The sequence below is a fragment of the Moraxella sp. CTOTU46934 genome, from assembly GCF_031979465.1.
GTDB classification, from domain to species: Bacteria; Pseudomonadota; Gammaproteobacteria; order Pseudomonadales; family Moraxellaceae; genus Faucicola; species Faucicola tetraodonis.
Window position 1 is genome coordinate 288,358 of sequence record NZ_DALZEG010000001.1, and the last position, 57,671, is coordinate 346,028.

Annotated in this window: 51 protein-coding genes and 1 tRNA gene (2 of these 52 only partly in view); 21 read left to right on the forward strand and 31 right to left on the reverse strand. The window is 44.8% G+C overall.

All coding sequences use genetic code 11. The annotated features are described in order from the left end of the window. The 3 genes from RTN07_RS01340 to cydD form a co-directional block, all read right to left on the reverse strand. Positions 1-366, reverse strand: the 5' portion of a protein-coding gene (locus RTN07_RS01340) for a PepSY domain-containing protein (protein ID WP_312174975.1). Its footprint begins 561 nt before the window's first position; 366 of the gene's 927 nt are visible here — the first part of the coding sequence; it begins with the start codon at positions 364-366; the stop codon falls past the left edge of the window. Positions 367-589: 223 nt separating this feature from the next. Beyond that, the gene (locus tag RTN07_RS01345; protein ID WP_312174978.1) at positions 590-2,371 is read right to left on the reverse strand and encodes an amino acid ABC transporter ATP-binding/permease protein; all 1,782 of its coding nucleotides are present in this window, start codon (positions 2,369-2,371) and stop codon (positions 590-592) included. A gap of 4 nt (positions 2,372-2,375) precedes the next feature. After that, complete coding sequence (gene cydD / locus RTN07_RS01350) at positions 2,376-4,073, reverse strand: thiol reductant ABC exporter subunit CydD (protein WP_312174980.1); 1,698 nt, start codon at positions 4,071-4,073, stop codon at positions 2,376-2,378. A gap of 456 nt (positions 4,074-4,529) precedes the next feature. Between cydD and RTN07_RS01355 the strand changes: the two genes are divergently transcribed. From RTN07_RS01355 to RTN07_RS01380, 6 genes are all read left to right on the forward strand, one after another. Beyond that, positions 4,530-6,158, forward strand: a complete 1,629-nt coding sequence (locus RTN07_RS01355; RefSeq protein ID WP_312174982.1) for a cytochrome ubiquinol oxidase subunit I — start codon at positions 4,530-4,532, stop codon at positions 6,156-6,158. After that, positions 6,151-7,287, forward strand: a complete 1,137-nt coding sequence (cydB, locus tag RTN07_RS01360; protein WP_312175402.1) for a cytochrome d ubiquinol oxidase subunit II — start codon at positions 6,151-6,153, stop codon at positions 7,285-7,287. Before RTN07_RS01355 ends, cydB begins: the two co-directional genes overlap by 8 nt. Positions 7,288-7,319: 32 nt before the next feature. After that, positions 7,320-7,532, forward strand: coding sequence for a cytochrome bd-I oxidase subunit CydX (gene cydX / locus RTN07_RS10960; protein WP_083106179.1), 213 nt, complete (start codon positions 7,320-7,322; stop codon positions 7,530-7,532). A 270-nt stretch (positions 7,533-7,802) separates the two neighbouring features. After that, positions 7,803-9,089 carry an ammonium transporter gene (locus RTN07_RS01370; RefSeq protein ID WP_312175404.1) on the forward strand — a complete coding sequence of 429 codons (1,287 nt, stop codon included), beginning with the start codon at positions 7,803-7,805 and terminating at the stop codon, positions 9,087-9,089. Between the two features lie 107 nt (positions 9,090-9,196). After that, a complete protein-coding gene (locus RTN07_RS01375) occupies positions 9,197-9,961 on the forward strand; it encodes a hypothetical protein (RefSeq protein ID WP_312174985.1) in 765 nt (254 codons plus the stop codon). Positions 9,962-10,213: 252 nt separating this feature from the next. Beyond that, positions 10,214-10,786 carry a BLUF domain-containing protein gene (locus RTN07_RS01380; RefSeq protein ID WP_050324187.1) on the forward strand — a complete coding sequence of 191 codons (573 nt, stop codon included), beginning with the start codon at positions 10,214-10,216 and terminating at the stop codon, positions 10,784-10,786. A gap of 159 nt (positions 10,787-10,945) precedes the next feature. On the opposite strand, the gene RTN07_RS01385 is transcribed toward RTN07_RS01380, so the two are convergent. Both RTN07_RS01385 and RTN07_RS01390 read right to left on the reverse strand, forming a co-directional pair. Further along, positions 10,946-11,521 carry a BLUF domain-containing protein gene (locus tag RTN07_RS01385; protein WP_312174989.1) on the reverse strand — a complete coding sequence of 192 codons (576 nt, stop codon included), beginning with the start codon at positions 11,519-11,521 and terminating at the stop codon, positions 10,946-10,948. 160 nt (positions 11,522-11,681) lie between these two features. Beyond that, complete coding sequence (locus RTN07_RS01390) at positions 11,682-12,113, reverse strand: BLUF domain-containing protein (protein ID WP_312174991.1); 432 nt, start codon at positions 12,111-12,113, stop codon at positions 11,682-11,684. 188 nt (positions 12,114-12,301) lie between these two features. Between RTN07_RS01390 and RTN07_RS01395 the strand changes: the two genes are divergently transcribed. Together RTN07_RS01395 and RTN07_RS01400 are read left to right on the forward strand one after the other, a co-directional pair. Further along, positions 12,302-13,246: an alpha/beta hydrolase gene (locus tag RTN07_RS01395; protein ID WP_312174993.1), complete on the forward strand. Its 945-nt coding sequence runs from the start codon at positions 12,302-12,304 to the stop codon at positions 13,244-13,246. Positions 13,247-13,476: 230 nt separating this feature from the next. Then, positions 13,477-14,931, forward strand: a complete 1,455-nt coding sequence (locus RTN07_RS01400; RefSeq protein ID WP_312174996.1) for an NAD-dependent succinate-semialdehyde dehydrogenase — start codon at positions 13,477-13,479, stop codon at positions 14,929-14,931. An 18-nt stretch (positions 14,932-14,949) separates the two neighbouring features. Here RTN07_RS01400 and RTN07_RS01405 read toward each other — a convergent pair whose 3' ends face one another. The 4 genes from RTN07_RS01405 to RTN07_RS01420 all read right to left on the reverse strand — a co-directional run bounded on the left by RTN07_RS01405 (position 14,950) and on the right by RTN07_RS01420 (position 17,811). Next, a complete protein-coding gene (locus RTN07_RS01405; protein WP_312174998.1) occupies positions 14,950-15,081 on the reverse strand; it encodes a hypothetical protein in 132 nt (43 codons plus the stop codon). A 91-nt stretch (positions 15,082-15,172) separates the two neighbouring features. Further along, entirely contained in the window at positions 15,173-15,679 is a 507-nt protein-coding gene (locus RTN07_RS01410; protein ID WP_144917429.1) for a flavin reductase, read from the reverse strand. Between the two features lie 20 nt (positions 15,680-15,699). Continuing rightward, a complete protein-coding gene (locus RTN07_RS01415; protein WP_278932183.1) occupies positions 15,700-16,755 on the reverse strand; it encodes a methionine synthase in 1,056 nt (351 codons plus the stop codon). Between the two features lie 78 nt (positions 16,756-16,833). Continuing rightward, positions 16,834-17,811 carry a DUF1852 domain-containing protein gene (locus tag RTN07_RS01420; RefSeq protein WP_312175001.1) on the reverse strand — a complete coding sequence of 326 codons (978 nt, stop codon included), beginning with the start codon at positions 17,809-17,811 and terminating at the stop codon, positions 16,834-16,836. Positions 17,812-18,496: 685 nt separating this feature from the next. Between RTN07_RS01420 and RTN07_RS01425 the strand changes: the two genes are divergently transcribed. Next, the gene (locus RTN07_RS01425; RefSeq protein ID WP_312175003.1) at positions 18,497-19,600 is read left to right on the forward strand and encodes an energy transducer TonB; all 1,104 of its coding nucleotides are present in this window, start codon (positions 18,497-18,499) and stop codon (positions 19,598-19,600) included. A 135-nt stretch (positions 19,601-19,735) separates the two neighbouring features. Here RTN07_RS01425 and RTN07_RS01430 read toward each other — a convergent pair whose 3' ends face one another. The 9 genes from RTN07_RS01430 to trmB form a co-directional block, all read right to left on the reverse strand. Further along, positions 19,736-21,268 (reverse strand): outer membrane protein transport protein, encoded by a 1,533-nt coding sequence (locus RTN07_RS01430; protein WP_312175004.1) that lies wholly within the window; start codon positions 21,266-21,268, stop codon positions 19,736-19,738. A 245-nt stretch (positions 21,269-21,513) separates the two neighbouring features. Beyond that, a complete protein-coding gene (gene infA / locus RTN07_RS01435; protein ID WP_007116282.1) occupies positions 21,514-21,735 on the reverse strand; it encodes a translation initiation factor IF-1 in 222 nt (73 codons plus the stop codon). Between the two features lie 127 nt (positions 21,736-21,862). Next, positions 21,863-22,669 (reverse strand): tRNA pseudouridine(38-40) synthase TruA, encoded by an 807-nt coding sequence (gene truA, locus RTN07_RS01440; RefSeq protein WP_312175008.1) that lies wholly within the window; start codon positions 22,667-22,669, stop codon positions 21,863-21,865. A 61-nt stretch (positions 22,670-22,730) separates the two neighbouring features. Then, entirely contained in the window at positions 22,731-23,825 is a 1,095-nt protein-coding gene (locus tag RTN07_RS01445) for an asparaginase (RefSeq protein ID WP_312175009.1), read from the reverse strand. A gap of 8 nt (positions 23,826-23,833) precedes the next feature. Next, entirely contained in the window at positions 23,834-24,460 is a 627-nt protein-coding gene (gene ybeY / locus RTN07_RS01450; protein ID WP_312175011.1) for an rRNA maturation RNase YbeY, read from the reverse strand. A gap of 3 nt (positions 24,461-24,463) precedes the next feature. Next, positions 24,464-25,648, reverse strand: coding sequence for a PhoH family protein (locus RTN07_RS01455; RefSeq protein ID WP_312175013.1), 1,185 nt, complete (start codon positions 25,646-25,648; stop codon positions 24,464-24,466). A 194-nt stretch (positions 25,649-25,842) separates the two neighbouring features. Then, positions 25,843-25,919, reverse strand: a tRNA-Met gene (locus tag RTN07_RS01460). A gap of 130 nt (positions 25,920-26,049) precedes the next feature. Next, the gene (gene putP, locus RTN07_RS01465; RefSeq protein ID WP_312175015.1) at positions 26,050-27,537 is read right to left on the reverse strand and encodes a sodium/proline symporter PutP; all 1,488 of its coding nucleotides are present in this window, start codon (positions 27,535-27,537) and stop codon (positions 26,050-26,052) included. A 209-nt stretch (positions 27,538-27,746) separates the two neighbouring features. Then, complete coding sequence (gene trmB, locus RTN07_RS01470; protein WP_312175017.1) at positions 27,747-28,583, reverse strand: tRNA (guanosine(46)-N7)-methyltransferase TrmB; 837 nt, start codon at positions 28,581-28,583, stop codon at positions 27,747-27,749. Positions 28,584-28,707: 124 nt separating this feature from the next. Between trmB and RTN07_RS01475 the strand changes: the two genes are divergently transcribed. Beyond that, on the forward strand, positions 28,708-29,655 hold the full coding sequence (locus tag RTN07_RS01475) for a pilin (protein WP_144917449.1): 948 nt from the start codon (positions 28,708-28,710) through the stop codon (positions 29,653-29,655). A gap of 128 nt (positions 29,656-29,783) precedes the next feature. Here the strand turns inward: RTN07_RS01475 and htpG are convergent, their stop codons facing one another. Together htpG and ispH are read right to left on the reverse strand one after the other, a co-directional pair. Then, a complete protein-coding gene (htpG, locus tag RTN07_RS01480; RefSeq protein ID WP_312175020.1) occupies positions 29,784-31,751 on the reverse strand; it encodes a molecular chaperone HtpG in 1,968 nt (655 codons plus the stop codon). 237 nt (positions 31,752-31,988) lie between these two features. Beyond that, positions 31,989-32,957 carry a 4-hydroxy-3-methylbut-2-enyl diphosphate reductase gene (gene ispH / locus RTN07_RS01485; protein ID WP_201664384.1) on the reverse strand — a complete coding sequence of 323 codons (969 nt, stop codon included), beginning with the start codon at positions 32,955-32,957 and terminating at the stop codon, positions 31,989-31,991. 196 nt (positions 32,958-33,153) lie between these two features. On the opposite strand from ispH, the gene gmk reads away from it, so the two are divergent. Continuing rightward, the gene (gmk, locus tag RTN07_RS01490) at positions 33,154-33,771 is read left to right on the forward strand and encodes a guanylate kinase (RefSeq protein WP_062334573.1); all 618 of its coding nucleotides are present in this window, start codon (positions 33,154-33,156) and stop codon (positions 33,769-33,771) included. A 40-nt stretch (positions 33,772-33,811) separates the two neighbouring features. Here the strand turns inward: gmk and RTN07_RS01495 are convergent, their stop codons facing one another. Further along, positions 33,812-34,759: a LysR family transcriptional regulator gene (locus tag RTN07_RS01495; protein WP_312175027.1), complete on the reverse strand. Its 948-nt coding sequence runs from the start codon at positions 34,757-34,759 to the stop codon at positions 33,812-33,814. Between the two features lie 173 nt (positions 34,760-34,932). On the opposite strand from RTN07_RS01495, the gene RTN07_RS01500 reads away from it, so the two are divergent. The 5 genes from RTN07_RS01500 to RTN07_RS01520 all read left to right on the forward strand — a co-directional run bounded on the left by RTN07_RS01500 (position 34,933) and on the right by RTN07_RS01520 (position 40,264). Continuing rightward, complete coding sequence (locus tag RTN07_RS01500) at positions 34,933-36,171, forward strand: acyl-CoA dehydrogenase family protein (RefSeq protein WP_312175030.1); 1,239 nt, start codon at positions 34,933-34,935, stop codon at positions 36,169-36,171. A 139-nt stretch (positions 36,172-36,310) separates the two neighbouring features. Further along, a complete protein-coding gene (locus RTN07_RS01505) occupies positions 36,311-37,378 on the forward strand; it encodes a phosphotransferase family protein (RefSeq protein ID WP_312175032.1) in 1,068 nt (355 codons plus the stop codon). Between the two features lie 8 nt (positions 37,379-37,386). After that, complete coding sequence (locus tag RTN07_RS01510; protein ID WP_312175034.1) at positions 37,387-38,163, forward strand: histidine phosphatase family protein; 777 nt, start codon at positions 37,387-37,389, stop codon at positions 38,161-38,163. Positions 38,164-38,263: 100 nt separating this feature from the next. Further along, the gene (locus tag RTN07_RS01515; RefSeq protein ID WP_312175406.1) at positions 38,264-39,067 is read left to right on the forward strand and encodes an SDR family oxidoreductase; all 804 of its coding nucleotides are present in this window, start codon (positions 38,264-38,266) and stop codon (positions 39,065-39,067) included. A 384-nt stretch (positions 39,068-39,451) separates the two neighbouring features. After that, a complete protein-coding gene (locus tag RTN07_RS01520) occupies positions 39,452-40,264 on the forward strand; it encodes an SDR family oxidoreductase (RefSeq protein ID WP_312175409.1) in 813 nt (270 codons plus the stop codon). Between the two features lie 129 nt (positions 40,265-40,393). On the opposite strand, the gene msrAB is transcribed toward RTN07_RS01520, so the two are convergent. Beyond that, positions 40,394-42,127, reverse strand: a complete 1,734-nt coding sequence (msrAB, locus tag RTN07_RS01525; protein WP_076774278.1) for a bifunctional peptide-methionine (S)-S-oxide reductase MsrA/peptide-methionine (R)-S-oxide reductase MsrB — start codon at positions 42,125-42,127, stop codon at positions 40,394-40,396. A gap of 326 nt (positions 42,128-42,453) precedes the next feature. On the opposite strand from msrAB, the gene RTN07_RS01530 reads away from it, so the two are divergent. Both RTN07_RS01530 and RTN07_RS01535 read left to right on the forward strand, forming a co-directional pair. Further along, positions 42,454-43,761 carry a sensor histidine kinase gene (locus RTN07_RS01530; RefSeq protein ID WP_312175036.1) on the forward strand — a complete coding sequence of 436 codons (1,308 nt, stop codon included), beginning with the start codon at positions 42,454-42,456 and terminating at the stop codon, positions 43,759-43,761. 9 nt (positions 43,762-43,770) lie between these two features. After that, on the forward strand, positions 43,771-44,331 hold the full coding sequence (locus RTN07_RS01535; RefSeq protein ID WP_050324215.1) for a response regulator transcription factor: 561 nt from the start codon (positions 43,771-43,773) through the stop codon (positions 44,329-44,331). Between the two features lie 211 nt (positions 44,332-44,542). On the opposite strand, the gene RTN07_RS01540 is transcribed toward RTN07_RS01535, so the two are convergent. From RTN07_RS01540 to RTN07_RS01575, 8 genes are all read right to left on the reverse strand, one after another. After that, positions 44,543-44,755: a cold-shock protein gene (locus tag RTN07_RS01540; protein ID WP_007116258.1), complete on the reverse strand. Its 213-nt coding sequence runs from the start codon at positions 44,753-44,755 to the stop codon at positions 44,543-44,545. 344 nt (positions 44,756-45,099) lie between these two features. Then, positions 45,100-45,831 (reverse strand): glycosyltransferase family 2 protein, encoded by a 732-nt coding sequence (locus RTN07_RS01545; protein WP_312175040.1) that lies wholly within the window; start codon positions 45,829-45,831, stop codon positions 45,100-45,102. Positions 45,832-45,845: 14 nt separating this feature from the next. After that, positions 45,846-46,448 carry a class I SAM-dependent DNA methyltransferase gene (locus tag RTN07_RS01550; RefSeq protein ID WP_312175042.1) on the reverse strand — a complete coding sequence of 201 codons (603 nt, stop codon included), beginning with the start codon at positions 46,446-46,448 and terminating at the stop codon, positions 45,846-45,848. After that, positions 46,441-47,262: a PIG-L deacetylase family protein gene (locus RTN07_RS01555; RefSeq protein ID WP_312175044.1), complete on the reverse strand. Its 822-nt coding sequence runs from the start codon at positions 47,260-47,262 to the stop codon at positions 46,441-46,443. Before RTN07_RS01555 ends, RTN07_RS01550 begins: the two co-directional genes overlap by 8 nt. Next, the gene (locus tag RTN07_RS01560) at positions 47,250-48,347 is read right to left on the reverse strand and encodes an acyl-CoA dehydrogenase (RefSeq protein WP_312175046.1); all 1,098 of its coding nucleotides are present in this window, start codon (positions 48,345-48,347) and stop codon (positions 47,250-47,252) included. Before RTN07_RS01560 ends, RTN07_RS01555 begins: the two co-directional genes overlap by 13 nt. A 54-nt stretch (positions 48,348-48,401) precedes the next feature. Then, the gene (locus tag RTN07_RS01565; protein WP_312175047.1) at positions 48,402-49,817 is read right to left on the reverse strand and encodes an alpha,alpha-trehalose-phosphate synthase (UDP-forming); all 1,416 of its coding nucleotides are present in this window, start codon (positions 49,815-49,817) and stop codon (positions 48,402-48,404) included. Continuing rightward, positions 49,805-50,638: a trehalose-phosphatase gene (otsB, locus tag RTN07_RS01570; RefSeq protein WP_312175049.1), complete on the reverse strand. Its 834-nt coding sequence runs from the start codon at positions 50,636-50,638 to the stop codon at positions 49,805-49,807. Before otsB ends, RTN07_RS01565 begins: the two co-directional genes overlap by 13 nt. Positions 50,639-50,695: 57 nt before the next feature. After that, positions 50,696-51,859 (reverse strand): zinc-dependent alcohol dehydrogenase, encoded by a 1,164-nt coding sequence (locus tag RTN07_RS01575; protein WP_036605031.1) that lies wholly within the window; start codon positions 51,857-51,859, stop codon positions 50,696-50,698. Positions 51,860-52,528: 669 nt separating this feature from the next. Between RTN07_RS01575 and clpB the strand changes: the two genes are divergently transcribed. From clpB to RTN07_RS01590, 3 genes are all read left to right on the forward strand, one after another. After that, positions 52,529-55,126 (forward strand): ATP-dependent chaperone ClpB, encoded by a 2,598-nt coding sequence (gene clpB, locus RTN07_RS01580; RefSeq protein WP_312175050.1) that lies wholly within the window; start codon positions 52,529-52,531, stop codon positions 55,124-55,126. A gap of 106 nt (positions 55,127-55,232) precedes the next feature. After that, the gene (gene dcd / locus RTN07_RS01585; RefSeq protein WP_007116249.1) at positions 55,233-55,808 is read left to right on the forward strand and encodes a dCTP deaminase; all 576 of its coding nucleotides are present in this window, start codon (positions 55,233-55,235) and stop codon (positions 55,806-55,808) included. Positions 55,809-56,001: 193 nt separating this feature from the next. Further along, on the forward strand, positions 56,002-56,244 hold the full coding sequence (locus RTN07_RS01590) for a hypothetical protein (RefSeq protein ID WP_007116248.1): 243 nt from the start codon (positions 56,002-56,004) through the stop codon (positions 56,242-56,244). A gap of 59 nt (positions 56,245-56,303) precedes the next feature. On the opposite strand, the gene RTN07_RS01595 is transcribed toward RTN07_RS01590, so the two are convergent. Continuing rightward, positions 56,304-57,671, reverse strand: partial view of an acyl-CoA dehydrogenase C-terminal domain-containing protein gene (locus RTN07_RS01595; protein ID WP_312175055.1) — the 3' portion only. Its footprint extends 417 nt past the window's final position; 1,368 of the gene's 1,785 nt are visible here — the last part of the coding sequence; the start codon falls outside the window, past its right edge — the gene reads right to left on this strand; its stop codon occupies positions 56,304-56,306.

A 57,671-nucleotide genomic window follows, 5' to 3' on the forward strand; every position in this document is an offset into this window, starting at 1 on the left:
CCGGTAGCCGACAATGTTGTCATCGGCGTTGTTGCCGCTACGGGCAGGATTTGGGTTGGGTCGGTTGCTATTGTCATGATATTGTACACCAACAATGCGTGTGTTCGCGGCTTGTTTTTGTACCAAGGCGACTGCTTGAGAGGCACTGATGCTGGCATTGGCGGCTGCTTGCGCGTTGGCTTGCATAGCTTGTAAGTGTTGCTCAAAGTTCTTGGCATTGGCCGGATGGCGTTTTTGCATTTTTTGCGCTTGTGGTGCCGCTGAGGTGCTCGCACAGGCGGTGACTGTCGCACCTGTAACGACACTAAGCAGAGCTACACTAAGCCCAGTGGCTAAAAATGAGGGGTTAAATTTTGCTAAGTTCATAGGTTTTCCTGCGGTTGTTAATATAGTTGTTGATAACCCTTGATTGGATAGTACTATCATACAAAAATTAAGACAGCAGAAACTTAGCGATAACGCAGAATCGAGCTAGGTAGGTTATAGCAATCGGATTAAAAAAATTTGCTTTAGATAAGCGCCTGCAGCAATGTTCAAAAATGTTTTTATCAATTTTTTTGCCTGTCAAATTAATTTTTCCCTAGACAGGTTAAATTAAAACATCAGGCTCAGGTAATTGCACGATATTAATTGGATGGTCAGTTTGCCAAAGATGGTGGGTGACAATGATTAAAATGCCTTGCTGCTGATGCTGTACCAGCATTTGCCACAGTGCTTCACGGCTTTTTTTATCAAGTCCTGCAAACGGCTCATCAAGCAGCAAGATTTTTTTTGGGCTAAGTAATAGCCGTGCCAAGGCAATGCGTCTGGCTTGTCCACCCGAGATGGCTTGCCCATATTCCCCTAGCGGGGTCTGTAATTGTAGCGGCTGATTGCGCGCCCAGTCTTTGAGTCCAACCTTACCCAGCACTTGCCAAAGCTGTTCATCACTGGCATCGGCGTTGCCCAATCTTAAATTGGTCGCCAAGGTCTGGTCAAAAATATCAATCTGTTGCCCCAGATAACCTGTGAGCGCGGGCGTATTGTGTAAAGCTAGCCAATCCATACCATTGAGCTCGATGCTGCCTTGCTGCGGTGCTAGTTCATGGGCTAGCACCTGTAACAGTGTTGATTTGCCCGCGCCCGAGCGCCCAGTAATCAATACCGGGATGCCTTGGGTGGCAGTCAAGCTGATAGCTTTGAAACCGACAATCGCCTGCGGCATTTTGGCAGCTAGCTGATTGATGGCGAGTGTGAGCGGCGCATTTAGGCGCGCAACATCAATGGGTAAAGGAGCTAAATCATGGTTTAAATCAGGCGTTAAATGATGGCTAGGTTGTAGCGAAGGATTGAGTAATTCATTGAGTTGATGTTTTGCTGCCAAACTATTGCCAAGGGCTAGCGAATGGGTGATTAACGGCGCTAGCAAGTCAGTCATCCCCATGATACCGAGGAATAGCGCAAGCAATATCGGCACACTGATGACAAGGGGGGTGTGATAAAAACCCACTAACAAGCCGACCAAAACCGCTGCAATCAGCCACTGCATGATCAGCATGACCAATGACTGGGCGCGCTGGATGCGCTTTTGCTGATGCGTATGTTGAGTGTCGACGCTGTTAAAAGCAGTCAATTCGGATTGCCAGCGCTGCCAAATCAATAAATGGGTAAGCGCCGATAGCGGATTGAGCAAACTGACACGCCTAGACTCTGCCAATGCCTGATGAGCGCGGGCGTGCTTGATACTGCGCCATGTCAGCAAGGCAGGTAGCATCAAACCCGCGATTAAAAACGTGGCAATCAGCACCGGGTTAACCTCATACTGATAAAGTAAGGTGGCTACTAGTAAGCTTGCGGTTGTCGCGACTAGCCAAGGCGATACCACGCGCAGTGGCAACTCATTGAGTACCTCAATATCATGGGTTAAACGGTGCATGGCATGGGTAGATTGTAGGGTACTTGATAAATTTGCCAGTGGCAGGCGTGCAAACTGGGTAAAAAACCGCACTCGCAGCCGCTGCAACAAACCAAACACCGCATGGTGGGACACCATCATTTCACCATAGCGTCCTGCGGTACGTATCATCGCCATCACACGGATAATCGCTGCCGGTACCAGATAATTAAAACTGTGTGAGCCCAGCGCCACCATACCCGCCATTGCTGCCGCAGAAATAAACCACCCTGACGTCATCAATAGCCCAATCACCGATAACGCAGTCATTATGCCTAACAAGGCAGCAATGAGCCATTTATCTAGCTGCGTGCTAAACAGCTGGGTTAAACGAAAGGTTTGATGACTGTTTGCTTTTTTTTGCCGGTGAGTTTTGACAAGGTTATTTTGACTAATAAGCCTATTTTCACTATTGTTTTCACAATTAGAGTCTGTCATACCGTTACGCCTTCGCCAAAGTAGATGCAATATCAACGCTTATTTGCCGATCCAGCCAAGGCAGGTTTGTGGCATCGTGCGTCACCCATAACACGGTTTTCCCCCTCGTCACTTGTTGTAATAGCGCATTAATCTCGGCTGCGGTGTCACTATCTAAATGCTCAGTGGGTTCATCGAGTAGCCAAAGCTGTGCGTCTTGCAAGAGTAACTGGGCTATTGCCAATCGTCGCTGCTGTCCACCGGACAAGCCGCTACCACGTTCACCTAACTGAGTATCTAGCTGATTTGGCAGTGCTTTTATCAAAGGTTTTAACCCCACTTGCGCAAGAATTTGCCATAATTTGTCATCACTGGCGGTTGGGTTTGGCAGGCGCAAATTATCGGCGATACTCATCGGCAGTAGCATGGTTTGCTGTGACAAATAGGCGATTTGGTGGCGAAATTGCGTGGAATTGATGGTGTTAAAATTTTGGTTGTCAATAAAAATATCGCCTTGGTAGGCACAAAAACCCAAAAAAATTTGCAATAGGGTGGATTTGCCGCTGCCACTTTGACCGACAATCGCTAATCGTTCCCCTGCGGCAATAGCGAAACTTAACGGCGCGAGCCGTGTGCGCTGCTGATGATTGACCCAAATATTATCTGCGTCAATGGCAGGGGGCGCAGTTAATATAAAGGGGTTAGCTTTTGTTTTTTCCGCTGACGCAAACGCTAACAACGGTGATAATTCAGCAATCGCACCTTCCGCTTGCGCTTTAACATGATAATCCGCGCCCAACTGACGTAGCGGGGCATAAAATTCGGGTGCCAACAGCAGCAAAAATAGCGCCGACTGGTAAGGCACAGGCACCGTGTTTTTTTGCCAGGGTAAAATACCGATTAAACCAAAACCCAAATACACGGCAAGTAGCGCAATCGACAGCGCGGCTAACAGTTCTAGCGCTGCGGTGTTTAAAAACGCAATTTTGAGTACCGACATGGTGCGGATACGGTAGGCCTCGGCTGAGGCGTCGATGTCTTGACTCGCGTGCCCGACAGCATCCAGCCGTTGCAGTGTCGCTGTGCCACGTAACCAATCCAAAAATCGCCCACTCAGCTGTGCCATCGCGGCAAATTGTTGCCGACTTTTACGAGCGGTGGCATGACCAATTAATACCATAAACACAGGAACTAGGGGTGCGGTCAGCAGTAAAATCAGCGTCGCCATCCAGCTTTGGGTCGCAGCGGCGACTAATAGCATTATAGGCGTGGTCACCACAATCAGTCGCTGCAGGTAAAAACGGCTGACATAGCCCGTTAAGGCGTCACATTGCTCAATCACCATACTGGCAAGCCCGCCATCACTGCCATACTGGTCGCGCGCCGCACCTACTTGTGCCAGTTTTTCAACTAGCGTTTTTCGTAGGATGCTGGCTACTTGTAGTCCCGCGTCTAACGCCAGCTGGTCTTTGCAAAAATGCAGTAAAGGACGTAGCAACAGACATCCCATCAGCCACGGCAGATAATCAAAAAATACGTCAGTGGCAGGGCGGTGATGGGTAATTTGTGTTAACCAATCTGCAAAGATGACCGCAATCAGCCAAGACTGCACAATCAATACCAGCGTGGACACAACTGACAGTCCCCATGCCATATAAATCGGTCGCTTTGCCATAGCGGCATAGTGACGAAGGGTTTGGTTGACAGCAGAAGTTTCAGACATGGTTGGTTAACAGTAACGATAAAATCAATGGACATATCATAGCGTATCAAGCACGGGTTAGGTACGACAAATCATGCTCATCAAGGCAATGAGACAAAAAAGTGTAAACACCGTGCCCACCAATGAGGGTTGATAATACCTTGATAAAGGCATATAAAAAGCCATATAAAAGACAATTAAATAAGTAAAGCGATGAACGAGCCCACTTTAAAATACTACCCTCAAGAGACCCATAAACTATTACTCATTCAACTATCACCATCTTTGACATGGTATGAGAAGATGGTAGCAGCAACGCAATACTAATCATAGTATTTTGTAGTCGGGTGCGACATTATGCCGCATGACAAATAATTTATAGATTTATATAATGTTTGTAAATAAAAAATTACCCTTTTTTAAACCACGCATGAGGGTAATTGACATCTGAATTGGTTGTCAAACCAAGGAGTCAACATGATAACAGAACATCTCGTCGATATCTCCCGTCTGCAATTTGCAGTCACGGCGTTATATCATTTTTTATTTGTACCACTCACACTGGGCATGGTGTGGCTGCTGGTCATCATGGAATCGATGTACGTGATGACAGGTAAAGAAGTGTGGAAAGACATGACGCGTTTTTGGGGCAAACTGTTTGGCATCAACTTTGCCTTGGGTGTCACCACCGGCATCACCATGGAGTTCCAGTTTGGTACCAACTGGGCTTATTACTCACAATATGTGGGCGATGTTTTTGGTGCGCCGCTTGCCATTGAAGGCTTGATGGCGTTTTTTTTAGAATCGACCATGGTCGGCCTGTTTTTCTTTGGTTGGGATAGACTGTCACGCGGACAGCATTTACTGGTGACTATGTTAATGGCGCTGGGTACCAACCTATCCGCGTTGTGGATTTTGATCGCCAATGGGTGGATGCAAAATCCGGTTGGCGCAGAGTTTAGTTACCAAACCATGCGCATGGAAATGACCGATTTTGCGGCAGTATTATTTAACCCTGAGGCGCAAAACAAATTCGTGCATACCGTCTCTGCCGGCTATACGGTGGGAGCAACCTTTGTGCTTGCCATCTCATCGTGGTATCTGCTCAAAAAACGCGATGTCGAATTTGCCAAACGTAGCTTTCAAGTCGCGGCGGCATTTGGTTTTGCGTCGATTTGTAGCACCATCGTACTGGGTGATGAGTCGGGTTATTCCATTGGCTTGGCACAGCAAACCAAAATGGCAGCGATAGAGGCGATGTGGGAAACCGAGCCTGCGCCTGCCAGTTTTAATTTGATTGCAGATATCAACCAAGCCGAGCAAAAAAACAACTGGGCAGTACAAATTCCGTATGTGATGGGCTTGATTGGGACGCGCTCGCTGGATACCCCGATTTTGGGCATCCATGACATCAAAATCATCAATGAAAAACGCATCATCAATGGTCAAAAAGCGGTATTGCTACTGGATCAATTACGCAGTGCACCCCCAGGTTCAACCCCAAATCCTGTGACAGTGGCGGAATTTGAAAAGGTAAAAAAAGACTTGGGCTTTGGGTTATTGCTCAAACGCTATTCGCCAGATGTCAGCCAAGCCACGCCGGCAATGATTAAACAAGCCACCGATGCCACCATTCCACCTATTATTCCGATGTTCTGGTCATTTCGTGCCATGGTGGGCTTGGGCTTTTTATTGTTGGCATTGTTTACGATTAGTCTTTGGTCAAGTGTCAAAGATAACTTTATCCAAAAACCTTGGCTGTTACGTTGGGCATTATTGATGCTCCCTGCGCCTTGGCTTGCTGCTGAATTTGGTTGGTTTGTTGCCGAGTATGGGCGTCAACCTTGGACGATTTATGGCATGTTACCAACGTATTTTTCAGTCTCCAACATTAGCGTGGCAAATGTCTATGCCTCGCTGGCGGGATTTGTTGGTTTTTATACGGTGCTGCTGATGATTGAAATGTACTTGATGGTGAAATATGCCCGTAAAGGACCTGCGAGTCTAGGTACCGGCAAATACTATGGCGAAGATACTCACAAGGTTCATGTGAGTCCTTCATTAAATTTGCCCCATGATACAGCCGAGGTGAATCATGTTGTTTGATTATGAAACACTCAAAATTATTTGGTGGTTATTGGTCGGTGCGCTGCTCATTGGGTTTGCTATCATGGATGGGCATGATATGGGTGTGTGTTCGTTACTGCCTTTTGTCGGCAAAGATGATGAAGAGCGCCGGGTGATTATCAATACCATTGGTCCGCACTGGGAAGGTAACCAAGTATGGTTTATCACGGCAGGTGGCGCGATTTTTGCGGCATGGCCGATGGTGTATGCCACGGCCTTTAGCGGTTTTTATTGGGCTTTGATGGCAGTGTTGTGGGCGTTGTTTTTCCGCCCGGTGGGGTTTAAATATCGCAGTATGATACACAATCCAACCTGGCGCAAAGCGTGGGACTGGGGGTTGTTTGTCGGTTCATTTATCCCGGCTGTGGTGTTTGGCGTGGCATTTGGTAACTTGTTTTTAGGCGTGCCTTTTAGTTTTAATAACCATTTGGTATCGACTTACACAGGCTCTTTTTGGACATTGCTTAATCCATTTGCCCTACTGTGTGGCTTAATCAGTGCGTCTATGTTGATTATGCAAGGGGGAGCGTATTTGGCGCATCGCACCCTTGATGAGGTACAAAATCGTACCATTAACTACGCTGCTATCAGTAGTCTAGTGATGGCGGTGTTGTTTGTGATAGCAGGGGTATGGATACAATCGATTGACGGCTATCATATCACTAGCCACATTGACCCCCAAGCCTTACCAAATGTGCTCAATAAAGAAGTGACGCGTCAAGCGGGCGCATGGATGGCAAATTATCATCAGTATCCGCTGGCATGGGCATTCCCTGCACTTGGTGTCATCATGCCGATTGTCACGGCAATATTGTTAAAAGCGCGTAAAACCTTGATCGCATTTATTGCCTCCAGTATTGCTGTGCTTAGTGTGATTATGACGGCAGGGGTGGCGCTGTTTCCGTTTGTCATGCCATCCTCTAGCGACCCACGTTCAAGCTTGACGGTTTGGGACAGTGTATCGAGTCATCTTACCTTGATGATTATGTTGTTTGTCGTGGTGGTGTTATTACCGATGATTGTAGGTTACACCAGCTGGGCCTATAGCGTGATGCGCGGTAAAGTGACCAAGGCTTATGTTCGAGAGCAAGAGCATTCACTTTACTGACCCAAATCAAGGCAACTTAATAGGAGAACACAATGTGGTATTTTGCGTGGATATTAGGATTGGGGTTTGCGGTATTATTGGCGATTTTAAACGCGCTGTGGCTTGAAAATGCCGATGCGCGTAATAAAGCCTTTAATCCAAAAGCTAAGGACGATAATCCCACCAATGATGGTACGGTGACAGAAGGCAATCCCACTGAAGATATCCATAAAACAGGCAACACTTCAGATAACGAGTCCTTATAGCCATCAAATTCAACCATTAGCGCTTTAAGTCACCACGGCTTAAAGCGCTTTTTTATGCGCTTTCAAAACCCGCTATTTTTTAATCATTTTCTTATTTGGTACACAATTTGCGTTCCTTGTCTTGGCAAAACTGATTAATACTTGGGCGATAATTTTTTATCGAGGGCATAAGGGCATAAGGGCAAAAGTTTCATGAGAAAGTTAAACAATACGGTTCAACGGCATACGAGTAAACGGCTTAAGAAAGCCTATAAATGGCTATTATCCGTGATGGTTTTTTATCAACATTCCTCGGTATACGCTGCGACGCCCACCAATGAGCAGCTATATGACTACCAAAATGTGATGTGGGTGGTTATTGGCGGTTTGCTGGTGTTCTTTATGCAGGCGGGCTTTGCGCTCATTGAAGCAGGCTCAGTGCGTAGTAAAAATACCGTGAATGTGTTGATGAAAAACTACACCGATATGGCGATTGGCGGATTAATTTTTTATATCTTGGGCTACGGTTTGATGGCAGGCAACAACCCGACAGGTTACGTGGGTCAAAGCGAGTTTTTACCAGAGCAGCTTAGCAATATGCAATGGGCACATTTGTTTTTTCAGATGATGTTTGCTTCCACCGCCGCCACCATTGCCAGTGGTGCGATGGCGGAGCGCATTAAATTTTCAGGGTATCTGATTGGTACGTTGATGACTTGCGGATTGATTTATCCAGTCGTAGCCAGTTGGGCATGGGGCGGCTATTATGGCGGTCAAGGCTGGCTTGCCCAGCTTGGATTTATTGATTTTGCAGGCTCTTCGGTAGTGCACTCTGTCGGTGGGTGGTTAGCGCTCGCGGGTATTATCGTGCTTGGACCGCGTATTGGTCGCTTTGCCCCTGATGGCACGCCGCGTTTGATTGCCGGTCATAATCTCACGCTTGTCACATTGGGCGGCTTTATTCTATGGTTGGCGTGGTTTGGATTTAACGCAGGTTCTACACTGACTAGCTCAGGTAATTTGGGCAAAATCATGCTAAATACCCACCTAGCAGGGGTGAGTGCGGTGACGGCTTATTTGGTGATTTCAGGGGTGATGCGTAAGGCGATTTTATTGAGTGATACGGTCAATATCAGTCTTGCAGGGTTGGTCGCCATTACCGCAGGCTGTGCGACCATGTCACCTGTGTATGCGATTGTTACCGGTGTGGGTGCATGTTTGTCGTATTTGGCAGTGAAGCGGTTGTTGGACAAGGTTCAAATGGATGATGCGGTGTATGCCGTTGCCGTGCATGTGGGCGGCGGTGTGTGGGGTACGCTGGCAGCAGGGCTGTTTTATGAAGGTGATTTATTCAGCACCCATCGTATCATCGTACAGCTGATGGGCATCGGGGCAATGTTTGTCTGGTCGTTTGGACTGGGTATGGTGGTGTATTTTGTGATAGAAAAAACCATCGGTCTTCGGGTACCTGCACAGCATGAGCAACGTGGGCTTGACTTTACCGAACATGCCGAAGGGGCTTACCCTGAATTCCAAGATAGCTTATTTAGTCAGCAAACGCTAACTGAGCGGCACTAGTTTTAAATTTTTGCGGTGTCTGGGTGCTCCGTCATCACAGGTGCCCGACCCAATACAGTCATTTGCGTCAATTGTAATTTTATTAACTTTAAATATTTGGCACCGTCATGAACAAAGAAGCTACTATCAAATCTGCGTTAACACCGTTTTTAAAAGATGCTGATATACGTAAAGCCATGGACATCTTTCATAAAGATTATGCCGATATTACGCCCTACCAAATCCAGCGTTTTGTCCATGAAATTACGCAAGACAACGCAACCAAAGAATATCGCTCAAATATCCGTCGAAGTTTGATGAAAGCGCTGAGTGATTACCAAATGGGTGCAGCCAACCCCCAATCGATGACCCATGATATCCCTAATTTGGGGCAAAATAGCCCAGTCACTTACCCATCATCCAGTCAAGTAGCTATCTCTAACCAAAAACCTGACGCAATATCTAGCCCAATATTTAGCCAAACATCTAACCAAATGGCCGCCTTTGAGTTACTGATTGATAGTTTTATGGCGCAATTTTCACCATTATTGGGCAGCCAAATTTTAGACAGTGTCCGGCAGACGATTCATCAGCATCATAATTCATCAAAATCCCGTGGTTTTGGGCTATTAGCTCGCAAGGCAGAAACCAATCAGGCTTTAACCTTAACCATGATTCACTTTTTTGATCAGTTTTTTGGTGGGGACAAACAAAGTGCGTTGACAATGTCGTTGACCGATGCGGATACAGCAGGGTTTAGAACTATCTTATCATTATTTTATCAGCAAGCGTGTCAATGGGCGGGGCCTACTGATGCAGATATTGCTTTGGCGCAGGCAAACAAGATTGCCAAAGCTAAGTTTGACGTATCTTTGGTTGAAAAATTTATGTAGAATGCCATTTATATAAAATAATACGGATTGACAGTATCATAGTACAATTTTTATGCAGACCTAAAGATGCTAAATGGCAAGTTTCAAGTTCATTTTATTTTCAGGTCCATTTTAGAGAGTTTAGCACTGCGCTTGATGCTGTATTGTAGCTTAATTTTATGAGACCAATTCTAGGTGTCATAAGATTAAGTTTTTTTTAACCGATGAAAATTTATTGCAACTGGCTTCCCTCACAAATTTTCGGAAAATGTCATGAATCATCAAATTCAGTATTATGTTTACGCCAGTAAAATAAATTTGACCCAAATTTTTGACCACAATTTATTCACTGATATTCGCGAGCAAGCCCAGTCCAACAATCAACACCATCATATTACGGGGTTTTTATTGTTTAAGGATGGCAAATTTTTGCAGTATATTGAAGGTCAAAAAGCGGTATGTGAACAATTATTTAACACCATAAAGCAAGACCGACGACATAAAGAGATGGTGGTGTTAGACCAGGGACAGTTAGAAAAACGCTATTATCAGCAATGGCTGATGAATTGTTATAACATGGATGAAAAAACCCAAACCCTTGAACTGCTTAATCTTCCAGATATGGTGTACGACTTTGATATTTATCATTGGAGCCAAGCTCACGTACATGAGGTGATGTCACTAATGGCAAAAAACCATTTGCTTGGCATGACACCCCAAACAGGCAGTTTTTTCTCGGTGGTTTATCGCCGCTTTATGCGGCAGAATAAAAAATATTTAATCATTCAACTGCTGATATTAGGTATGTTTTTCATCAGTTTATTGTTCTTAAAAAGCAACTATTAATAGCAAACATTGATTAACGCGATAGGGTATGAGCCTACAGTGAAGACTACCAAATACCCAATAAAGACGTCGCAACAATTGAGTTTAAACCGCGTCGCTATCTTGCGCTTGCGTAAGCGTTTAATGGTTAGCCTTTTTTGCCATCAGATTGGCAAAAATTTACAGGTCAATTAACAACATAAATATCACCAACCATGGAACCGTGATGATGGTGAACATGAAAAAAAGGTGTTTTCTAACACGGTGTTTGATGATGGCGCCGATATAGCTTCCTGTTTTGACTTGGTAGGGCGCAATATCAGCAGCATCGCGCTCATAGAATGCAACCATATCATTGAGTAATTGCTCGACCTGTTCGGTCTGCCATTGGTAGGTTTCAAACTTTGCTAACAGCTCGCTAATTACTGGGACTGTATGGGATATGCCGGGTGTCACGCATAGCATATCGCATTGCTTAAAGCGTTTAGCAGGGGTGGTACCTTGATGGATAAGGTGAATTTTATGGTGGCGTTTATCATGGGTGATAGCGAGGTACAAATTCGCTATATACATTTCACTACCTTCCATAAAATGCAGAAAGCGACCATCTTTAAATAGGATAAAACCCATGATGCCGGTTTTTTGATTATTATCTCTGGCACTTTGATAAATCTGGGTAAATGTGCTGGGCTTTAAAGCGGCTGACCAAGTAAGCGAACTGGTATAAGTTAGGTAGTAAGTAGGGGGAGACATCATCGTAGAACTCCTCAGCCATACTCTTTATATGTTACTTTGAGTGTAGCATAATAATTTTTAATGTTATTATTAATTTAGCATCTTTTATTAAAACTAAAGTATAACCCTTAATTCATACAAAAATAAATTAAAGTTTATAAATTTTTTTAGGGTAAAAATTTTAATTATTTTTATGGTGCTGTGTTTGCATATCTGTGATTAGCTCGTTCACCTCCGATGACTGCCAATCGGTGGGGTTAAACGCTTGAAATAGTCTGCTAATGGATAAATTATTCACATCCTTATCAATGTCAATACAGTACATATCCCATTTTTTGAACCGCGGCTGCTCCCGATAACCCTCGGTAATTATTTTTAAATTTTTATGGCGATAATCTTTAAGTAAATCTTGGTACAGGTGAGTGACCAATGCCTTATCCCCTTCCAAGTATTGAAAAAAATGCCCATTTTTGAATAGCAAAAATCCCGTGATGTGTTGAGCATGATTGTTTTGCCTAGAAATCTGCTCGATAGTTTTGAAAGTAAACGGATTAATCGCGCCTAGTAAGGTGATTTTACTGGTGTAAGTTAAATAATAAATAGCATCACACATAACGATATCCAACATAAGGTTACCGCTGTTACTAATTCACTACAGCAGGCATTTGATTAACGCTTATAAGCGATTATACTTAACAAAAAACCATCCTCTTACATAAATATTTAATCATTTCAAATTTAACGTCCTGATTTAAAAACTTACTTGCTTAAAAAAGAGAAACCCTTAACAAAGAGAAACCTATGCCAAATTCATTGACCCACGCTACAAAACACCCGTCATCCGCCACCGTCCGCTTGAATAAATTCAAACTTGGCGCTGCTGCGGTTATAGCCATTGTGGGGTTAAGTTTGACAGGCTGTCATGCCATGGCGACAAAAAACGCACCCATCGCAGCAAAAGCTGATAGCACTAGCACGGTATCAAATGGTATTAAAATCATCAAAAATATTGCCTATGGCACAGATGCCCGGCAACAACTCGATATTTATACCCCGGCAGACGGTCAGCGTCACCCTGTGTTGATATTTGTATACGGGGGCAGCTGGCAACATGGCAAACGCCAAACCTATGGCTTTGCCGGTAAGCAGTTTGCCAAGTCGGGCTACACCACAGTGGTGGTGGATTATCGCTTAGCCCCTGCAAACGTATTCCCAGATTATGTGCTCGATACAGCCAGCGCCATGGGTTGGGTGTATCGCAATATCGCCCAATATGGCGGCAATCCTAATCAGCTATTTGTCATGGGGCATTCGGCAGGGGCGTTTAATGTGGTATCTGCGGTGGATGATAGCCGTTTTTGGAAAACCACCGGCATTCCCAATAAGGCAATATTAGGCGTGATTGGACTAGCAGGGCCGTATGATTACGATTTTCGTAGCGGTACTACCAAAGTTGCCTTTCCAGCTGATAGCACCCGCCAGCAAGTGATGCCTGTGTATCATATCCGCCAAGATGTACCCCCGCATTTGTTGGTCACAGGCAGTAAAGACAGGCTTGTCTACCCACAAAATGCTGATAGCCTACAAAAAGCGCTGACCCAAGCAGGCGGCAAGGTGGAACGGGTGCAAGTCCCTGCCACTCATGCAGGCATCGTCATTGGACTGGCAACACCGTTACAGTCTTTTTATCCCACCTTTAACAAGGTCAATGATTTTATGCAGCGGCATTTACCCGCAGCGCAGTGAGAAAAATTTCCAACAAAAACTTTAAAGAAAAACGTCCAAGAAAAGATTTAAAGCAGCGGCAAGTTTCACCGACTCATTTTACTGTCTAGATTTTACTGCATAGACAGCTGCTGCAATATAATGACGCTTTTCCACACAGCCGCTATCCGCTTATAATAAACGGCATTGACCCGCTTATCATAAAAAAGTTTTCACTATCCTCATAACAACATAACGAACAGGACTTCCTAATGCTACCAATCAAAGACCCAACCTTACTCAAAACCCAATCACTCATTGACAACCAATGGACGGACGCCACGACAGGCGACACCATTGATGTCACCAATCCATTTGACAACCAAGTGATTGCCACCATACCCAGTCTAGAAAAATCCCAAGTCATCGACGCCGTCGCCATCGCCCACAAAGCGCAAATAGACTGGGCACAAAAAACCGCCAACGAGCGCGCCGCTATTTTAAACAACTGGGCAGATTTGATCGACCAAAATAAAGAAGATTTGGCAGTAATTATGACCGCCGAGCAAGGCAAGCCAATCACCGAATCGCGCGGTGAAATCGGCTATGCCAATAGCTTTATTCGCTGGTTTGCCGAAGAAGGCAAACGCATCTATGGTGACATCATCCCTAGCACCAACAAAGACCTACGCTACGTGGTGTTAAAACAACCGATTGGCGTATGCGCAGCGATTACCCCTTGGAATTTCCCCGCCGCCATGATTACCCGCAAAGTTGCCCCTGCCTTGGCCGCTGGCTGCAGCATAATTGTCAAACCTGCCACTGAAACACCCTTGACCGCACTGGCGCTAGGGGAGCTGGCGGTACGTGCAGGCTTTCCTGCAGGCTTGCTACAAATCGTCACCGGTAAATCTTCAGTGATTGGTGAAGTGCTCACCCAAGATGAGCGTATCCATAAATTGTCATTCACTGGCTCCACCGAAGTTGGTCGCACTTTGATGGCGCAGTGCGCCTCCACGGTCAAAAAACTCTCAATGGAGCTTGGCGGCAACGCGCCCTTTATCGTCTTTGATGATGCCGACTTAGAAAAAGCGGCAAGTGGGCTTATCGCTTCCAAATACCGTAACGCGGGGCAAACCTGCGTCTGTGCCAATCGCGTGTATGTGCAAGCAAGTATCAAAGACAAATTTTTAGCCATCTTCAAACAAAAAGTAGAAGCCTTAAAAGTCGGTAACGGTATGACAGAGGGCACAAATATCGGTCCACTAATTAATAAAGACGCCATGGACAAAGTCGAGCAGTTACTTGAAGATGCGGTCAACAAAGGCGCGACCGTGGTCACCGGTGGAAAGAAACACAGCGCGTCAGATTTAAGCTTTGAACCGACCATTATCACGGGTATTACCGATGACATGGACATTGCTACTCAAGAGATTTTTGGTCCGATTGCGCCCGTGTTTGTGTTTGATAGCGATGAGGAAGTGATTGCCCATGCCAACAACACGATTTATGGACTAGCGGCGTATTTTTATACCCAAAGTCTAGCTCGCTCGTGGAAAGTGTGTGAGGGGCTTGAATATGGTATGGTCGCCCAAAACACCGGGCTGTTATCAACCGAAGTTGCACCGTTTGGGGGTGTGAAGCAATCAGGCTTTGGGCGTGAAGGTTCAAAATATGGGATTGAAGACTATGTGACTACCAAGTATTGGTGTATTGATGTCCAATAATAGTTAAATCGTCCAAATTCATGGCATACGTTGCCATGATTGCCCGTTACATTCAACCAGTTGTAGGACGATGTTGAGCGGTGTTTGCCCCATATGTAGCATGGTAAATTTGTATAAATCCGTGTCCAACAAAGACTTAATAATCGCCATCAGTCATCCTAAATTCTGTAACTACCGATATGAGTGACTACTTTAGCATTAATTCGCTGGGATTGTACAAAATCTGACTCGGTGCTTGGCATTATGGTTGGCTGGGCGTATCAACTTTAATTTTATTGACGGCATGGTATTCACGGTTAAAATACACCAAGCCTGTCTGGTCTTTGCCTTGTTGTATGGCTTCGATACGACAAATAAAAATCCCGTGTGTGCCGACTTCTTGGATTTGCTCGATTTGGCAATCAAAGCTCACCAAGGCATTGTCCAAAATCGGTGATTGGGTCATCAAGGTATGCCATGTGCCATGCTCAAAGCGCGCTTGCGCTTCGAGTTTTGAGGCAAAAACCGCGGATAATGGTGCATGATGATCAGCCAGCACATTCACCGCCAATACCTTGTTTTGCACGAAATATTCATACGAGCGTGAGGCGGTATTCATACATACCAGCAAGGTCGGTGGGGTATCGGTTACACTGCACACCGCCGATGCAGTAAAGCCATGACGACCCGCAGGGCCATCGGTAGTGACCACATTGACCGCAGCCGATAACATCGACATGGCATTTCTAAAATCAGTAACGTCAACCATTGTTTTTTCCAAAGTACTTTTTAAATTATTAGGTCGTCCAATTGATGCGTGGCTAAATAGTCATTTCGGACGAGCTTGGCGCCTTGTGCTAAGGCAGACAACTTGCCTTGTGCCACATCACGGGGGAGCGGCGCCATCCCGCAATTGGTACAAGGGTACAAATTTTTGGCATCCACAAACTGCAAGGCTTTATGCAGCGTTTCTGCCACTTGTTCAGGCGTTTCTATCTGATGCGTCGCCACATCAATCGCGCCCACCATCACTTTTTTGCCACGAATCAATTCGATAAGTTCCATCGGTACGCGCGAATTGTGACACTCCAGCGACACCATATCAATCGCCGATTGCTGTAGTTTGGGGAAGATGGCTTCATACTGTCGCCATTCACTGCCCAAGGTTTGTTTCCAATCGGTATTGGCTTTGATACCATAACCATAACAGATATGGACGGCAGTGTCACATTTCAACCCTTCGATAGCACGTTCGAGTGCCGCAATGCCCCAATCATTAACTTCATCAAAAAATACATTAAAGGCAGGCTCATCAAATTGAATAATATCAACCCCTGCCGCCTCGAGTTCTTTGGCTTCTTGGTTGAGTAGGGTAGCAAATTCCCAAGCCAGTTTTTCGCGGCTGCCGTAGTATTGGTCACTTAAGGTATCAATCATGGTCATGGGTCCAGGTAGCGCCCATTTGATAGGTTTGTCTGTGTGCTGACGTAAAAATTTGGCGTCCTTCGCAAATACCGATTGCGGGCGCGACACCGCACCTACCACAGTCGGCACACTGGCTTCATAGCGATTGCGAATTTTTACCGTAGCGCGATTGGCAAAATCAACCCCATCTAGATGCTCAATAAAGGTGGTGACAAAATGTTGGCGGGTTTGCTCGCCATCACTGACAATATCAATGCCTGCCGCTAATTGCTGCTGCAATGATACTAATAACGCGTCTTGTTTGCCTTGGACAAGCGCGCTGTCTGTCAGCTTCCAAGGTGACCAAAGTTGTTCAGGTTCGGCAAGCCAGCTTGGTTTAGGCAGGCTACCTGCCGTTGATGTTGGAAAAAGTGTCGTCATTGTTTTCTCTTTAATTGTTGGGTGTCAGCAAAAACTGCTTAAGCGACTTACTAAGCTACTTGGGTTAAGCTACTTGGGTTAAGCGACTTGCGAATTTAACCAGTTTTGTAACAAGGTTTGATAGGGTTTGATAAAGTGGGTTTCTGTGTATTGACCTTGTTGAATCGCTAGCTGGCTGCGCTCTTCACGGTCATACTCGATTTTGGTCAGTGAATAATCCTCATGATTTAAACTGGGCTGATAACTTTGACCTGCTACGGTATTGGCGTTATAAATCTCAGGACGATAGATTTTTTGGAACGTTTCCATCGTGCTAATCGCGCTGATAAGCTCAAGGTTGGTGTAGTCGTTGAGCAAATCACCTTTAAAATAAAACGCAAAAGGTGCCACTGATTTTGGCGGCATAAAATAACGCACCGATAACCCCATTTTGCTAAAGTATTCATCCGTTAGCGAATACGCGTCTTGTACATATTCAGTGCCCAAAATCGGATGACAATTGGCGGTTTGGGTATAAGTCTTGGTGGTTGACACACTGAGACAAATCACCGGTGGTTTGTTAAATTGCTCACGATAGGCAGGCGAGTTCAGCACATACTCAAACAACTTACCATGCAAATCCCCAAACCGCTCGGGCACGCTAAACGATGGCTGGTTTTTGTTATGCGCCAACAGCCATACACTAAAGTCATAATCGCGCACATAGGAAGAAAAACTGTTACCCACGATGCCATCGATTCGCTGCTGGGTATGGGTGTCAAAGATAACGGTTTTTAAAATCTCAATAGCCGGAAAGCTGTCTTTGGTACCCGCTATCTCAAGATGGGCAGATACAATTTCAAGCTCGACCTGATAGCGGTCGCCCGTCACATTGTCCCAATGTGCCAAGTCATTAAATCGATGGTTAATCATTTGTAGGGTATTGCGTAAGTTTTGCTTGCGGTGTTCACCCCGTGCCAGATTGGCAAAGTTGGTAGTCAGCCTAGTATCTTTGGCAGGTTGGTAGTTTTCATCAAATGCAATGGTTTTGATATGACAATCAATCGGTAAAGTCATGTCTATAATCTCCGTAATAGTCGCGCAAAAAAAATTTCTTTTAGCACCCTACGATTACTAAAAATCGTCACGGCTAAAAGTACAAAGACAGTTATACGCTAAAATTAAGATGAATAAAAACGAATTAAAATTTAAAAATAATGAATTTTATTCATTTTAGGTTTTTTCTTGCATAAAGATTGGATTGCCACCCATGCAAAAAATGCCTGCCTTGCCAAGCCCGCTGAATCAATTGATAGGCAAAAAAGCGTCATTATCTGACCTTGCCGTAAAACCACCGCCTTTAGGCGGTGGATATAAGGCAATTGCTTAACTCTATAAGATTTGCTATACTCATATCACTATATTTAATGTCTTGCACTCAACAGTTAAGTTAAGACTAAATTGCGAGTACGCAGTAACTTAACTGGTAAGACATTCCAAACACACACTTAAGCTAATCCGTGTCTATTGACAATCCTAACGGTAGGATTAGTTTAAAATAAGAACCTTAAATGTACGGTGTGTCGTACGGGCGGTTGCCACTATTTAAGGTTTGCGGTGGGGCTTCACCGTCTTGCAGAAGGAATCCCCTCGCTTTAGGGAGGGGAGGAAGTCAATGGACAAGCGACTTTATGGCACAATTATATTACCATGGCAATATCATCTGTCATCATTAAAGCGTGCATCAAGCGATTCCCCTGTTATGCTATCTACCCCATCATCCGATAACAAATCGTCAAAACTATATATTAGGGTAGTGGTAGTTGGCATCGTTACCGCGTTACATGGGCTACTGCTGTATCTATTTTTTCAGTACCAAACGCCATTAAAGATCAAACCGCAAACCACACAGCCGCTAGAAATTAGCTTTATCCAGATGAAACCTCAACACCCCTCACAAACCTACCATTCACAACCGCCTATGGTTATCCATCATGCAAACCCTACCAAGCAAGCTTATCCTAGCACTAACACACAAGCGGCTGATATTAAGGAAAAACCGTTCCCAACACCAAACCCTACACCCGCTAAACCGGTGAATCACCCAGCAAAAGATAATAACCACAAGCCAATCGAACGCAGACCAACGATGGATAATTCGACTAACCAAAAAAAAGCCAGTCAACCTAAAACTGCGTTATCTAAAACAAGTCAAAGTCAAATTCAAACTGAAAATCAAGCAAAAACCCTGGATATTCCTAACCCGCCATTACTGAACGCCCATGAAAACAACGCCCATTATAAACAACAGCAAGCGGTGCAAATAGAACGTAACATAAATTTAAATAATAGCCAATCTCTTACTCAGTCCAAATCAGCTACTATCAACCAAAGCCATACCAATGCCGATAATGCTTTAAAACCTATAACTCACGATGAGCGTGCTAAATCATCTAAAGACTCGATGCGCCCTCAAATACAAAAAACGCCAAATCAGCCCGTTAGCCCAGTTATTTCAGCTATCCCCGATGTCCCAGCTATTAATTCGTCAGCAAAACCAGCAACACCCATCACCTTTGGCAATGCGGAGGCAAGTTGGCAGAAACGACCGAACACGCAGTTACCGCCCAATTTATCCCGTATCGTGACACTAAAACAGCTATCAAGCCTACAAGTAAAACTTAATGTCAATGCCCAAGGTGGCGTGGAAAAATGCAGGATTACGCAAACATCGGGTGATCAAGCGGTGGATAAATTTATTTGCCAACAAGTGCAAAAAGCCAAACTTTACCCAAAAAAAGCCAATGGCGTCACGGTACCAAGCATTGGTAATCTCACCATAGCACTGACCAATCTTGCAAATTAAACCCTACAATATATGGTTGAAGCGGCACCTATGTAATAATCATGAAGGGCTTACTGTATCAACAATTGATTAACTAGACACATAAAAAAAGCCAACCTGATGAGCAGATTGGCTTTCATGTTATTGAAAGTTAGCTTATTTCTTTTGGTAAGATAAACGTACACCGTATACCCAGCCATCATTGTCTTGGAAATCGCCAACAATGCTACCATCGGGTAGTTTCGCTTTGGCATCACCAAACATTAAGTATTTAACGCCACCTGAGACAGCCCATTCAGGTGTCAAATTGTATTTTGCTCCCAAGCCCACATTCCAGTTACCTTCGACAGGTCCTAGAGAATTGATAGGATTGCCTGCACCTGAGTCATAACCCACAGCGCCCGAAATAGCCAATTGTGGCGATAGTTTCTTACCTAGACCGACTTCAGCAGTCCAAGCGTCATCGTCATAAGAAACCAAATTAAGGTCACCATTTCCACTAGCTATTGCTGCTGCATTATAAATTTTTGGTTTAATCGCAAAATCACTCCAAGGCACCCAACGTGCTTTTGCGGTTAAAAGGGTTGTTGGATTGAGACCTGTTTGGAAATCTAAGTTAACAGATTTTGGCGTGGTGATAGTAATCTCATTGGTGCCGACACCCGCTGCACCAAGTGCAGGAAGATTTTCCGTCATATTGACGTCGTGGTCGATTTCAGAGCGATAAGTTAACGCGGCTTTGAGGGCAATTTCAGGTTTTAAATAAGCAATACCAGCCATCCAGCCATAAGCCGTATCACGAGCAATATTTGCATCATACCCAGAGGCAGTTTTATAAGCGTTACCACGTAAGTGGATATCACCTTCTAAACGCTGAATCGTAGGACCACCATAGATTTGAATGTTTTTCTTTTCACCCAGTTTTACCCCCAACAGTCCTGTGAAATTTTGGCTGCTGATAGAAGCATTGGTAGCACCTGTAACTTGAGATAAATTTTGTGATGCCGTTTGTGCGGTAGATAAAGTATTAACTGCTTGGTTACCAGCCGCAACTTGGGTAGTACCTGCAGCAATCCCTTGTTGAAGTGCAGTAATTTGTGGTGTTAAAACAGGCGCTAATGCAGGGTTAGCAGCCAAAGCGGCTTGGGCTTGAGTCAATTGGGTGTTTGCGGCATCTAATCGCGCTTGCCCTGCAGTAACTTGATTTTGGATGGTTGAGATAGCGGTTTGCAGTTCTGTAGCATTGGTAACAGGCAGTGCAATACCTGCATTTTGCAATCCCGCTGCTACCTGCGCATAGATACCATTCACTATAGAAGTTGGTGCACCAACAAAGTTGTTATCGCCAGAAAGCTCAACATCTGCGCCCCAAGGTTGATCAAAAAATGCCCCTACGCTGATGGTATCATTGACATCGGCTTTTGCCCCGAAGTTTAAAAATTGGTAATCATCAGCCATATCAGGGACATTGCGACCAGCGGTAAAGTTTGCGTCAGTTGTCGCAACCTTTGCGTTATCTTTACCCTCGATTGTTGGATCGATGGTAATGTGCTCAACATAGGCAAAAGTACCTTCCTCAGTAAAAGCCCAGCTTGGTTGGGTAGAGCGGTCTAGACCTGCGGCGTTTGCGATAGAAACAGTAGAAAGCGTAGCAACAGCTAGCGCAAGAGAAGAAATTTTAAATGACATGTGAAACTCCCTGTTTGATTTTAATCATCACGTCTAACAGCTAATTTAACAAAAACTTATCGGTAAATTAAAATTGACGTAATACCTTCCTTTCGTCAGTCAAAGAATAATCAAAATTTTAACAATTGACAACCGTATAATCACATTTTTGTAAGAATTTATTGACCTGAGCAGTCACGAAAAAAAGAGGGTGTTAACCCAATGAGTTAACACCCTCTTTTTACTGACTATATCTAGCTAAACAACTATCGACCGCGATAAGTAATACGTCCTTTCGATAAGTCGTAAGGTGTCATTTCAACTTTAACTTTATCGCCCGTTAAGATACGAATATAGTTCTTACGCATTTTTCCAGAAATATGCGCAATAATTTCATGCCCATTTTCTAAACGCACTTTAAATAATGTGTTAGGTAAAGTATCGACCACTTCGCCTTCAAATTCAATTACATCGTCTTTTTTTGCCATAATACCTATATCTATGAGTCAAATGTATAAATGTAGATTATACGCTGATGCGTGTGTTATCGCAACTTTTAACCCCTAAATCAATCAATTGAAAAAAACAGCTAAAAGATTTGCGCGCATCGCGACCTTATTCAGGCAAATTTAGCCAAATAGGGGATAGCCTTGTTACCGGTAACAGTGATTGAAATTGGGGTGGATACAGCGCATTGATAAAGTACAGCCCATCGGCAGAGGCGGTTGCTGCCGCAAGTGACCGATTTTTGCTCAGCAGCAATGCTTCAATCCATGCGACTGGCTGTTCACCGCGCCCAATTTCAAATAACGTACCCATAATATTTCGCACCATGTGATGTAAAAAACCATCGGCTTGGATATCCAGTACCAACAGCTCACCATGCTGAATCAATTTGGCAAAATGGACATGGCGCACAGGCTGATTAGATTGGCAGGAAGCGGCACGAAAACTGGTAAAATCATGAGTGCCTTCCAGATAGGTCGCTGCCTGCTGCATCAGTTGGACATTAAGCGGGGCGTATTCATGGGTAATTTGCTGATTGAGTATCGCAGGTCGAAAGGGGTGGTTGAGGGTAATATAGCGGTAGCGTCGAGCAATGGCAGAAAAGCGCGCATGAAACTCAGCGGGCATCACTTGTATCCAGCGCACCGCGATATCATCAGGTAGCAGAGAATTTGCGGCACGCAGCCAATTATAAGGCTGACGCGTGGCACTGGTCTGAAAATGGGCTATCATATTTGACGCATGGACACCGGCATCAGTACGACCTGCAGCGATGACTTCTATGGGTTCATTGGCTATCTTTGATAACGCTGCTTCAACATGCTGCTGAATACTATCAACTTCTTGTTGTCGTTGCCAGCCGCGATAGCCAGTACCAATAAATTCGATGCTGATCGCATAAGTATTTACAGTCATAAAAAAGCCAATTTCGCCAAAACCTACGATAAAAAAGCCTAGTATAACAACTAATCAGTTATTAGGCGACGGTGTGGGTATCTTTTAGACAATGCGCCCAACGCTGACGGCGGCGAGCAGGGGTGTCATAACTGCCAATCAACCAAAGCAGACGCACAAATATCGCAGGTAAAGTCAACCGTCCCGTCATCAAAACCTCACATTGAGCCAGCCATGCCCCCGCCTCATACGCTTGGCTGACGCCGCCATACGCGCATTGGGTCGTCACTGCAACCAGACAGCCTTGTTTTTTCGCCTGTAATAATTGGTTTTTGATGGATTCGGCATACGGTACATTACCTGCACCAAATGCCAAAATAATGATGGCATCAGGTTTTTCAGACAATAAATTATCCAAGTGAGTGGCGAGCAACTGCGTATCCACGGGCGTCAAATAGAGCGTGGCAATATTGGCATGGGACAAGCTGTCAAAGACTTGCGACAATTCACTCAACCGATCTTCTAGCCAAAGTTGATGCTGAGCCTGAGTGATTTTTGCGGTATAGCTATTGGCGGGATAACCAGCACGGTGGTGCCCCACAAACGCCATTAAATCATGGCTATGAATTTTTTGCACCGTTTGCGCAGGCCAATCTTCACCAGAAAAACACACCCGCACCCCAGGCTCACCATGACGGGCTAGTTTGCAGGCATCAAATAAATTCTGCGTGGCATCGCTCTGCGTGTCGATAAGGTAATCGGTTAACACATTGCTATCAAGCAAAGGTCTCATCGCCCCTGTCACCACAATACTGATATGACTACCCGCAAAACACTCTGCCAAAAAAGCCGCAAGGTAGCTGAGCGTATCGGTGCCTGTTAGCACCACAAATTGGCGAAGCCCTTGCCCAATGGCTTGTAGTATCAATTGATAAAAATGCGCAAAATCGGCAGGCGTTAACTGGCTACTGTCTTTAATGACATTATTATCCAATATCCGCCAATCCACAGGGTCGTGTGCATGGTTGGGGTAGGTGGCAAAATGGGTCTGTAAAATCTGTGATAACACAGGTAAAAAAATATCAGCATCTAAGCTAGCAAGCGGTTTGCCATAACTGCCAAAAGTGCCGCCCGCGTAGATGATGCCAATACCTGATTTGGTGATAGATTTACTCAATTGAAATTTTACTCATAAGGGTTGGCAACGGATAACTTATCAAGGACAGCGATTTCAATCGCTTCCATTTCATCTTGCTCAGCTTGCCCAAGTTCATGGTCAAAACCCAGCAAATGCAGCATACCATGCACCAGCAAATGGGTCAGATGCTGCTCTACTGTCTTGCCTTGCTCAGGGGCTTGACTGACCACCACCGCATGGCAAATCACTAGTTCACCTAGCGGCAGTGCGGGCAGTAATTCTAGTACAGCTTCAGGCAACTCACTGGCATAGGATAAAATATTGGTGGCGTAGTCTTTGCCACGCGCATCTAAATTGATGGCGCGAGCTTCCACAGGCTCCGTGACATAAATTTCTAATTCAACGGTTTTTTGAAAGATAAATTCGCCCAGTTGACTAGGTATCTCGGTAGTGTCTTGATGGGTTTCAAAATACTGCAGAACTTGCTGCAAAATAGCGGCAATCTTGTCTTGTTGGTACAAGACTTCAAGTTCGCCAAAATTTGGCAGTTCAAGTAAGTCTTCGGCAAAACTAATTATCACTTGACTCATCGGCACTTGACCAAGCGGCGCTTGCGGCAAAGCGCCAGCTAAATCACCTGCTAAATCAATTTGGGTTGGCAAAGCTGATGACATAAGCTACTCCGCGATACCTATATCAATGGGTGTGTTATCAATCGGTGTGTTATCAATCGGGGCTTTATCAATCGGAGCATTGTTATCCGTCACCCCGATAGCCGAGCTTGCGGCTTGTGACTGTGCTTGGCTTTGTTCAAGTAGGCGCGATTGCTTTTTGGCTTCTTTAATCGCTTCTTGCGCTTCATCGTATTTATCATAAGCTTGCACGATTTTTTGAACCAATTGATGGCGTACCACATCTTTGCTATCAAACCGCGTCACATGAATCTCTTCAATATCCGCCAGAATTTCTAGCGAATGACGCAAGCCTGACTTGGTGCCGCGAGGTAAGTCCACCTGTGACATATCGCCCGTGATGACCGCCCGCGAGCCAAAACCCAAACGAGTCAAGAACATTTTCATCTGCTCAGGGGTAGTGTTTTGTGCTTCATCCAAAATCACAAACGAGTTATTTAAGGTACGACCGCGCATGTAAGCGAGGGGGGCTACTTCAATGACTTGTTTTTCAATCAGTTTTGCCACTTTTTCAAACCCTAGCATTTCATATAAAGCGTCATAAAGTGGGCGTAGATAAGGGTCGATTTTTTGGGTCAAATCCCCCGGTAAAAAGCCCAGTTTTTCCCCTGCTTCTACCGCAGGGCGCACCAGCAAAATACGCTCAATCTCATTACGCTCTAGCATATCCACCGCACAAGCCACCGCCAAGTAAGTCTTACCCGTACCTGCAGGCCCTACGCCAAACGAGACATCAGAGAGTAAGATTTTTTTGACATATTGCTGTTGGTTGTAACCGCGTGGGATGATTTTTCCTTTACGGGTTCTCAAACTAATCGGGGTGAATTCAGTGCTATCGGCGCGCTCGCTGCCATTTGCGCTAGCGGCATCATTCTCTAGCGCTAAATCTTGCTCACGGCTAAAACTCGTTTGCACGAGCAGGTGCAAATCTTCTGGCGAGATGACGTCGTTGCTTTGTGCTTCATCGGCAAGCTGTGCCAAGATACGTTCAGCACGTGCGACTGAATCAAGCTCACCTGAAATCACAAAATCGGTTTTGCGTTGGTGAATGTGGACTGATAGACGATGTTCAAGGTACTTAATGTGGTTATTGTATTCGCCAAGTAAGGTTTTGAGTTGGTGGGCTTTTAGAGATGATAAATCGACCGTTCTGCTGATAGTATCGCTCAAGAGTGCTTCCTTTTATGGGTTTTTATAGTTGTGATAAATCATAAGGTTGAGAGATTAGGGGAGTATGACAGTAACCAATATAATATTTTGGCACGTTGATACTATTATGGTAAATTTCGACGAGATTTCAAGGCACAAATACACATTTGGCAAATAAGAAAGCCAATAACATTAAGTTATTGGCTTTTTTGATATGGTGGCGATGAAGAGACTTGAACTCTTGACCTCACGATTATGAGTCGTGCGCTCTAACCAGCTGAGCTACATCGCCATGTAGGATAGACATTTTGTGTCTGTCTTGTGGTCGCATATTATGCGTATTTCGACCTATCTCGTCAAGGATAATCTGCAATTTTTTTCAAAAATTTAGCGTTTCGTCTGCACGGTGTATCGCCAATGTGTTAACGAGCATTTTTAAAAGCGGTTGCTGCTTCATCAAAACGTGCCATGACTTTATCAGATGCGGGCGTTAACAGCGACACCACATAGATGGCAATCATGCCTAAAATAAAGCCTGGTACGATTTCATAAAGACTGCTACCGGTTAATGGTTTCCAAGCGATGACCGTCAACGCGCCTACAAGCATACCCGCCAATGCACCTGTGCCAGTCATACGTCGCCAAAATAACGACATCAACACCACAGGACCAAACGCCGCGCCAAATCCTGCCCAAGCATAAGAGACCAATCCTAACACTTTGCTGTCTGGGTTTTGGGCGATGACAATGGCAATCGCTGAAACCAAAAGCACCATAAAGCGACCAATCCAAACCAGTTCTTTTTGCGTGGCAGTAGGGCGAATAAACCCTTTATAAAAATCTTCTGTAATCGCGCTTGAGCATACCAATAATTGACAACTGAGGGTACTCATGACCGCTGCCAAAATAGCGGACAATACCACACCGACAATCCAAGGGTTAAATAACAATTGTGCCAAACCGATAAAGATACGCTCGTTGTTATCTTTTAAAATGGCAGTTTGTTCAGGATGCACCGTCATATAGGCAAGCCCAAAATAACCGACCGCTACCGCGCCTGCTAGGCACAAAATCATCCAAGTCATACCGATACGACGGGCATTATTTAGTGATTTGACCGAATTTGCCGCCATAAAACGCGCCAAAATATGCGGCTGACCGAAATAACCCAAGCCCCACGCAGCCGCACTGATGATACCGACCAATGACGTACCAAACAGCAAGTTACTGTAGTTTTTGTTATTTGCCTGTGCCGCCATACTGACCGCCGCCTGGATTTCATCCATACCGCCTAAATTTAAATAAACCATGATGGGCGCAAATACCAGCGCAAAAATCATCAAACTTGCTTGAATCGTATCCGTCCAGCTTACCGCCAAAAATCCTCCTATAAAGGTATAGATAATGGTGGCAAATGCCCCTAGCCACATAGCCGTGGTATAGTCAATTTCAAACAAGCTTTCAAATAGCCGCGCACCTGCGACAATGCCTGAGGCGCAATAAATGGTAAAGAAAAATAAAATAATCGCCGCTGAAGCAATTTTAATCAATTTATTGTTGGCGCCAAAGCGGTGGTGAAAGTATTCAGGCAAAGTTAGCGCATTGTTATTAAACTCAGTATGCACCCGCAGTCGACCTGCCACCAAAAGCCAGTTAAAATACGCACCAATCACCAAGCCAATTGCAATCCAAGATTCACTTAAGCCTGATACATAAATCGCCCCAGGTAACCCCATCAGCAGCCATCCTGACATATCTGACGCACCCGCCGACATCGCGGTCACAAAACTGCCCAGACTACGGCCACCCAAAATATAGTCATCAAAGTTACGGGTGGCAAAATATGCCGCAAACCCGATGCCCAATACCAAAATCAAATACAACGTAAATGTAATATAAACGGGTGTCATCCCATCACTCCTAAGGTCATCCTGATTCAAGGTAATAAAACCACTAAAAATTGCTAGCAGTCATAGAGATTTTACGTGGCATCACACGCTAATCGACATCCTGATAGATACCATCTAATAACGAAAAGTCACATTGTAGAAAAATTTTAGGCATAAAAAAAGGATAATCGCTGTGATTATCCTGTTTATGGCATAAAATTGTCAACGCGCTAAACTTTGCGATACATAATATCGTAAATAGCGCGACCTTCCTCCATACCGCGTTTTTCAAATTTAGTCAGGGGGCGAAAATCGGGACGCGGTAAAAAGTTACCTATACCTTCGCTGTTTTTGCCTTCGACATTTTCAAACGCGGTTAAACTATCCATGACTTCAATCATCCAGTGGGCATAATGTTCCCAATCGGTAGCCGCATGAAATATGCCGCCTTTTTTAAGCACCCGTTCCACCACCTTCATGCGATCAGCACTGACAAAACGGCGTTTGTAATGGCGCTTTTTTTGCCAAGGGTCAGGAAAATACAACTGCAGTGTGTCAATATGCGCCGCCGGTAATTGCTGCATCAGGGCAATGGCATCGCCGCTGATGAGTTTGAGGTTATTTAGACCCAGTTCCCCTGCCAAAAATGCACAGTTACCCAGTCCTGCCTCATGCACTTCAATGCCGACAAAGTTTCGTGTTGGCTCATTTTTTGCCATTTCCACCAAGCTTGTGCCCATACCGAAGCCAATTTCAACTGTCAAAGGCGCATCAGGGTTTGAAAATAGCTCACGCAAATTGGTTATGCCGCTGATATCCATTGCTTGAATTGCGTCCAAATTGGGCTGGACAAAAAAATGGGCAAAGTCTGACTGTAACCCAGCTTCTGCCTTTTTGCCTACATGGGTTTTACGCTTCATAAAAGTTTGAATGGCGCGATAGTGCGGGGATAAAGAGTTTTCATCACTCGGTTGTGGGGTAGTGGATGGATTGGGCGAAAGCAATGGGGCATCGGGTTTAGCCGCATCGACTGTCTGAGAAGTTTGGGTAGGTTGGGGTGTCATCATTTGCAAAAATCGTAGTTGGTGTGATAAAGGGTGGTTGTGATAAAATTCGGCTATTATAAGTGAAAACCCCAAAAAGTGAAAACCTCAACAAGTGAAAACAACCAATGGATAATCCCTAATCGCCATGTTATTTCTTGAAAAAACATCACCGCCGCCATTTTGGCAGCCACAGCTAACTGATAAACAGCGTCTGATGTATGACAAAGCCTTTATCGGCAATCGTTCGCAGGCGTATTATCTCAAGCGTTTTGCCCAGTTTGATCAGGCAGGGCGATTGACAGCAAAGTGGCATTGGGCAGGGTTTTTGATGACGTTTCCTTGGCTGTTATACCGTAAGCGATTCTTAGATAGCATTGTCTATTCGGTGGCGGGATGGTCATTTATTCAGCTCAATGTCACCATCATTTTGGTAGCGATAGAGTACTTATTGATACGCAATCTTGATGAAGCAATTCGTATGCCGCTACGTATTGGCATTGGGCTTGCGATTTGGCTGTTTTGGTCGGTGATGGTGGCACGTTGGAGCGATGCTTATTATTATCGGATGGCGCGCCGTGAAATCGCCGATGCCATTGAAATGTATCCGCGGGATGAAGAAAAACAGCTCGCTCATATCCGCAGGCATGGCGGTGTAAGTTTGGTGGGTTTGGCGCTGGCGTTTGGGTTTTATGCGTTTTCTTTGTTTGTGATACAAGTGCAGTTTTTGCCGATTTATGCCAAACAAAAAGCCAATGCCACGCTGTTTGAAGTGCTTGATATCGTAGAAAGCGCACAGGGACGAGTCGATGCCATCTATAAAGCCACCGGTCAATGTCCTGTCAATACACCGCTAAGCACAGATAACCAAAAAGTGGTGCTAAGAGTGCTGACCCAAGCAGAAAGCATTCCAACTGACAGTCATTGTATGATTCAAGCGACAGTACGAGGCGTGCCGTTTCCCAATCGCTGGCTCAATGGTCAGACGCTGACCATGTACCGCATTGGTGATAGTAAAGTCGAGGGTAGTTGGGGCTGTATCACCTCACTCAATCGCAAGCAAATACCCAAACAATGTATGCTGGCAGAGCGCTGATGAAATAGTAGTGTTTACAACCACTAGCCGATACGATGGCGGTGGTTTTCAAAAAAAACCGAAGCCTAAATAACAGCCTAGGCTTCGGTTTTTGTTTATCAGTTTTATTTTGAAGTCAGCAAAATAACTTACTTCATCAACAACGCATTGACGCGTTTTAGATAAGCGGCTGGGTCTTCAAGCTGACCGCCTTCGGCAAGTAATGCCTGGTCAAAAATCACTTGCGCAAGGTCATCGAACTGCTCTGCGCTTTCCAATTTTTGAATGAGCGGATGGTTTGGGTTGACTTCCAAAATTGGCTTGCTCTCTGGCACAGGTTGACCCATTTGTTTGAGCATTTGCATCATCTGTGGCGATAGTTCACCATCAGCGGTAACGAGCAGAGCAGGGCTATCCACCAAACGATTTGACACGCGCACATCTTTAGCCCGGCTACCTAACACGCCTTTGAGTTTTTCTACCACAGGCTTGAAGGTTTCTTCCGCTTTTTTGGCTTCTTCTTTTTCGGCTTCATCGGTCAAATCGCCCAAGTCTACCGCGCCTTTGGCGATGTTTTGTAGCGGTGTACCATCGTACTCAAACATAAAGTTCATTGCCCATTCATCAACGGGGTTGGTCATCAAGATGACTTCAATGCCTTTTTTCTTGAACACTTCAAGTTGCGGACTGGCTTTGGCGGCGGCAAGGTTTTCAGCTGTTAGATAATAAATCGCTTTTTGACCGTCTTTCATACGACCTTTATAGTCGTCAAAGCTTGTTACCACATTGTCATCAGTGGTAGTGGCATAGCGCAATAATTTGGCAATTTTATCCTTATTGCTCTGGTCTTCACCTAAGCCTTCTTTTAAGACGTTGCCAAATTCAGCATAAAATTGTTTATATTTTTCTTGTTTTTCGGCTTCATCGCTATTGGCTAGGCTAGCTAGCACAGTCAGTATACGGCGGGCGTTACCATCGCGGATAGATTTGACATCGCGAGACTCTTGCAGGATTTCACGGCTGACATTGAGCGGTAAATCCGCGGTATCAATCACCCCTTTGACAAAACGCAGATACATCGGCAATAACTGCTCGGCATCATCCATAATAAATACACGTTTGACGTACAGTTTTAGACCGTGTTTTTGCTCACGTTGGTACAGGTCAAACGGCGCTTTTTTAGGGATATATAGCAGCTGGGTATATTGTAGACGTCCTTCGACACGGTTGTGCGTCCAAGTTAGCGGCTCATCATAGTCATAGGTAAGATTTTTATAAAATTCTTGATACTCTTCGTCTGTAATTTCTGAAGGTGAGCGCGTCCATAGGGCATTGGCTTGGTTGATGGTTTCCCATTCGTCAGTGGTTATCATTTGACCTTGGGGCATCTCACCTTTGGCAGTTTCGCCCCCTGCTTCTGAATTAGCAGTTTTTTGCGCGTCAGTGAGTTCTTCTTGCCAAACTTCTTTGCGCATTTGGATGGGCAAGCTGATATGGTCAGAGTATTTATTGACTAAAGATTTAATTTTGTGGCGGTCAAGGTATTCGCTGTGTTCGTCGGTAACATGTAAAATCACTGTCGTGCCACGGGTAGGCTTTTCGATGGTTTCGGTGGTAAATTCACCGGTGCCATCTGAAACCCAGCGTACGCCTTGGCTGGCAGGCTCACCTGCTTTACGCGATTCCACCGTGATGGTGTCCGCTACGATAAAACCTGAATAAAACCCCACCCCAAATTGACCAATCAAATTGCCGTCTTGTTTTTGTGCATCGGATAATTTTTCTAAGAAAGCTTTGGTGCCTGATTTGGCAATAGTACCCAAATGCTCTACCGCATCGGCTTCATTCATACCGATACCATTGTCGATAAAGCTGATGGTTTTGGCATCTTTATCAATATCGATGCGAATGCGTAGTTCACTGTCACCTTCATACAGCGCGTCGTTTTGATTGGCTTCAAAACGCAACTTGTCACAGGCATCAGACGCATTTGACACTAGCTCACGCACGAAGATATCCGCATTTGAATAAAGCGAGTGGGTGACTAGATGTAATAGTTGCGCGACTTCAGCTTCAAAGCTATGTTTTTTTGGCTCAGGTTTGTTTGAATCTGCCATAATAATTAACTCCTAAAATAAGAATAAAAATAATTAACCCAATTTATGATGGTTCGTTGTCATAGTTAGGGTGAGTCTAAAACTATTTCAAGCACAAGCGGCACAATTTTTTAATTTTTAAATAATGAAAAAAATGATACAAGCATTGTTTAAATAACCAATAATGAAATGACCAATAAAAAGCCGAGCATACTTATACCCGGCTTTGCTTGCTATCTATCCCATACTATATCTCTTTTAAATCTTGGATTCACTAGGATTATGCAGTTGGGGTGAGCGTAACGCTTTGGGCAAGCTAAAGGTCACGTTTTCCAAAATACCGGATAATTCTTCAGGTTTTTCCCCGCCCCAGGATTGTAAGGTATCTAACACTTCTTGAATCAATACTTCAGGCGCTGATGCACCCGCCGTCACACCCACCGTATCCACACCTGCAAACCAGTCTTTTTGCATTTCTCCTGCATTATCAATCAAATGCGCTTTGGCGCCCAAGCGCTCCGCGAGTTCACGCAAGCGATTGGAGTTGGATGAATTGGGTGAGCCCACCACTAACACCACTTGACAACGCGCCGCAAGCTCCTTGACCGCATCTTGACGGTTTTGGGTGGCATAACAAATATCATCTTTACGCGGTGCATGGATTTTGGGGAATTTATTTTTTAGCGCATCAATCACTTCGGCAGTGTCATCCATCGATAGGGTGGTTTGGGTGACAAATGCCAAATCAGTATCAGTCGGTAGGTCAAGATTGGCAACATCCACCACATCTTCAATTAAGTGAATACGTCCACCGTATTGTGGATCGAAGCGCCCCATCGTGCCTTCTACTTCTGGATGACCGGCATGACCAATCAACACCGCATCTACACCTGTTTTGGCAAATTTATTGACTTCGATATGGACTTTGGTAACCAGTGGGCAAGTGGCATCAAACACCGTCAAATCACGGCGTTCGGCTTCATCTTCCACGGCTTTGGAGACGCCATGCGCTGAAAAAATCACAATCGCCCCATCCGGCACTTCATCCAACTCTTCGACAAATACCGCACCGCGATTGGCAAGGTCTTCTACCACAAATTTGTTGTGTACCACTTCATGGCGCACATAAATAGGCGGTTCAAAGCGCTCAAGGCAGACATTGACGATTTCGATGGCTCTATCGACCCCAGCACAAAAACCACGGGGATTGGCGAGTAAAATTTTCATAACGCAGTTCTTCAGTCATTGATGATTCATGTGGTTAGTTTACCATGAGTTCATACACGCAAAATATGTTAAACGTAAAAAATCAGCGAATCGGTATTCAATGGCTAAATTACGCAGAAATTGTTAGCAAAAATTGCTAAAATAGCCGATTCAAAAATGGCTACTACTTATTTAATCAAACCTCTAAGGATATGTCATGACCAAAGGCTCATTATTTATCATCACCGCAGCAAGCGGTACTGGCAAAACATCGCTGGTCAAACAGCTGATTGCAACGACCAATGACTTGGCGGTGAGTATCTCGCATTCGACTCGCAAGCCACGTCCTGGGGAGATTGATGGGCAGCATTATCACTTTGTCAGCCGCGAGATATTTGCTGATATGATTAAGCAAGGTGAGTTTTTGGAGCATGCCGAAGTGTTTGAAAACTACTATGGCACCGCCCAGTCCACAGTAGAATTTATGCTGAGCAATGGCTTGGATGTCATCTTAGAAATCGACTGGCAGGGTGCGCTGCAAGTGCAAAAATTGCGTCCCGATGCCACGACCATTTTTATCCTACCGCCCGACCGCCAATCGCTGCGCCAACGGCTTTCCAATCGCGGACAAGACAGTCAAGAGGTGATTGAAAAACGTCTTGCCGGTTCGGTCAATGAAATGTCGCAATACGTGAATTTTGATTATGTGGTGATTAATGACAATTTCGACGTGGCATTAGCGGAGTTAAAATCAATTATCATCGCCAATCGTTTGACACTGGCTAAACAGCAAGAGCGCCACGCTGGCCGTATTGAGCAGCTATTGTCTGAATAAATCATCAATAGCCTATAAATAATTGAATAAGCGCAACCAGCTAATAAAACGCACTAAAAATCTGTTGTCTTAGCCACCCATACAACGGGTCAACCTGTTGTTGTTGGTGCCAATAGCCGTGTAACTCGATATGGGTCAACTCAATCGGCAAATCCAAAATCTGCCAGCCTTGGGCGGGTGGCAAAAATGTGGTGGCTAACTGGCGCGGCAAGGTGAGCAATAGCTTGTCTTGTTTTAGCAGTTGAAAAGCAGTGGCATAATGTTGACAACGGATTTTACTCTGCCGCTGCCAACCTGCTTTGGACAATAAACTATCTTCAATCGACAGACCTAGCCGCCGTGATGACACCGTAATATGTTGACTGGCAAAATACTGGGCTTGGGTGATAGTCGGTTCATTCGCCAATTCAGCCGCAAAATTTGGCGCATACAACACCAGCACAAACTCATCTCGCAACAACGGTTGATGCACAATCTCACTATCCACCACCCGCGCCACATCAATGGCAAAATCCAGCTGTCCAACTTTTAGTTCATGCGCAAGCGCTGAGCGATTGAGCCGGCTACTGGTGATTTGGCAATTGGGCAGGACTTGATGAATTTGGCTGACCAATTTGTTAAACACAATCAATTCAATTTCATCGTGCATGGCAATCGTTAACGTGGCAAAGCTCTGCTGCGCCAGCTCGCCAAGTTTGCTGTCGCTCAATAAATGGTTAGTTTGAAATATTTGTTCGAGATTTTCAAAGCTTTGTTTGACTGTGGGATAAAGCCGTTTGGCATACAGAGTGGGGTGCAGCTCACCTTTTTCCCGATAAAAAAGTTCGTCCCCCAATGATTGGCGTAACCGACCTAACGCATGGCTAATGGCAGATTGGCTCAAATGCAAAGCTTCTGCAGTATGAGTAAGATTTTTAAGCTCAAAAATATAAATAAATAGCCTAAGCAAATTTAAATCAAGCTGCTTTAACGGGTTTTTATGCAACATTTGGATAATACCTTACAAGTAGAGGGCGGTTGTTTGCTCAATAATTTGGCTAAGACATCTCAGTCGTATGAATTTTATTCATAGTATTTTACTAATTAAAATCATTTTATTCATGATAATAAATCCGTTAAGCTGATTCAATAATTGTTTTAGCCGAAAAAGGACAATGCCTAATGGAATTCCAACTTAGCGATAAAGCAAAAGATTACATCGCCCGTACCAAAGCATTTATTCAAACCGAAATCGAACCGATTGAAGCAGAATTTTGGCAAGCGGCGCATAAGCTTAATCCCACAGGCGATTGGACGACTTGGCAATGGCCTGCCAAACTTGAAGAATTAAAAACCAAAGCCCGTGCGCAAAATTTATGGAATATGTTTTTGCCAGACGAGCAACTCGGTCAAGGATTAAGTGTTCAAGAATATGCCCATATTGCTGAGTTGTCTGGCAGAAGTCTTATTGCCCCACATGTGTTTAACTGTAATGCGCCAGATAGTGGCAATATGGAATTGATTTGGCGCTACGGTAACGACGCCCAAAAACAGCAATGGTTAACGCCGTTATTAGCAGGGGAAATTCGCTCTGTGTTTGGCATGACAGAGCCTGCAGTGGCCAGTAGTGATGCCACCAATATGCAAGCCACGGCGATTGTTGAAGGCGATGAAATTGTGCTCAACGGTCGCAAATGGTGGTCATCAGGTTTGGGTGATCCAAACGCTAAACTCATTATTTTTATGGCACACACCCCAGATGAGAGCAAAGATCGCCACCATCAGCACACCATGGTACTGGTACCTATAGATGCCAAAGGCGTCAAGATTGAACGCATGCTCAAAGTATTTAATGATTATGATGCACCGCATGGACATGGCGAAATGCTTTTTGACAACGTGCGTGTACCGCTTAGCAATGTCATCGGCGGGGCAGGCGAGGGATTTGCGATTGCCCAAGGGCGCTTAGGACCGGGTCGGATTCACCACTGTATGCGTTGTATTGGTGCTGCAGAAAAATCGCTAGAGCTTGCCATCGATCGCGGGCTAAGTCGTAGCGCATTTGGCAAACCGCTGCTTGATTTAGGTGGCAACCGTGAACGTATCGCTGACGCCCGTGTCAAAATTGACCAAGCGCGTCTATTAACCCTATATGCCGCCTATAAAATGGATAAACTCGGCACCAAAGCGGCGTTGACCGAAATCTCAGCGATTAAAGTGGTCGCCCCAACGGTATTACAAGAAGTCGTCGATATGGCGATTCAGCTGCATGGGGGGATGGGTGTGAGCCAAGATACGCTGTTGCCGATGTTCTTTAATCAAGCCCGTAGCCTACGCCTTGCCGATGGACCTGACGAAGTGCATAAAGGCATGATTGCCAAACTGGAAGTGAAAAAACGCCAACAAGCGACGACCAAATAACTAGCAAATAACTAATAGCTAGTTAACAAAAAAGGTAGCTAGCTAACAAAAAAGGCGTAATGTCAGGTTGCGTCATTTTGCTATTTGACCTCGTTAACAATACAAGTTAAAAAACAAGATAAAAAACAAGGATGAAATTATGCTTGATACTGCGAACCCAGTACGCAAAGGCGAAGAGATTGACAGCAATGCGGTCACCGAGTATTTAATGAGCCAAGGCATCGCTTTGCAAGGTCGGCCAGAAGTCACCCAATTTTCAGGGGGCGCATCCAACTGGACATACCGACTAAAATATGCCAACCGTGATTTGATTTTACGCCGGCCACCCAAAGGTACCAAAGCCAAATCCGCCCATGATATGGTGCGTGAGTACAAAGTGCAAAAAGCACTGCAATCACAATACCCACGCGTCCCCAATATGGTCGCCCTGTGTACCGATGACCGCGTGATTGGTTGCGATTTTTATGTCATGGATCGCATCGAGGGCATTATTCCCCGTGCCAATTTGCCCAAAGCATTGACGTTAAGCGAACAGCAAGTCAGCGAGCTGTGCAGGCAGGTGGTCGATGCGTTGATTGATTTACACAAGGTCGATTACACCCAAAACCCTGATTTGGTGGCACTTGGCAAAGGCGAAGGCTACTGCGAGCGTCAAGTCATGGGATGGGATAAACGCTATGAGCAAGCCCGTACGCCTGATGTACCTGATTTCGCCGATGTGCGTCAGTGGTTAAAAGCCAACACCCCAACCGATGTCAAAACTAGCGTGATTCATAATGACTGGCGTTTTGACAATGTGATTTTAGACCCAAGCAATCCAACCAACATCATTGGCGTGCTCGACTGGGAAATGGCAACGATAGGCGATCCCTTGATGGATTTGGGCTGTGCGTTAGCTTACTGGATTCAAGCCGATGACAATGCGGTGATGAAAGCTACGCGCCGTCAGCCGACCAATCTGCCAGGCATGATGACCCGTGCCGAAGTGGTCGAATATTACCTACAAAAAACGGGGCTGAAAGTGGACAACTGGCGCTTTTACGAAGTGTTTGGGGTATTTCGTTTGGCAGCGATTGCGCAGCAGATTTATTACCGCTATTATCATGGGCAGACGGATAATCCGGCGTTCAAAGATTTTGGCGTGATTGTCAACGCCTTGCACGACCGCTGTATCGAACTTATCGAAAAAAATAACAATAAATCATAGGGATTCTCATGAAACTCATCAGCCTTGTCCGTCATGGGCAAGCGTCATTTGGCGCAGACAATTATGACCAACTGTCCCCAAAAGGTGTCGCTCAAACCCAGTGGCTTGGTGATAGTTTTCGCCAGTCAGGTCGGCAAGTGCACGCGCTGATGTCAGGCAGCATGGCGCGGCAAAAGGACAGTCTCAAACATTTTTTAAGCCATTATTATGTCACCCGTGAAGGCATTGAACTGACCGAAATCACTCACCATGTGCAAAACGCTTTAAAAAATCAGGCAAATCCCAGTTTGACCATGCCGCTATTGTTGGGTGAAGATAGCAGTTTTAATGAGTTTAATCATGAGCAAATTCTTTATAAGGCGGGATTGCCATTTGCGGATAAAGCCAGTTTTATGGCGTATTTATCCAGTCAAACACACCCTGAAATTAGCTTTACTGAGATTTTTACCCAAGCCATGAGCCGTTGGCAAAGCGGTCAGTACGACAGCGATTATGATGAAAGTTGGCAACACTTTTTGCAGCGCACCTGGAACGGTTTTGAGCGCTTGATGGCGCAAACTGGCGAGCATGAACATGCGATGGTATTCACATCAGGTGGCGTGATTGCCAGTATCATGCAGCAAGTGATGAAACTATCGGATGTGCAAGCTTTTGATTTGAACTGGCATATCGCCAACGCCAGTGTTCACCAATTTCGCGTGAGTAACCAAGGTGTTTTTTTACAGACCTTTAATGAGTTTAGCTATTTGTATCAACAAGGCGAGCAAATGGTGACTTGGCGCTAAAATTTAGCTTATCAGTTTAACGTTTAAAAAAATTTAATAAATAATTAAGGATGAAATAATGCAAACACTACCCGAATTACTACAGCAAGTTCAAACCACAATGACAGCCCCAAACACGGACTTATCTGGTTTTATAAATAACCAAGTGGGTAAGGGTAAAACTATTTTGATTACTGGCGCAAGCTCAGGACTGGGGGCAGGCATGGCGATCCATTTTGCTCGCATGGGCTATAATTTGGCAATTTGTGCGCGCCGCACCGAACGCCTAGAACAACTCAAAGCCAACCTGTTAGCGGATAATCCGACGATTACAGTCAGTGTAAAAGCACTCGATGTGACTGATTATACGCAGGTTTTTAAAGTATTTCATGAATTTGCCCAAGAGTTTGGCAGGCTTGATCGTATCATCATCAATGCAGGGGTCGGCGAGGGTCGCCGTATTGGCAAGGGTAATTTTGAGATTAATCGAAAAACTGCAGAAATCAATTTTATCTCAGGTCTTGCCCAGTGTGAAGCGGCGATGGAAATTTTTCGTGCCCAAAATAGCGGTCATTTGGTGGTTATCTCAAGTATGTCGGCATTCCGTGGTCTGCCAAAACATATGTCAGTATACGCGGCAAGTAAATCAGCGATTGCACAGCTTGCTGAAGGGATTCGCGCCGATATGCTGATATCTGAGTTACCGATTAAAGTGTCAACGATATATCCAGGGTATATACGCACTGAGATTAACGAAGGTGCTAAACCGTTACCCTTTGAAGTGAGTGAAGAAATCGGCACCAAAGCATTGGCAATCGCGATTGAAGGCGAGCCTGATGAAGCGTGCGTCCCTGAGCAACCCTGGGCACTGATGAGTGATTGGATGAAAAACGCCCCACTGACATGGGTCAATGGTTTGGCATAAACCAAAAAGTCGTAAAAAACCCAAATGAGACCTTGCGCTGATTTGGGTTTTTTATTGTCTTCATATAGGGTACTGCCAGCCTGTATATTTGCCTTTGGCGACAGATTTGACATCACCGAGTAGGAGGCTGTTATAAAAAATAACGCGTGTGAATGGCTAAAGGGTGTTAGTCATCGTTAACCCTATCGCCATCCTTGTTTATCTTATGTATTTAATACCTATAGCGATATTTGCAGTAGGCTAGACAAGGGTTGTAATGATAAAATCAGCGCCTCTTTTATGATTTTTTATTTATTGTTACGATAACTGAGTGGTACAGGCAAGCAAACGATGAAAAAACTTGAAAACGCGCTACAAAAAATTGATAAATACGGTCAGTTTGTGATGAAAAAACTGGTCAATCGCCGCTCATTGACTGAGCTACAAGGTATCGGTCAAGGCAAAACCGTATTGATTACCGGTGCTAGCTCAGGGATTGGCGCGATGATGGCACGCCGATTTGCTTATCTAGGCTATGATTTGGCAATTTGTGCCAGACGAGAAGAGCGATTAAATGCGTTAAAGCAAGACATTGAAAGCAAGTACCCTGTCAAAGTCTCTGTTAAAACTTTGGATGTCACCGATTATAAGCAGATTTTTACGGTATTTGATAGCTTTGTGAGTGACTGCAAAACCCGAGGGAAAACCATTGATAAAATTATCGTCAATGCAGGGGTGGGCGATAGCCGCGTCATTGGTCATGGACGCTTTGAGACCAATCGCCATACCGCTGAAGTCAATTTTATCGCAGCGATTGCCCAGTGTGAGGCGGCGATGAAGATTTTTCGCCAGCAAAACAGCGGTCAGTTGGTGGTCATCTCAAGTATGTCAGCGGTTCGTGGTTTGCCCCGTCATCTTACCACCTATGCCGCTGCCAAAGCGGGACTGGCAAATTTAGCCGAAGGCATTCGCGCTGATATGATGCAGGAAAAACGTCCGATTACCGTCACCACGATTTATCCCGGTTATATCCGTACTGAACTTAATATCGGTGCCAAATATTTGCCGTTTGAGAGTACAGAAGAAGAGGGCGTCGAGGCGATTGTCGAAGCGATTGAAGCCAAAGTGAATGAAGCCTTTGTCCCAGCATGGCCTTGGCTGCCGATTGGAATTGGTATGAAAATATTACCGCTCAGGGTGATGACCAAATTTTTATAAGCGCATTTTTAAAAAATTTTAAAGTCTCGGCATAATCAAAAACGCCTTATTAAAAACGCATTGGCAGCTGATGGCTTGTCAAAGCGTTTTTGATATCGTTACCAGTCAACGTGCTACCTAATTGACTGGCTATTTTACCAAGGGCATAAGTGCACCATAGCCTGCCGCTTGCATGTCTGCCAAAGCGATAAATTGTAGCGCATCGCCATTGATGCAGTAGCGTAATCCGCCTTTATCCTTGGGGCCATCATCAAACACATGCCCCAAATGTGAGTTGGCGACCCGCGAGCGCACTTCCGTTCGTGTCATGTTAAAACTGCTATCGGTTGAGGTGGTAATGACGTTTGCGCTAATGGGTTTGGTAAAACTCGGCCAGCCACACCCCGAATCATATTTATCCGTAGATAAAAACAACGGCTCGCCACTGACGATATCCACATATAAACCTTTAGCAAATAAATGGTCGTATTGATGACTAAAGGCGCGCTCAGTAGCTGCGTTTTGGGTGACATCATACTGCGCTTGGGTCAACCGACTTTTTACATTTTTATCGTAGTTTTGATAGCGGGTAGGATTGAGCGCCTCGGTGACCGTCGTGGCAGGCGCTAAGGCTTTGATAACGGGGATTTTTTGATTGGCAAGGCTAATATCAATATGGCAGTAGCCATTGGGATTTTTGCTTAGATAATCTTGGTGATAATTTTCTGCGTCATAAAAATTCGCCAAGGGTTTATTTTCTACCACAATTTTTTGCGGATATTTTTTTGCCAAATCGGCAAGGGTTTTATCAATGATTGGCTTATCATTGGCATCGGTATAATAAATGCCGGTACGATATTGCGCCCCGCGATCATTGCCTTGTTTGTTGAGACTGGTCGGGTCAATCACTCGCACGTAGTATGCCAAGAGGGTCGCAAGATTGGTTTTATCGATATCATAGATAACTTTGACGGTTTCTGCGTGCCCTGAGCCTGCTATCACCTGCTCATAGCTCGGGTTCGCGCTATTGCCATTGGCATAACCTGATATCGCATCGACCACGCCATCCACGCGCTCCATATAGGCCTCTAGCCCCCAAAAACAGCCACCCGCCAGATAGATAGTATGCGTGCGAATCGGGGTTTTACCATCTGCTTGATAATACACACCGTTATGGTTAATCGGAGCTAAGGCTTTGATGCTAGCGGCTTGTTTGCTAGCTTGGTTATTAGCCTGCTCATGAGCTTGGGCAGTCTGGCTATACGGAGTTTTTGCTTGATTCAGGGCTTTGAGTTCTGCAAAGTCGTTGCTAGCATTGTCTGATAAGGCTTGTATTTGTGCTGGGGTAAGATTGCCTTTGACCAGTTTTAATAAATTGCCTTGTTTATCTAAAATCGCAAAACTGGGATAGACTTGCACGCCAAATTGTTTAATCAGCTTGCCATAGTTATCCATAAGCACCGGTAGGTTAGCATAGTCTTTAGTAAGCACTGTGTACCAAGTTTGAAAATCTTGCGGGGATTTTTCACTCAAATGACCTGGACTGACCACGCTGACGACATTCATATTGGGATACTGCCGTGCCCATGCGTCGCTTTCTTGGAGCGTTGCCAAACACAGCGGGCACCAGCTTGCCCAAAATTTCACCACAGTTGGCTTGTTGGGATCGATCACATGACGACCCATTTTACCTAATTTTGGGTTAATTTGGCTCAAACCTTGTAAGGTCGCTAACGTATCAGTCGGCAATAAATCCGCTTTGCTAGTAGCACGCGCAGAGCCAGCGTTTTCTTTGGCATTCATTTTTTGACAGCCAAGCAACAGCAGGCTGCTGATTAATAGGGTAACGGTTAAATTCTTAGCACTTTGAGGAAAATTGACCATGGTACATTTCTCATCTATTTATAAAGCGTCAAAGATAGCTGTGAGTTGGCACTCAAATAAATTTTTGATTACAAACATAAAGTGAGCCTTTATCTGATTGTAACTGAATCAGCAAATAAGCACACTTTAAAGTTTTAAAAATTAACATTAAAAAAATTATGCCATCATCCATAGGGTTTAAGGAGAAAACTTTTGGTGCATTTGTAGTTATCCTAGTATTGACTAGCCATTGATTTACTTTTGACACGTTAATTCGCTCAAAGTTCGCTCAAAGTGCGGCTGCTTCATGCTAAAATCTTGTTTTATGGTTCGTCAAAAGTTTGCCCATGCATCAAGCCATCAAGAACGTCGCAAAAGCCCCCATGATTGCTCGCTATACCTGGTTAGCTATTATGGTCGCCGCCATGATTTGTGCCGACCAATGGGGCGTTGCCAAACAGCAAATCAATCATCTGCTCACGATTACCATTATTTATGGGGTCAGCGTTGAACTGACTAAACGCTTAATGGTTATTCGACAATTTAATCCCCAACACTCTTGGGTCACAATGGCGGGGTTTATCGGGGATTTACTGGCGTGGTCAGCCTTTATTTATTATTCAGGTGGGGCCGCCAATCCGTTGATTACCTTGTTTTTGACGGTGATTGCCGTGGCGTCTATGGTGATGAGCACCGTGCACATCATCGGCTTGTCAATGCTGTCTGTTGGGCTGTATACGCTGTTATGGTATTGTTATGTGCCGCTGACCCTTAACCACCATGATCATGCGGTGGGTCAAAAACTCCATTTACTGGGTATGTTTGGGGTTTTTATTTTTGCGGCAATCATGTTAACCGCCTTAACGGTTTATTTTAAACAGGCGATGAGCCGTAGTTATCAGGCGCTTGAGCAAGCGCAGCAAGCCATTCACCAACAACGTCGGTTGCTTGCCATCAGTAGTCTTGCGGCCAATATCGCCCATGAGATGAGCACGCCGATTGCATCGATGCAATTACTGAGCGATGATATTGCCCAGCAATTAGAGGAAGACGACGAGTTATTGGATGACATAAAACTGTTACAGTCACAAATCGACGTCTGCCGCCAATCGCTGCACAAGCTCAAATCCCATATCCAATCCAATGCGCTCCCGCCAGCGCAATCAGAGCCATTGGCATGGGTAACGTCATCAAATTTACAAACGCTACTGCCCAAAATCATCAATGATTGGCAATTTATCAACCCTCATGTTGAAGTAGCACTCAATGTACCACCACAACCGATCGCTGTGCCCTTGAGTGAAGAACAGCTATATTCTATTATGATGAATATGCTCAATAATGCCATGCAGGCACAAGCCACAATGCTTAGTATTAGCGTACAGCTTGCTCAAAACGTGATGATTATTATTGAAGACAACGGACAGGGTATCGACAGTAGCATGGTACAGCGTATCCAACACCAAACTGCTATCGAATCTGATCATGGCTTAGGGCTTGGCTTGACGATTGCCAAAACAGTTATAGAATATGTTGGCGGACACCTTGAGCTGACCAATAAGCAAAATTCACCCCTGCAAAAAAGGTTAAATGATTCAGGTACGTGCGTGAAGATAACTTTACCAGTAATCGATGCGCCCGCCAGTTTGTTGTAGGAGACTAGGTTGCAACACCCACCCCTGTTAGCAGGGACATGGCTTATCATTGATGATGATGAAGTGTTTTGCCGTATCTTAAAAAAGTCATTGGAAAAACAGGGCAATCAGGTATTGACTGCCAGCAATGCCGATAGCGCGCTACAACTGGCAAAGAAGCAGTTACCCAAGTTTATTATATTGGATCTCAACATCGGTGATGACAATGGTATTTATCTGATTAAGCCATTACTCGCTATTACGCCCAACGCCAAAATTCTAATGCTTACTGGCTATGCCAGCATTGCGACCGCCGTCAGTGCGGTCAAAATGGGCGCGTATCATTATTTGCCTAAGCCGTGTAGCCTCGATGACATCTATAAAGTATTGGACATCGTAGTAGCCCCTACAAAGTCACTAAGTAGTGCCACAGATGAACGTTTATCACTTGAACATCACGAATGGGAATACATCCACCAAGTATTAGATGAATGCCAAGGCAATATCAGTGAGGCCGCGAGAGTACTAAAAATGCACCGGCGCACACTACAGCGCAAACTACAAAAAAAACGTAAAGTGGATGCGCAATAACCTTTTTTAACCGCACACAGCAACCCACAAATTATCGGCCGAGTCAGTCAAAGAGTTGGGTGAGCACAAAACACAAAAAAAGCGCTTATAATAAATAAGCGCTTTTTTGATATCTATTTTCTGATATCTAGGCAAATGGCTAATTACTCAATGACGCGTTATTCACGCAGTCACGATATCAGACCATTTACGATAGTAGGCTTAGCTAACCTTAGATAGCAACGATATTGCTAGCTTGGTCGCCTTTTTGACCTTGGGTCACAACGAAAGATACGCGTTGACCTTCGCTCAATGTTTTGAAACCTGAGCTTGCGATTTGGCTATAATGTGCGAAAACGTCTTTGCCGCCATTGTCTTGTTCGATAAAGCCAAAGCCTTTTGATTCGTTAAACCATTTTACGGTGCCGTTTACAGTATTTGACATAGGATTGTCCTTGATTAGATAGATTTTAAAAGTGGTCATCTGACCCTAAAGCTGGAACTAAGCCACAACACGATTCTATTCAGTATGAAAGAATTGCGGCAGTTTTGATACACGATTGACTTAAAATCTAGGACACAAGCGTAATAGAAACGAACTTAGAATAGACTTAATGTAATGCGATTGAAACTTCTGACTGCTTTCTAGCTGTTGTCCAGTATATAGTAATACCGGCAGATAGCAAGGAATATCACAATAGTTTTGTAAGTGAACTGTGTTAAACCCAACTTTTTACCTTTATTTAAGCCAAAGGCTGATTTTGATTTGAGCCAAAGGTTGGTTTTCATTTAAGCTAAAGGCTGATTCTCTAGACCCCTTAAAAAATGGGCAAACCCTTCCTCAGCGCGGGCGTCAAGGCGACTGCTAGTCACCACGCGCACCAAATTACTCCAAATAATGGGTAAATTGGCTTGCTCAAATTTTTTCACCAAACCCACATCTTCATGGCAAGTTAATTCATCAAAACCACCCACCGCCAGATAATCTTGACTGGCAAAGCTCAAATTTGCCCCATGAATATGGCGATGATTCATACAATCTTGATAATGGGCGAGGTATTGCTGTTTGGTACTCTCTGACAACGCATCCCAACAATCGACACTCACTACGCCACATATCATGGCTGTGGGCCTAGTGGTGGGCGTAGTTGTGGGCTCAGCTTTTAGATGTTTGATTTGTGCAACTAACCAATCAGCTTCAACCATACTATCGGCATCGGTGCAAGCAATCCACTCAGCCCCCTGTTCAATCAAGTAGCGCACGCCCAAATCCCTGACTTTACCCACACAGCGAAACTCACAGCGCAGCCAGTCTACGTGGGCATTTTGTACTTTTGATAAGGTATCATCATCACAGCTATCTAGCACGACCACCGTTTGTACCGCTATGTCGCTTGATAGCTGAGCAATCGCCTGTTTAATTGCATCCAAACACGCGCTGATGCTATCGGCTTCATTATGGGCAGGGATGACTATGCCGATTTTTTTGGGTAGCGGCTTTGGGGCGGTAGTATTTGGCATGATGTTTTTCTCAGTTATTGCACTAGATTTTCTTGCTTGGCAAGGCTTTGGCGATTGGCTTGCCAAATGGTCAACAAAAAATCTTGGTCAATCATATGGCTTTGCTGACGGTAGTGCAGCTGTTGTTGCAAACTGTCGTGGACTGTTTCGCCTGTCAGTTGAAACCCGTCAATCGGATAGCGCCAATGACAGGCTAAAATCACGCCATTGTCGGTCAATGCAGTGTTGAGCCAAGCGATGACTTCGGTCAGGGCGTCAGGCGCCAAGTAGTATAAAATCTCACTGACCACAATCAAATCAAATCGCTCACTGGGCAAATCCTGCGGTATCAAGCCTTGCATAACTTGCACATGTGCCTGGTTGTGCAGACGCTCACTGGCAAGTTTGACTGCCTCAATTTGCCCATCCACACACCGCAAATAATTGCAGCGCTGGGCTAACTGCTCACTAAATACACCATTGCTACAGCCAAGTTCAATCGCCTTGGCAAAATGCGGATAGGGCAACAATGACAAGCAAATCGCGCGTTTTCGCACTTCATACCAGCGTTTTTCATATTGCCAAGGGTCGCTACTATCGGCATAAATTTGGGCAAAATACGCTGACACATCAGTCATGAAGATATACCTCAAATGGTTGGCTAAGCCTGGTTAACGTGGTATCTGACAAAATAGGCGCTGTTCCTGTTGTTGGGTCAGCATAGATTTGACTGCTAAAACAGCGCATGGCATAACTTTTTCGCTGCGCCTGCAATTCGCTTAAATCAAATCGCCATGCCTTGTGCCATGGAATACGGCTATCGCCAGGTTTTGCCCAATGCCATGCCCAAATCAGCACTTGATAGCAGGTCAAATTTAAGCGACTTTTAAATGCATGGGCAAAACGCTGCACCACTTGCCCAGTGCCTTCATGGTCGGGATGACCATCGTACGCAAATGGGGTGATTAAAATATCAGCGTGCTGAATCAGCGATGTTAACTTGTCAAAAAAATCCGCTTGTCGGCCAAAAACTTCACCATCAGGAAAATTTAAGCTCGTCATCGACACATTGGGCAAATCCAAACTGCTATCGAGCGTTTCAAGTGCAAGCTGGCTTTCAAGTGCGCGGATTTTTGCCAGTTTGTCGGTCGGATACAGCGGTGAGTTAGGGTGGCTTTTCTCGCCTTGGGTGACACTAACAATCAATACCTGATTACCTTGAGCCACCAACGCTTGCAGCAGTCCCCCACAGCCCAAAATCTCATCATCTGGGTGCGGCGCAAAAATACACACACGCCGATGGGTGGGAAAATGGGTCGATATATCGAGTCTGGTGAGACTGTCTAACCCTTGCCACGCTTGCCAGTCTTGTGCAGAGGTGCCGTCGCCTGCAATTAAACGGTCACCCACAATCGGATGCAGTGGGGATGGCTTAGAATCTACAGTTGCCATAATGCCCCTTGTGGATCGCCTAGCTGTTCGGCAGTCAATTTGCCAATCGCTTCACTGTCAAATGCGCCATGGGTTTGACGGATAAATACCGATAAATCTGCCGCTAGCCGTGCAAAATGGGCGTTTTTACAATAAGGCGTTGCGCCCAAAGCTTTACCCACTTTTTCAAGCACTAGCATGGCGGTAGCCTCCACTTGCGCTCTTAAGATACGGATGGCGAGTGCATGACTTTGGCGCGGTTGACTATCGATTAATTGCGCAACTTGATAAAAGTACGATTGGGTGACACTGAGTGCTTGCGACACTTCGCCAAGATAAAGTGCTTTAAAGGCTTGGGGTTTTTGCTGAAAACTGTCCAATAAAAATTGTGCCAACTGGGCTGCCGCGCCATACCAACAAGCCGCTACCCCTGCTGCACCCTGCCAAAATCCTGGGCGGTCGAGATAAGGGCTGCTACCTTTAGCCATCGCATTTGATATGACTTGGGTGGCGTTAGCGCCTTGTAGATGGAGCGTGGCTGTCGCCGTGTAGGGCATACCTACCGCATACCAACCGCTGTCATCAATGGTGACTTGCGGTTGGTTCATGGCTAACATCAGCAATTGGGCGTTATTATGGGCATCTCGGAAACTAACCAAGCCATGATCGACAAAGGTCGCACCCGAACACCACAGTTTTTGTCCCGTACATGTTTCGCCATCAAAACGCAGTGGCTCATCACCGCCTTCTGCTGCCCATACGGCCCATAGGCCTTCAGCGATATCGTCCACGCCCAATTCTGCCAGAATCGCCAACGCATCAAGATGCGACTCAAAAAATTTGACCAAGTTCAAATCACAAGCGGCAACCTGTGCCAATACTTGCCAGCGCTGTAAAGTATGACCGTCAGCAGGTAAGGCAATTTGAGCGGACAAAAGCACCAACTGCGACAAAGTTTGCTTTAATTGTGTCACATAAGCGGCATCGCTTAGTTTGGGTGAGGTATCAACCGTTCTGCGAAAGTCTTGCAAAATAGCGGTGATTAATTTACTCAAGTCCGATTGGTGATAGTCGGTAGGTAAAGCATGATCCAACACTGGTGTCATTTTGAATTTCTCATTGGCTGTTTTATTGTCTATTTTATTATCTGTTTTATTGACTTATTTGGTTTTGTCCATGTGGGTTAAATCTGCCAAAAAATGCGCTCGCCACGTGTCAATATCGGTCTCATAAATGCCCTGTAGTAGCGATTGGTGATGTTGTTCCCGTTGTTGTTTGGTCATGGTTAATGCTTGGTATAATCCCTCTATCATGCTGTCGTTGTTCGTAGGGTCGACCAAGATAGCTTGCTGAAGTTGGTGCGCTGCCCCCGCATTTTTAGACAAAATTAAAATCCCTGCGTTTTGTTCATCCTGTGCGGCAATGTATTCTTTTGCCACCAAATTCATGCCGTCTTTTAGCGAATTAACCCAACAAATTTGGCATTGCCTAAATAACGGCATTAAATTGTCATGACTGACGGGGTCTTCTTGATAGATAATCGGTTGCCAACTGGCAGTAGCAAATTGGCTATTAATTTGCTCAACTAGGGTATGCACTTGTTGTCGTAACTGTTGATAAGTCTCAATATCAAGACGGGATGGGCAAGCAATTTGATACAGCTGAATCCGTTCAAGATATTGCGGATAACGCTGCAAAAAGGCGGCAAAAGCTTGTAAGCGTTCGGGAATACCTTTGGTGTAATCCAGTCGTTCCACCGCTACAATCGTGGTGATAGTTGAAGTGAGACTTTTTAACACAGCTAGGTCAGACAGCGGTTGACTGGCAAGCTTATGAATATAGACGGGATTGATACCAATCGGATAGGCTTGTATTAAGGTGGTATGATTGCCATGGGTAATCAGTGTACGCGCATTTGTTTGCGTAATCTGGATGGCGTGGGGGAGTAGCTGCTCAATCACCGCGACACAATTTTGAGCGTCTGGTTGGGTTTGTAATCCAACCACATCATAATCGAGTAATTGATGGATTAAAGTTTGACCATAGGTCAAAAAATCCCATACCCATAACTGGGGAAATGGAATATGCAAAAAAAAGCCAATGCGCTGTTTCATGCCTAAGTCACGGCAATGCCTTGCTACCGCAAAAAAATGATAATCTTGTATCCAAATCATATCGTCAGGCTGTGCGATTTGCTGTAGTTGTTTGGCAAACATACGATTGACAGCTTGATAAACGCTAAAATCTTCACTACTCGATACAATTAAATCCGTGCGGTCATGCATCCCCGCCCAAAGTCGATTATTGGCGTAACCACAATAATACTTTTCATATTGTATGGGTGAAAAAGCCGTCGTGACATAGGTGACTTTATCATGCTGCTCAGTCGCAAATTGATTGACGGTATCGGGCATATCGCTGATATTTGTCACTACTTGACCGTTCCAACCGACCCAAATACCGCCATCTTTGGCAAGGGCTTCTTGAAGCGCTACTGCCAACCCGCCTGCCACAGCTTTAGGTGACTTTTTACTAGGTAAATTAACCCGATTCGATAACACAATCAACTTTGACATAGGGTCAATAATCCTTGAAGTAACGCGGTAACGGCTGAGACGTCGCTCACATAATAATGCGCATGGGTGGGTTCATAACCTACTTTGACACCAATTCCTTTGATATCACTACCTTTCTTATTTGATGTATCACCATAACTTTGTACGGCAATAAATCCTGCTTCATCGGTCACATCATCGCCGATAAATATCGGACGGCAATGAGGGTAATAGTGGGTTAAAACATGGTTAATGGCACTGCCTTTATCGACCCCTTGCGGCAATAGCTCATACACACATTTGCCCGCTTTAAGTTGCCACTCCTTAAAATCATGCCCAATAGCTTGCATGATAGTTAAAGCGCTAGCGGCAAGTTCGGGATGCTCACGAAAATGGAGTGCCACACCAAAAGGTTTTTGCTCAATTCGCCAGTGTGGACGATCACCAGTGGCGTTAATGACGCTTTGATTAATTTGTTGTAGCTGCGCTAAATCGATGTCCACCAAAGAATAGCCATCGATTAGAGTATCGCATTGCAAACCATGACTACCAATCACCGGCAGTTTTAACGGCGCTGTCAAACGTCTAGCATCAGCAACTGACCGCCCTGTTACTAGCCAAACGGGTAGATGATTTTGTAACTGCGCTAAAATTGCTAGATTCTCATTGCTGATAAAACTTTGCTGGGGATCGGAGTGAAATTCACTAAGCGTCCCATCAATATCTAATAGTAGTAGCAAATCAGAAACCCCTTGCACAACTTTGGCTAAATTATTAGCTAAAAGTTGTGAGGGGCTATTGACTGAATGATAGGTAATGGTATGAAAGTGACTAACACTCATCTTATATTTTTATCATTCTAAATTAACCATGCTAAATCTCTCCATAATGAGGTAACATTATGGTGTCAAAATCACTTTTCGACACTCTTCTTCACGTTTTTCAAAGATTTCATAACCTTTTGCCGCATCCGATAGATTCATACGATGAGTAATAATCGCTTCAGGCGATAAATCCCCATTTTCAATATGTTCAAGCAGTTGTGGCAAGTATTTATGTACATGGGTTTGACCCATTTTAAAGGTTAATCCCTTGTCAAACGCATCACCCATCAAGAAACCATGAATCGGACCTGCATACACCCCAGGAATACTGACTGTACCACCACGGCGTACCGCTGCCATACACTGACGTAATGCCGCACCACTTGAGCCTTCAAGCTTAAGCGTCGTTAATACGGTTTCAACTATGCTACCTTTTGATTCAAAACCAACGGCATCAATCACCGCATCGACACCACGATGCCCCGCAGTTTGCTCAATAATGGCTTCTGCGGCATCAACTTTGTCAAAATTAACAGGAATTGCGCCATACGTATCTTGTGCGTATTGCAGACGATAGTCATTGTGGTCAACGATAAATATTTGTGCCGCGCCTAACATTTTGGCGCAGGCAGCTGATAGCAAGCCCACAGGTCCTGCACCATAGATAGCCAAAGTCGAACCTTTGGTGACATTGGCATTCGTCACCGCTTGCCATGCAGTCGGCAAAATATCCGATAAGAACAACACTTTCTCATCAGGCAATGAACCTGGTACTTTAAAAGGACCAAAATTGGCTTTTGGGACACGCACATATTCTGCTTGTCCGCCAGGCACACCACCGTATAAATGACTAAAACCAAACAATGCCGAAGGTGGTGGAATAAGCTTTTTGTTCATCGCCGCGCCTGGACCCTCATTGGTGGTCTCACAGGCTGCCATCAAATCATTTTGACAAAAAAAGCAGCTACCACAGGCAATTACAAAGGGTATCACCACGCGATCGCCTTTTTTTACCGCCGTGACGTCAGCGCCCACTTCTTCGACAACTCCCATAAATTCATGACCAAAAATATCGCCTTCTTCGGTCGCAGGGATTTTGCCACGGTATAAATGTAAATCTGAGCCACAAATGGCGGTAGCGGTAACTTTTAAGATAATATCATCTTTGGCTTGTAATTGTGGGTCGGGAACATTGTCGACTCGAACATCTTTAGCACCGTGATAGGTTAATGCACGCATGGGTATTACTCCTGGTTGTTGTTTTGCTGTTATTGTTATTCGACCAAATAAAGCAGCGCCACTGAACTGATATGTAGCGTTATCATTTGATGTTGTGCAGAGTAACACGCGTCATGCTCGGTTGTTGTCTATTCATGTAGTAGATAGGTTAATGTAATGTAAGCTGCCTTACAATAAGCCATTGAAAATATTATATAATTTTAATTATCGTCCATAATATTTTAGCGTCGATTTTTAAATATGGCTTAAACTTTAGTTTGCGTAATTTTTTAAAAATAACGGTCAAGGTGGCTAATAAAAACTAAGACGTTACTATACTACTAAATCGCTACTAAAAGGAAACGCATATCAGCCAACAAAAAAATCAGTCAGTCAACTCAGTTAGTAAAACTGATTAGGTATATCCCTTTAGAAGTTATATATTAAGCCAAAATTTATTGGTTTATGACTTTATCTACATTTTTATTGTCAATTTTTAATAGGTAACACGATAAATTTTGCAAGCTATTGATCCAAGTGAGGATTGAAAACAAACCTACATCCCATGATAAAGAAAATAACCATTGACAATTAAAAAATTTTAAAGGTGGATATTGAAACGATTTATCAAAACACCATATCAATTTTAGTTCAAAGCTAATTAGTTAAAAGCTAAAAGGAAAAATAATAATGCAATTTGATAAATTTACCAATGCCTTACAAAACGCGGTTCAGCAGGCACAAACGCTCGCTGTCACTCGTGATCATACCGCGATTGAGCCGATTCATTTATTGTCAGTGCTACTCAATGAACCGAGCAATGCCAATGTGTATGAACAGGCAGGCGCAAACTTAAATCAGTTAAAAACAGACGTGCAACAATCGCTCAACAACCAGGCGGTGATTGGTACACCTACAGGTGACGTCAATCTCAGCCCAAATACGGCTAAGATTTTAAATCTAGCAGAGCGCCACGCGCAAAAAGCGGGCGATCAGTTCTTATCTACCGATTGGGTGCTGGTTGCCCTAGCAGAGACGGGCGACACCGCAAAACTGCTCACAAAAGCAGGGGTCAATGAGCCAAAACTAAGACAAGTCATTAATTTTATTCGTGGGGGTGATAAAGTGGATACACAAAATAGCGAAGACCAACGTGATGCCTTAAATAAATATACCATCGATTTAACCGCACGCGCCGAATCGGGCAAACTTGACCCCGTGATTGGGCGCGATGACGAAATCCGCCGCACCATTCAAGTGTTATCACGCCGTACCAAAAACAACCCGGTGCTCATTGGTGAGCCGGGGGTAGGTAAAACTGCCATTGTCGAAGGATTGGCGCAAAAAATCGTCAATGGTGACGTGCCAGAAGGCTTGCGCAATAAACGCGTATTATCGCTTGACCTGGGCGCACTGATTGCGGGCGCAAAATTCCGTGGTGAGTTTGAAGAACGCCTAAAAGCGGTACTTAACGACCTAGCAAAAAGCGAAGGGCAAGTCATTTTATTCATTGATGAAATTCATACCTTGGTCGGTGCCGGTAAAGCCGATGGCGCGATGGATGCGGGTAATATGCTCAAACCTGCGTTAGCGCGTGGTGAGCTGCACTGCGTGGGCGCGACTACCCTTGATGAATACCGCCAATATATCGAAAAAGATGCCGCCCTTGAGCGTCGTTTTCAAAAAGTATTGGTTGATGAGCCTACCGTGGAAGATACCATTGCCATTCTGCGCGGTCTAAAAGAGCGTTATGAACTGCATCATGGGGTCGATATCCAAGACAGTGCGATTATTGCCGCCGCGCAGATGAGCCATCGCTACATCACCGACCGCAAATTGCCCGACAAAGCCATTGACTTGGTGGATGAAGCGGCTAGCCGTCTAAAAATGGAACTTGATAGTAAACCAGAAGCCTTGGGCAAATTAGACAGCCGTTTGATTCAGCTCAAAATGCAACGTGAAACTTTAAAGCATGAAGATGACGAGGGCGCAAAATCCCAGCTAAAACTGCTCGACACCCAAATCAGCGAGCTTGAAAAAGAATACGCAGATTTAAATGAAATTTGGCAAGCAGAAAAAGCCCTCGTTAAAGGTAGCCAACAGCTCAAAGATGAGCTTGATAAAGCGCGTATCGCCTATGAAAAAGCCCAGCGTGAAGGTGACTACGAGACCATGTCAAAACTGCAATACGAAACCATTCCACAACTGGAAAAACGTATTAAAGATTCTGACTTGGCTGAGCAAAAAGAGCAAGCAGGGCAAGCGCCAAGCGTCAAACTGCTACGTAACAAAGTCACCGAAAACGAAATCGCTGAAGTCGTTGCCGCTGCAACAGGCATCCCTGTTGCAAAAATGATGCAAGGCGAACGTGAAAAAATGCTGCACATGGAAGAAAAACTGCATGAGCGCGTAGTCGGTCAAGATGAAGCAGTACAAGCAGTCGCCAATGCGGTGCGCCGTAGTCGTGCAGGGCTGTCTGACCCCAATCGTCCTAGCGGTTCGTTCTTGTTCCTAGGTCCGACAGGGGTGGGTAAAACTGAATTGACCAAAGCGTTGGCAAGTTTCTTGTTTGATGATGAAAATGCCATGATTCGTATTGATATGTCTGAATTTATGGAAAAACACAGTGTCAGCCGTCTTGTCGGCGCACCCCCAGGCTACGTGGGTTATGAAGAAGGTGGGGTATTGACCGAAGCGGTACGCCGCCGACCTTACAGTGTGGTATTGTTTGATGAAGTAGAAAAAGCGCATCCCGATGTGTTTAATATCCTACTGCAAGTGCTTGACGATGGTCGCTTGACCGACAGCCAAGGTCGCGTTGTGGACTTTAAAAACACTGTCATTATCATGACTTCAAACCTTGGTTCGCATAAAATCCAAGAAATGGCAGGCGATAGCTACGAAGAAATCAAAGCGGCAGTGATGAATTCAGTCAATCAGCATTTCCGCCCAGAGTTTGTCAACCGTATTGATGAAATCGTGGTGTTCCATCCATTAGGGCAAGAACAAATGGCAGGTATTGCAGATATTCAACTGTCACGTTTACGCAAACGTCTTCAAGAGCGTGACATGAATATTGTATTGTCAGATGAAGCCATGAGTCAATTGGTCGCTGTGGGTTATGACCCTGTGTATGGTGCAAGACCGCTAAAACGCGCCATCCAGCAGGAAATCGAAAATCCGCTATCAGTCAAATTGTTATCGGGCGAGTTTGTGGCGGGTGATACCATCAAAGTGGATGTCGATGCCCAAGATAAATTGACCTTTGATAAATTGCGTATGAGTTAATTTTCTCACCAAAAAAAACGGCTCTCACTCGAAAGCCGTTTTTTTTCGCCTATGTGTAGCAAATTACAGTATAATTCTGCCTAAATTTAAAATTTGAGGAAATAGAATGTCAATCAAATCCGACCGCTGGATACGCCAAATGGCACAAGAGCATGGCATGATTGAGCCATTTGAAGCAGGTCAAGTACGTGTGGGCGAGCAGGGACAAAAATTGGTCAGCTACGGCACCTCAAGCTATGGTTATGATGTCCGCTGCGCGCGCGAATTTAAAGTATTTACCAATGTCCATTCTGCCATCGTTGACCCAAAAAACTTTGATGAGCGTAGCTTTATTGATATCGTGGGCGATGAGTGTATCATCCCGCCCAACTCATTTGCCTTGGCTCGTACTGTCGAGTATTTTCGTATTCCCCGCGATGTATTGACCATTTGTTTGGGAAAATCTACCTATGCGCGCTGCGGTATTATTGTCAATGTCACACCGCTTGAGCCAGAATGGGAAGGGCATGTGACGCTTGAATTTAGTAATACCACTAACTTGCCCGCGCGTATCTATGCCGGTGAGGGCGTGGCGCAAATGCTATTTTTCCAAAGTGATGCCGATGATGTGTGCGAAACTTCCTACAAAGACCGTGGTGGTAAGTACCAAGGTCAAATGGGCGTGACTTTACCCAAAGCTTAAACGATAAGCAGTAAGCAGTCATATAGACCCACTTCGGTGGGTTTTATATTTTATGGCGACAAACTGTTAAACGCTCAAATTTTACACGAGCTTACAACTGCTTTAAGCTTTCTGGTTTTGAATATGTCATACTAACGATGCGCTATCGCTACCGTTTTAACATAATAATACCGCACATAATAAGGATAACATCATGATTGAACTAAGTAATAACTATGTCGCGCTAAATTTGGCAAAATTTATCTATGAAGAAGAAGCCAAACTCACGCCAAATAAACACCAGCAAGAAAGTGATATCAAAGAATATATTTTTGAATTATATGAAGAGTGCGTTGCTGTCGTTGAAGAAAACGACTCAGCGGATTATGAATATGAAGACTTCGATTTTGATGAAGATGAATCGTTAGCAGATGACGATGACGATATGCTTCGCTAACATGTTAATCCATAAAAAAATCGGCTACTAGTGCCGATTTTTTTATGTTTAAGTAGGGATTAAGCAATGGTTGCCGCAAAATAATCGCGGTCAAACGCTGTGATGGGTTGGCTTGTTGCTTTTACCATCGCAATATGCGCATCTAAGCGTGGCAACATACGACCGACATAGTAGTCTGCTAATTTTGCTTTATTGGCATAGAAATCGCCTTCTTTGCCATTTGCGGCTTCAACCATCAAGCCAAACATATAAGCAAAGCTGACATAACCAAAGGCTTGTAAATAATCAACCGCACAGCCATTGATTTCGTCTTTATTTACCGCTGCCGCTGCTACCACCGCTTTTGTTAAGTCTTCAAGTTTATCCGCTGATGTTAAAATCGCTTGTTTGATGGCATGGTCTGCGTTCATGTTATTGGCAAAATCACGCATTTCTTGCACATACGTTGTCACAAACGCACCGCCGTTTTTCACCACTTTACGACCTAATAAGTCAAGTGATTGGATACCATTGGTTCCTTCATAAATTTGCGAGATACGGGTGTCACGTACGATTTGTTCCATACCCCATTCACGGATATAGCCATGACCACCAAAGCATTGCTGTGCATCAATTGACGCTTCAAGACCACGGTCGGTTAAGAATGCTTTAGCAACTGGCGTTAATAAGGCAACACGGTCATCAGCAGCTTTTCTTGCTTCAGCATCATCGGTATATTTGTTGGTATCAAGCTCTTTGGCGACATACATCGCAAAGCAGCGTGAGGCCTCACTGATGGTTTTGGCATTTAACAGCATACGGCGAACGTCGGCATGAAATACGATTGGGTCAGCGGCTTTGTTTGGCTCTTGGATACCGCTATCGGCGCGACCTTGGATACGGTCAAGGGTATAAGCTGTGGCGTTTTGATACGCTAACTCAGCCCCGCCGATACCTTGTAACCCCATTGTCAAACGCTCATAGTTCATCATGATAAACATGGATGCCAGCCCTGTATTTTCTGCGCCTACCATAAAGCCTTTGGCACCATCAAAGTTCATGACGCAAGTCGCTGAGGCCTTGATACCCATTTTGTGCTCGATAGAGCCACAGCTTACCGCGTTACGCTCGCCCAATGAGCCATCCGCATTCACATGGAATTTGGGTACGATAAACAATGAAATCCCTTTTGAGCCTGCTGGGGCATCTGGGGTTTTTGCCAATACCAAATGGATGATGTTGTCCGCTAAGTCATGTTCACCTGCGGTGATAAAAATTTTGGTACCTGTAATATTGTAGCTACCGTCTTGGTTTGGCACGGCTTTGGTTTTGATGATACCTAAGTCGGTACCTGCGTGCGGTTCGGTCAAACACATCGTACCTGTCCACTCACCTGAGTAGATTTTTTCTAGGTAGGTTTGTTTTTGTTCTTCAGAGCCTGCGTTATA

Excerpts from the sequence above, each read along its gene's own strand:
- dcd (WP_007116249.1), top strand. The coding sequence starts at position 55,233 with ATGTCAATCAAATCCGACCGCTGGATACGCCAAATGGCACAAGAGCAT.
- RTN07_RS01395 (WP_312174993.1), top strand. The coding sequence starts at position 12,302 with ATGCCAAATTCATTGACCCACGCTACAAAACACCCGTCATCCGCCACC.
- RTN07_RS01500 (WP_312175030.1), top strand. The coding sequence starts at position 34,933 with ATGGAATTCCAACTTAGCGATAAAGCAAAAGATTACATCGCCCGTACC.
- gmk (WP_062334573.1), top strand. The coding sequence starts at position 33,154 with ATGACCAAAGGCTCATTATTTATCATCACCGCAGCAAGCGGTACTGGC.
- RTN07_RS01575 (WP_036605031.1), bottom strand. The coding sequence starts at position 51,859 with ATGCGTGCATTAACCTATCACGGTGCTAAAGATGTTCGAGTCGACAAT.
- RTN07_RS01420 (WP_312175001.1), bottom strand. The coding sequence starts at position 17,811 with ATGACTTTACCGATTGATTGTCATATCAAAACCATTGCATTTGATGAA.
- RTN07_RS01355 (WP_312174982.1), top strand. The coding sequence starts at position 4,530 with ATGATAACAGAACATCTCGTCGATATCTCCCGTCTGCAATTTGCAGTC.
- RTN07_RS01405 (WP_312174998.1), bottom strand. The coding sequence starts at position 15,081 with ATGGCGATTATTAAGTCTTTGTTGGACACGGATTTATACAAATTTACC.
- RTN07_RS01565 (WP_312175047.1), bottom strand. The coding sequence starts at position 49,817 with ATGTCAAAGTTGATTGTGTTATCGAATCGGGTTAATTTACCTAGTAAA.
- RTN07_RS01410 (WP_144917429.1), bottom strand. The coding sequence starts at position 15,679 with ATGGTTGACGTTACTGATTTTAGAAATGCCATGTCGATGTTATCGGCT.
- RTN07_RS01560 (WP_312175046.1), bottom strand. The coding sequence starts at position 48,347 with ATGACACCAGTGTTGGATCATGCTTTACCTACCGACTATCACCAATCG.
- RTN07_RS01375 (WP_312174985.1), top strand. The coding sequence starts at position 9,197 with ATGAACAAAGAAGCTACTATCAAATCTGCGTTAACACCGTTTTTAAAA.
- ispH (WP_201664384.1), bottom strand. The coding sequence starts at position 32,957 with ATGAAAATTTTACTCGCCAATCCCCGTGGTTTTTGTGCTGGGGTCGAT.
- RTN07_RS01520 (WP_312175409.1), top strand. The coding sequence starts at position 39,452 with ATGAAAAAACTGGTCAATCGCCGCTCATTGACTGAGCTACAAGGTATC.
- clpB (WP_312175050.1), top strand. The coding sequence starts at position 52,529 with ATGCAATTTGATAAATTTACCAATGCCTTACAAAACGCGGTTCAGCAG.
- truA (WP_312175008.1), bottom strand. The coding sequence starts at position 22,669 with ATGACTGTAAATACTTATGCGATCAGCATCGAATTTATTGGTACTGGC.
- trmB (WP_312175017.1), bottom strand. The coding sequence starts at position 28,583 with ATGATGACACCCCAACCTACCCAAACTTCTCAGACAGTCGATGCGGCT.
- RTN07_RS01505 (WP_312175032.1), top strand. The coding sequence starts at position 36,311 with ATGCTTGATACTGCGAACCCAGTACGCAAAGGCGAAGAGATTGACAGC.
- otsB (WP_312175049.1), bottom strand. The coding sequence starts at position 50,638 with ATGAGTGTTAGTCACTTTCATACCATTACCTATCATTCAGTCAATAGC.
- RTN07_RS01515 (WP_312175406.1), top strand. The coding sequence starts at position 38,264 with ATGACAGCCCCAAACACGGACTTATCTGGTTTTATAAATAACCAAGTG.
- RTN07_RS01390 (WP_312174991.1), bottom strand. The coding sequence starts at position 12,113 with ATGTGTGATGCTATTTATTATTTAACTTACACCAGTAAAATCACCTTA.
- cydD (WP_312174980.1), bottom strand. The coding sequence starts at position 4,073 with ATGTCTGAAACTTCTGCTGTCAACCAAACCCTTCGTCACTATGCCGCT.
- RTN07_RS01380 (WP_050324187.1), top strand. The coding sequence starts at position 10,214 with ATGAATCATCAAATTCAGTATTATGTTTACGCCAGTAAAATAAATTTG.
- RTN07_RS01530 (WP_312175036.1), top strand. The coding sequence starts at position 42,454 with ATGCATCAAGCCATCAAGAACGTCGCAAAAGCCCCCATGATTGCTCGC.
- RTN07_RS01555 (WP_312175044.1), bottom strand. The coding sequence starts at position 47,262 with ATGGCAACTGTAGATTCTAAGCCATCCCCACTGCATCCGATTGTGGGT.
- RTN07_RS01430 (WP_312175004.1), bottom strand. The coding sequence starts at position 21,268 with ATGTCATTTAAAATTTCTTCTCTTGCGCTAGCTGTTGCTACGCTTTCT.
- RTN07_RS01545 (WP_312175040.1), bottom strand. The coding sequence starts at position 45,831 with ATGCCAAATACTACCGCCCCAAAGCCGCTACCCAAAAAAATCGGCATA.
- RTN07_RS01345 (WP_312174978.1), bottom strand. The coding sequence starts at position 2,371 with ATGACAGACTCTAATTGTGAAAACAATAGTGAAAATAGGCTTATTAGT.
- putP (WP_312175015.1), bottom strand. The coding sequence starts at position 27,537 with ATGACACCCGTTTATATTACATTTACGTTGTATTTGATTTTGGTATTG.
- RTN07_RS01590 (WP_007116248.1), top strand. The coding sequence starts at position 56,002 with ATGATTGAACTAAGTAATAACTATGTCGCGCTAAATTTGGCAAAATTT.
- cydX (WP_083106179.1), top strand. The coding sequence starts at position 7,320 with ATGTGGTATTTTGCGTGGATATTAGGATTGGGGTTTGCGGTATTATTG.
- RTN07_RS01385 (WP_312174989.1), bottom strand. The coding sequence starts at position 11,521 with ATGATGTCTCCCCCTACTTACTACCTAACTTATACCAGTTCGCTTACT.
- RTN07_RS01370 (WP_312175404.1), top strand. The coding sequence starts at position 7,803 with ATGGTTTTTTATCAACATTCCTCGGTATACGCTGCGACGCCCACCAAT.
- RTN07_RS01540 (WP_007116258.1), bottom strand. The coding sequence starts at position 44,755 with ATGTCAAATACTGTAAACGGCACCGTAAAATGGTTTAACGAATCAAAA.
- RTN07_RS01425 (WP_312175003.1), top strand. The coding sequence starts at position 18,497 with ATGCTATCTACCCCATCATCCGATAACAAATCGTCAAAACTATATATT.
- RTN07_RS01415 (WP_278932183.1), bottom strand. The coding sequence starts at position 16,755 with ATGACGACACTTTTTCCAACATCAACGGCAGGTAGCCTGCCTAAACCA.
- RTN07_RS01510 (WP_312175034.1), top strand. The coding sequence starts at position 37,387 with ATGAAACTCATCAGCCTTGTCCGTCATGGGCAAGCGTCATTTGGCGCA.
- RTN07_RS01495 (WP_312175027.1), bottom strand. The coding sequence starts at position 34,759 with ATGTTGCATAAAAACCCGTTAAAGCAGCTTGATTTAAATTTGCTTAGG.
- infA (WP_007116282.1), bottom strand. The coding sequence starts at position 21,735 with ATGGCAAAAAAAGACGATGTAATTGAATTTGAAGGCGAAGTGGTCGAT.
- RTN07_RS01475 (WP_144917449.1), top strand. The coding sequence starts at position 28,708 with ATGTTATTTCTTGAAAAAACATCACCGCCGCCATTTTGGCAGCCACAG.
- RTN07_RS01550 (WP_312175042.1), bottom strand. The coding sequence starts at position 46,448 with ATGACTGATGTGTCAGCGTATTTTGCCCAAATTTATGCCGATAGTAGC.
- msrAB (WP_076774278.1), bottom strand. The coding sequence starts at position 42,127 with ATGGTCAATTTTCCTCAAAGTGCTAAGAATTTAACCGTTACCCTATTA.
- htpG (WP_312175020.1), bottom strand. The coding sequence starts at position 31,751 with ATGGCAGATTCAAACAAACCTGAGCCAAAAAAACATAGCTTTGAAGCT.
- RTN07_RS01400 (WP_312174996.1), top strand. The coding sequence starts at position 13,477 with ATGCTACCAATCAAAGACCCAACCTTACTCAAAACCCAATCACTCATT.
- ybeY (WP_312175011.1), bottom strand. The coding sequence starts at position 24,460 with ATGTCATCAGCTTTGCCAACCCAAATTGATTTAGCAGGTGATTTAGCT.